53 protein-coding genes, 1 tRNA gene and 1 pseudogene (2 of these 55 running past the window's edge) are annotated in these 55,151 nt (G+C 67.4%); 26 read left to right on the forward strand and 29 right to left on the reverse strand.

The window, feature by feature from the left end; genetic code table 11:
• Positions 1 to 454, forward strand: partial view of a zinc-dependent alcohol dehydrogenase gene (locus IEV64_RS08005; RefSeq protein ID WP_007274808.1) — the end only. 590 nt of this gene lie to the left of the window's left edge; the window shows 454 of its 1,044 coding nt (coding positions 591-1,044); its start codon lies beyond the left edge, outside the window; it ends in the stop codon at positions 452 to 454.
• A gap of 249 nt (positions 455 to 703) precedes the next feature.
• On the opposite strand, the gene IEV64_RS08010 is transcribed toward IEV64_RS08005, so the two are convergent.
• Positions 704 to 1,351, reverse strand: a complete 648-nt coding sequence (locus tag IEV64_RS08010) for an MBL fold metallo-hydrolase (protein ID WP_007274807.1) — start codon at positions 1,349 to 1,351, stop codon at positions 704 to 706.
• A gap of 295 nt (positions 1,352 to 1,646) precedes the next feature.
• Between IEV64_RS08010 and IEV64_RS08015 the strand changes: the two genes are divergently transcribed.
• The 5 genes and pseudogenes from IEV64_RS08015 to IEV64_RS08035 all read left to right on the forward strand — a co-directional run bounded on the left by IEV64_RS08015 (position 1,647) and on the right by IEV64_RS08035 (position 6,314).
• Positions 1,647 to 2,162: a tripartite tricarboxylate transporter TctB family protein gene (locus tag IEV64_RS08015; protein ID WP_007274806.1), complete on the forward strand. Its 516-nt coding sequence runs from the start codon at positions 1,647 to 1,649 to the stop codon at positions 2,160 to 2,162.
• Entirely contained in the window at positions 2,162 to 3,643 is a 1,482-nt protein-coding gene (locus IEV64_RS08020; RefSeq protein WP_188423585.1) for a tripartite tricarboxylate transporter permease, read from the forward strand. Before IEV64_RS08015 ends, IEV64_RS08020 begins: the two co-directional genes overlap by 1 nt.
• A 578-nt stretch (positions 3,644 to 4,221) precedes the next feature.
• Entirely contained in the window at positions 4,222 to 4,653 is a 432-nt protein-coding gene (locus IEV64_RS08025) for a universal stress protein (protein WP_007274805.1), read from the forward strand.
• A 151-nt stretch (positions 4,654 to 4,804) separates the two neighbouring features.
• Positions 4,805 to 5,452 carry an MBL fold metallo-hydrolase gene (locus IEV64_RS08030; RefSeq protein WP_188423586.1) on the forward strand — a complete coding sequence of 216 codons (648 nt, stop codon included), beginning with the start codon at positions 4,805 to 4,807 and terminating at the stop codon, positions 5,450 to 5,452.
• Between the two features lie 194 nt (positions 5,453 to 5,646).
• Positions 5,647 to 6,314 (forward strand): annotated as a pseudogene (locus tag IEV64_RS08035) (transposase domain-containing protein).
• A 119-nt stretch (positions 6,315 to 6,433) separates the two neighbouring features.
• Here the strand turns inward: IEV64_RS08035 and IEV64_RS08040 are convergent.
• Both IEV64_RS08040 and IEV64_RS08045 read right to left on the reverse strand, forming a co-directional pair.
• Positions 6,434 to 8,914, reverse strand: coding sequence for an efflux RND transporter permease subunit (locus IEV64_RS08040; protein WP_188423587.1), 2,481 nt, complete (start codon positions 8,912 to 8,914; stop codon positions 6,434 to 6,436).
• A complete protein-coding gene (locus tag IEV64_RS08045; RefSeq protein ID WP_188423638.1) occupies positions 8,914 to 10,302 on the reverse strand; it encodes a COG1361 S-layer family protein in 1,389 nt (462 codons plus the stop codon). The genes IEV64_RS08040 and IEV64_RS08045 overlap by 1 nt, the downstream gene beginning before the upstream one ends.
• 424 nt (positions 10,303 to 10,726) lie before the next feature.
• Between IEV64_RS08045 and IEV64_RS08050 the strand changes: the two genes are divergently transcribed.
• On the forward strand, positions 10,727 to 11,368 hold the full coding sequence (locus tag IEV64_RS08050; RefSeq protein ID WP_007274801.1) for a TetR/AcrR family transcriptional regulator: 642 nt from the start codon (positions 10,727 to 10,729) through the stop codon (positions 11,366 to 11,368).
• A 423-nt stretch (positions 11,369 to 11,791) separates the two neighbouring features.
• Here IEV64_RS08050 and IEV64_RS08055 read toward each other — a convergent pair whose 3' ends face one another.
• The 9 genes from IEV64_RS08055 to IEV64_RS08095 all read right to left on the reverse strand — a co-directional run bounded on the left by IEV64_RS08055 (position 11,792) and on the right by IEV64_RS08095 (position 22,046).
• Positions 11,792 to 12,337, reverse strand: coding sequence for a DUF7261 family protein (locus IEV64_RS08055; RefSeq protein ID WP_188423588.1), 546 nt, complete (start codon positions 12,335 to 12,337; stop codon positions 11,792 to 11,794).
• A complete protein-coding gene (locus IEV64_RS08060; RefSeq protein WP_188423589.1) occupies positions 12,334 to 12,807 on the reverse strand; it encodes a DUF7262 family protein in 474 nt (157 codons plus the stop codon). Before IEV64_RS08060 ends, IEV64_RS08055 begins: the two co-directional genes overlap by 4 nt.
• Complete coding sequence (locus IEV64_RS08065) at positions 12,800 to 13,495, reverse strand: DUF7263 family protein (RefSeq protein WP_188423590.1); 696 nt, start codon at positions 13,493 to 13,495, stop codon at positions 12,800 to 12,802. The genes IEV64_RS08060 and IEV64_RS08065 overlap by 8 nt, the downstream gene beginning before the upstream one ends.
• Positions 13,488 to 14,057: a DUF7266 family protein gene (locus IEV64_RS08070; protein ID WP_188423591.1), complete on the reverse strand. Its 570-nt coding sequence runs from the start codon at positions 14,055 to 14,057 to the stop codon at positions 13,488 to 13,490. The genes IEV64_RS08065 and IEV64_RS08070 overlap by 8 nt, the downstream gene beginning before the upstream one ends.
• On the reverse strand, positions 14,050 to 14,763 hold the full coding sequence (locus IEV64_RS08075; RefSeq protein ID WP_188423592.1) for a DUF7289 family protein: 714 nt from the start codon (positions 14,761 to 14,763) through the stop codon (positions 14,050 to 14,052). Before IEV64_RS08075 ends, IEV64_RS08070 begins: the two co-directional genes overlap by 8 nt.
• The gene (locus IEV64_RS08080; RefSeq protein ID WP_188423593.1) at positions 14,760 to 16,679 is read right to left on the reverse strand and encodes a type II secretion system F family protein; all 1,920 of its coding nucleotides are present in this window, start codon (positions 16,677 to 16,679) and stop codon (positions 14,760 to 14,762) included. Before IEV64_RS08080 ends, IEV64_RS08075 begins: the two co-directional genes overlap by 4 nt.
• A complete protein-coding gene (locus IEV64_RS08085; RefSeq protein WP_188423594.1) occupies positions 16,676 to 19,039 on the reverse strand; it encodes a type II/IV secretion system ATPase subunit in 2,364 nt (787 codons plus the stop codon). The genes IEV64_RS08080 and IEV64_RS08085 overlap by 4 nt, the downstream gene beginning before the upstream one ends.
• Positions 19,040 to 19,260: 221 nt before the next feature.
• A complete protein-coding gene (locus IEV64_RS08090; RefSeq protein WP_188423595.1) occupies positions 19,261 to 21,042 on the reverse strand; it encodes a histidine kinase N-terminal 7TM domain-containing protein in 1,782 nt (593 codons plus the stop codon).
• 110 nt (positions 21,043 to 21,152) lie between these two features.
• Positions 21,153 to 22,046 (reverse strand): UbiA family prenyltransferase, encoded by an 894-nt coding sequence (locus IEV64_RS08095; protein ID WP_007275773.1) that lies wholly within the window; start codon positions 22,044 to 22,046, stop codon positions 21,153 to 21,155.
• Positions 22,047 to 22,196: 150 nt separating this feature from the next.
• Here IEV64_RS08095 and IEV64_RS08100 point away from each other — a divergent pair, with 150 nt between their 5' ends.
• Positions 22,197 to 22,625, forward strand: coding sequence for a MoaD/ThiS family protein (locus IEV64_RS08100; RefSeq protein WP_007275772.1), 429 nt, complete (start codon positions 22,197 to 22,199; stop codon positions 22,623 to 22,625).
• A 97-nt stretch (positions 22,626 to 22,722) separates the two neighbouring features.
• Positions 22,723 to 23,190 carry a zinc ribbon domain-containing protein gene (locus IEV64_RS08105; RefSeq protein ID WP_188423596.1) on the forward strand — a complete coding sequence of 156 codons (468 nt, stop codon included), beginning with the start codon at positions 22,723 to 22,725 and terminating at the stop codon, positions 23,188 to 23,190.
• A 105-nt stretch (positions 23,191 to 23,295) separates the two neighbouring features.
• Here the strand turns inward: IEV64_RS08105 and IEV64_RS08110 are convergent, their stop codons facing one another.
• Both IEV64_RS08110 and IEV64_RS08115 read right to left on the reverse strand, forming a co-directional pair.
• Positions 23,296 to 23,721 carry an EamA family transporter gene (locus tag IEV64_RS08110; protein WP_007275770.1) on the reverse strand — a complete coding sequence of 142 codons (426 nt, stop codon included), beginning with the start codon at positions 23,719 to 23,721 and terminating at the stop codon, positions 23,296 to 23,298.
• 106 nt (positions 23,722 to 23,827) lie between these two features.
• Positions 23,828 to 24,337: a DUF7529 family protein gene (locus IEV64_RS08115; protein ID WP_004970264.1), complete on the reverse strand. Its 510-nt coding sequence runs from the start codon at positions 24,335 to 24,337 to the stop codon at positions 23,828 to 23,830.
• A 169-nt stretch (positions 24,338 to 24,506) separates the two neighbouring features.
• On the opposite strand from IEV64_RS08115, the gene IEV64_RS08120 reads away from it, so the two are divergent.
• From IEV64_RS08120 to IEV64_RS08140, 5 genes are all read left to right on the forward strand, one after another.
• Entirely contained in the window at positions 24,507 to 27,209 is a 2,703-nt protein-coding gene (locus IEV64_RS08120) for an ABC transporter ATP-binding protein (RefSeq protein WP_188423597.1), read from the forward strand.
• Positions 27,210 to 27,357: 148 nt separating this feature from the next.
• The gene (locus tag IEV64_RS08125; protein WP_007275768.1) at positions 27,358 to 29,079 is read left to right on the forward strand and encodes an ABC transporter substrate-binding protein; all 1,722 of its coding nucleotides are present in this window, start codon (positions 27,358 to 27,360) and stop codon (positions 29,077 to 29,079) included.
• Positions 29,080 to 29,103: 24 nt separating this feature from the next.
• A complete protein-coding gene (locus IEV64_RS08130) occupies positions 29,104 to 30,123 on the forward strand; it encodes an ABC transporter permease (RefSeq protein ID WP_007275767.1) in 1,020 nt (339 codons plus the stop codon).
• Positions 30,120 to 31,055 (forward strand): ABC transporter permease, encoded by a 936-nt coding sequence (locus tag IEV64_RS08135; RefSeq protein ID WP_188423598.1) that lies wholly within the window; start codon positions 30,120 to 30,122, stop codon positions 31,053 to 31,055. The genes IEV64_RS08130 and IEV64_RS08135 overlap by 4 nt, the downstream gene beginning before the upstream one ends.
• Positions 31,056 to 31,061: 6 nt before the next feature.
• The gene (locus tag IEV64_RS08140) at positions 31,062 to 31,466 is read left to right on the forward strand and encodes a DUF7268 family protein (protein ID WP_188423599.1); all 405 of its coding nucleotides are present in this window, start codon (positions 31,062 to 31,064) and stop codon (positions 31,464 to 31,466) included.
• A gap of 23 nt (positions 31,467 to 31,489) precedes the next feature.
• Here IEV64_RS08140 and IEV64_RS08145 read toward each other — a convergent pair whose 3' ends face one another.
• The 3 genes from IEV64_RS08145 to IEV64_RS08155 all read right to left on the reverse strand — a co-directional run bounded on the left by IEV64_RS08145 (position 31,490) and on the right by IEV64_RS08155 (position 36,894).
• The gene (locus IEV64_RS08145; RefSeq protein ID WP_188423600.1) at positions 31,490 to 34,066 is read right to left on the reverse strand and encodes a PAS domain S-box protein; all 2,577 of its coding nucleotides are present in this window, start codon (positions 34,064 to 34,066) and stop codon (positions 31,490 to 31,492) included.
• Positions 34,063 to 35,517, reverse strand: coding sequence for an ATPase domain-containing protein (locus IEV64_RS08150; RefSeq protein WP_188423601.1), 1,455 nt, complete (start codon positions 35,515 to 35,517; stop codon positions 34,063 to 34,065). The genes IEV64_RS08145 and IEV64_RS08150 overlap by 4 nt, the downstream gene beginning before the upstream one ends.
• 150 nt (positions 35,518 to 35,667) lie before the next feature.
• On the reverse strand, positions 35,668 to 36,894 hold the full coding sequence (locus IEV64_RS08155) for an orc1/cdc6 family replication initiation protein (protein ID WP_004065096.1): 1,227 nt from the start codon (positions 36,892 to 36,894) through the stop codon (positions 35,668 to 35,670).
• A 746-nt stretch (positions 36,895 to 37,640) separates the two neighbouring features.
• On the opposite strand from IEV64_RS08155, the gene IEV64_RS08160 reads away from it, so the two are divergent.
• The 4 genes from IEV64_RS08160 to IEV64_RS08175 are packed head-to-tail and all read left to right on the forward strand — an operon-like array spanning position 37,641 to position 40,928.
• Positions 37,641 to 38,600: a DUF4129 domain-containing protein gene (locus IEV64_RS08160; protein WP_188423602.1), complete on the forward strand. Its 960-nt coding sequence runs from the start codon at positions 37,641 to 37,643 to the stop codon at positions 38,598 to 38,600.
• Complete coding sequence (locus IEV64_RS08165) at positions 38,597 to 39,169, forward strand: DUF7269 family protein (protein WP_007275760.1); 573 nt, start codon at positions 38,597 to 38,599, stop codon at positions 39,167 to 39,169. The genes IEV64_RS08160 and IEV64_RS08165 overlap by 4 nt, the downstream gene beginning before the upstream one ends.
• A complete protein-coding gene (locus tag IEV64_RS08170; protein WP_188423603.1) occupies positions 39,166 to 40,434 on the forward strand; it encodes a DUF58 domain-containing protein in 1,269 nt (422 codons plus the stop codon). The genes IEV64_RS08165 and IEV64_RS08170 overlap by 4 nt, the downstream gene beginning before the upstream one ends.
• Positions 40,422 to 40,928, forward strand: coding sequence for a DUF7519 family protein (locus tag IEV64_RS08175; protein WP_007275758.1), 507 nt, complete (start codon positions 40,422 to 40,424; stop codon positions 40,926 to 40,928). The genes IEV64_RS08170 and IEV64_RS08175 overlap by 13 nt, the downstream gene beginning before the upstream one ends.
• 24 nt (positions 40,929 to 40,952) lie before the next feature.
• Here IEV64_RS08175 and IEV64_RS08180 read toward each other — a convergent pair whose 3' ends face one another.
• On the reverse strand, positions 40,953 to 41,903 hold the full coding sequence (locus IEV64_RS08180; protein WP_188423604.1) for an AAA family ATPase: 951 nt from the start codon (positions 41,901 to 41,903) through the stop codon (positions 40,953 to 40,955).
• Positions 41,904 to 42,106: 203 nt separating this feature from the next.
• On the opposite strand from IEV64_RS08180, the gene IEV64_RS08185 reads away from it, so the two are divergent.
• A tRNA-Ser gene (locus IEV64_RS08185) sits at positions 42,107 to 42,191 on the forward strand.
• Between the two features lie 182 nt (positions 42,192 to 42,373).
• Here IEV64_RS08185 and bluB read toward each other — a convergent pair.
• On the reverse strand, positions 42,374 to 43,039 hold the full coding sequence (gene bluB, locus IEV64_RS08190) for a 5,6-dimethylbenzimidazole synthase (RefSeq protein ID WP_188423605.1): 666 nt from the start codon (positions 43,037 to 43,039) through the stop codon (positions 42,374 to 42,376).
• Between the two features lie 104 nt (positions 43,040 to 43,143).
• Here bluB and IEV64_RS08195 point away from each other — a divergent pair, with 104 nt between their 5' ends.
• A complete protein-coding gene (locus tag IEV64_RS08195) occupies positions 43,144 to 43,305 on the forward strand; it encodes a hypothetical protein (protein ID WP_007275755.1) in 162 nt (53 codons plus the stop codon).
• A gap of 104 nt (positions 43,306 to 43,409) precedes the next feature.
• On the forward strand, positions 43,410 to 43,589 hold the full coding sequence (locus IEV64_RS08200) for a hypothetical protein (RefSeq protein WP_004970228.1): 180 nt from the start codon (positions 43,410 to 43,412) through the stop codon (positions 43,587 to 43,589).
• 70 nt (positions 43,590 to 43,659) lie between these two features.
• On the opposite strand, the gene IEV64_RS08205 is transcribed toward IEV64_RS08200, so the two are convergent.
• Together IEV64_RS08205 and IEV64_RS08210 are read right to left on the reverse strand one after the other, a co-directional pair.
• On the reverse strand, positions 43,660 to 45,198 hold the full coding sequence (locus IEV64_RS08205; RefSeq protein WP_007275754.1) for a (R)-citramalate synthase: 1,539 nt from the start codon (positions 45,196 to 45,198) through the stop codon (positions 43,660 to 43,662).
• A gap of 207 nt (positions 45,199 to 45,405) precedes the next feature.
• Positions 45,406 to 45,753, reverse strand: a complete 348-nt coding sequence (locus IEV64_RS08210; protein ID WP_007275753.1) for a DUF192 domain-containing protein — start codon at positions 45,751 to 45,753, stop codon at positions 45,406 to 45,408.
• A gap of 102 nt (positions 45,754 to 45,855) precedes the next feature.
• Here IEV64_RS08210 and IEV64_RS08215 point away from each other — a divergent pair, with 102 nt between their 5' ends.
• From IEV64_RS08215 to IEV64_RS08225, 3 genes are all read left to right on the forward strand, one after another.
• On the forward strand, positions 45,856 to 46,398 hold the full coding sequence (locus IEV64_RS08215) for a DUF7097 family protein (RefSeq protein ID WP_188423606.1): 543 nt from the start codon (positions 45,856 to 45,858) through the stop codon (positions 46,396 to 46,398).
• Between the two features lie 115 nt (positions 46,399 to 46,513).
• On the forward strand, positions 46,514 to 47,065 hold the full coding sequence (locus IEV64_RS08220; protein ID WP_188423607.1) for a GMP synthase subunit A: 552 nt from the start codon (positions 46,514 to 46,516) through the stop codon (positions 47,063 to 47,065).
• A 226-nt stretch (positions 47,066 to 47,291) separates the two neighbouring features.
• Entirely contained in the window at positions 47,292 to 49,205 is a 1,914-nt protein-coding gene (locus IEV64_RS08225; RefSeq protein ID WP_007275751.1) for a DUF2070 family protein, read from the forward strand.
• A 116-nt stretch (positions 49,206 to 49,321) separates the two neighbouring features.
• Here IEV64_RS08225 and IEV64_RS08230 read toward each other — a convergent pair whose 3' ends face one another.
• The 6 genes from IEV64_RS08230 to IEV64_RS08255 form a co-directional block, all read right to left on the reverse strand.
• The gene (locus IEV64_RS08230; RefSeq protein WP_188423641.1) at positions 49,322 to 49,528 is read right to left on the reverse strand and encodes an HVO_0649 family zinc finger protein; all 207 of its coding nucleotides are present in this window, start codon (positions 49,526 to 49,528) and stop codon (positions 49,322 to 49,324) included.
• A 184-nt stretch (positions 49,529 to 49,712) separates the two neighbouring features.
• Complete coding sequence (locus IEV64_RS08235) at positions 49,713 to 49,973, reverse strand: DUF3194 domain-containing protein (protein ID WP_188423608.1); 261 nt, start codon at positions 49,971 to 49,973, stop codon at positions 49,713 to 49,715.
• Positions 49,974 to 50,357 (reverse strand): prefoldin subunit beta, encoded by a 384-nt coding sequence (locus tag IEV64_RS08240; RefSeq protein WP_007275749.1) that lies wholly within the window; start codon positions 50,355 to 50,357, stop codon positions 49,974 to 49,976.
• A 43-nt stretch (positions 50,358 to 50,400) separates the two neighbouring features.
• The gene (locus tag IEV64_RS08245; RefSeq protein WP_188423609.1) at positions 50,401 to 50,670 is read right to left on the reverse strand and encodes a KEOPS complex subunit Pcc1; all 270 of its coding nucleotides are present in this window, start codon (positions 50,668 to 50,670) and stop codon (positions 50,401 to 50,403) included.
• A 1-nt stretch (position 50,671) separates the two neighbouring features.
• The gene (locus IEV64_RS08250) at positions 50,672 to 50,806 is read right to left on the reverse strand and encodes a DNA-directed RNA polymerase subunit P (protein WP_004044283.1); all 135 of its coding nucleotides are present in this window, start codon (positions 50,804 to 50,806) and stop codon (positions 50,672 to 50,674) included.
• Positions 50,807 to 50,839: 33 nt separating this feature from the next.
• Positions 50,840 to 51,109, reverse strand: coding sequence for an eL43 family ribosomal protein (locus IEV64_RS08255; protein ID WP_007275747.1), 270 nt, complete (start codon positions 51,107 to 51,109; stop codon positions 50,840 to 50,842).
• A 102-nt stretch (positions 51,110 to 51,211) separates the two neighbouring features.
• On the opposite strand from IEV64_RS08255, the gene IEV64_RS08260 reads away from it, so the two are divergent.
• Complete coding sequence (locus IEV64_RS08260) at positions 51,212 to 52,216, forward strand: NAD-dependent epimerase/dehydratase family protein (RefSeq protein WP_188423610.1); 1,005 nt, start codon at positions 51,212 to 51,214, stop codon at positions 52,214 to 52,216.
• A gap of 27 nt (positions 52,217 to 52,243) precedes the next feature.
• On the opposite strand, the gene IEV64_RS08265 is transcribed toward IEV64_RS08260, so the two are convergent.
• Positions 52,244 to 52,969: a DUF2103 domain-containing protein gene (locus IEV64_RS08265; RefSeq protein ID WP_007275745.1), complete on the reverse strand. Its 726-nt coding sequence runs from the start codon at positions 52,967 to 52,969 to the stop codon at positions 52,244 to 52,246.
• Between the two features lie 126 nt (positions 52,970 to 53,095).
• On the opposite strand from IEV64_RS08265, the gene IEV64_RS08270 reads away from it, so the two are divergent.
• Positions 53,096 to 53,908: a hypothetical protein gene (locus tag IEV64_RS08270; protein ID WP_007275744.1), complete on the forward strand. Its 813-nt coding sequence runs from the start codon at positions 53,096 to 53,098 to the stop codon at positions 53,906 to 53,908.
• Positions 53,909 to 53,977: 69 nt separating this feature from the next.
• Here IEV64_RS08270 and truD read toward each other — a convergent pair whose 3' ends face one another.
• Positions 53,978 to 55,151, reverse strand: partial view of a tRNA pseudouridine(13) synthase TruD gene (truD, locus tag IEV64_RS08275; RefSeq protein ID WP_188423611.1) — the 3' portion only. It continues 218 nt past the right edge of the window; only the last 1,174 of its 1,392 coding nucleotides appear in the window; its start codon lies off the right edge, out of view; the stop codon is at positions 53,978 to 53,980.

Raw genomic sequence — 55,151 nt, forward strand, 5'->3', positions numbered from 1 at the left:
CGGTCGGGACACGAACTACCGACTGCCGCTCGCGGAGGAGCTCGGCTACCCCGCGGTCAACATCGAAGAAGACGACCTGACCGCCACCCAGCGCGACCTGACCGGCGGCGTCGGCTTCGACGTGGTGTTCGACACGACCGGCCACCCGTCGGGACTGCCGATGGCGGTCGAGCAGGTCCGCAAGGGCGGCCAGATCGTCCTCGTCGGTCAGACCGGCGAGACCACGATGGAGTACACGCCGCTCGTCCGCGCGGAGGTCGACCTCCAGTGTACCTACGGCGCGACCTTCGAGGACTTCGAGCGGGCGTTCCGACTCATCGGCTCGGGCGACGTGGACCACGCCACGTTCCTCGACGACCGGTTCCGGCTCACCGAGTCCGAAGACGCCTTCGAGGCGTTCCTCTCCGGCGAGACCTGCAAGCCGGTGTTCGACGTTTCGGTCCTTCGGGACTGACGCGACCGCTTTCGTCTCGCTCGCAGTCACCCTCAGCGACGGTTCGACTTTCTGCGACAGTTCGACTCTCAGCCACGGCTCGTTTCACAGCCGGAGCATCGCGGCCGCAGTTCCTCCACCGCTCGCCTGACTCTCCGCCGGTCCGGATTCAGCGCGGCCGCTCCGCGGTCGGTCGTCGGAAAAGCATGCCGTTGGTGGGCTATCGAGGTGGGTGACGCCGCCGGCGTCGCTCGGTTCGACGGGGCGTGGTCACTCCGGCCGGGGGTCCCACTCGCGCTCGACGAGGAAGTCGTCGAGTTTGCCCTTGGGGTCCTCGAAGACGTGCGAGCCGTGGAAGACGAGAAGCGTCTCGAAGTCGTACTGCAGGAGGTCGTAGAGGTTGATTTCGGCGGCCTCGTGGTCGTCGTTGAATAGCGCCGGCGGCGGGAGGAGATACCCCGCGGGGAGGCCCGCGCGGTCGGCCCCGTCGAGGGTGTCCCCGGAGATGAGGATGCCGCGGTCTTCGAGCAGGAGCGCCGACGTCGCCTTCGTGTGGCCCGGCACCTCGATGACGCGGATATTCCCGTCGAGCACGTCGCCGTCGGTGAACGCCACGTCCGGCTCGTAGTCGATGGCCTCGTGGAGCTTCGACTCGTTGGCCGACGCGACGAGTTCGGGGTCGAACGCCTCCATCACCGACGGGAGGCCGCCGTGGTGGCCGTGGTCGCCGTGGGTGATGACGACGCGGTCGACGCCGCCGTACTCCCGCTCCAGAATCTCGACTAACTCGTCGCCGTCCTCGTCGAAGCCGGTGTCGACGAGCGTCGTCTTCCCCGCCGGCGTGTCCTTCAACACGAGTACTCGGACGTGTTCGAACTGAATCTGGTCGATACCCTCGGTGACGTTGCTAACACTCATTCCGGTGGAAGGGTAGTTCGTAACGCTGGTTAATTCTATCGATGGACGCGAAACGCGGCGCCCTCGACGGCAGAGCTATCAGATCCACTACTGTATCGCTCGCCCGCCGAGACCCGCCTCGGTGTGTGCGAACGTCCACTCTCGATAGCGAGTTCCGACCGCGACTGGCCGATAGTCGCGACCGCACGTAGTCTTCGTGTCGAAATCGTGACTTTCAGCCCCGAGCGGCCGCGGAAAGACCAATATGTTTATTACATACGATTGCTTGGTATCATACCACGAGGCAGAACAAATAATGGTCATTCAGAAAGTCGGGGCCGTCCTTGATAGAATCGGCTTGGAGAGTGTTCGTTCAAGTCCGCTGTCAGTCTTCTTCATCCTGTTTTCGGCCGTCGTCATCTTCTTCGCGAGCCAGTTCCCGTCGGGTGACGGCGTCGGGCCGTCGTTCTTCCCGATAGCGGTGTCGGTCGGCATCATCTTCTTCGCGGGTATCGACGTGCTGACCGGTTCCGAGACGGAACTCGAAATCTCGGAGTTCGACTTCAGACCGGCGGCCGCCGTCGCGGCGTTCCTCGTCGGGTACGTCCTGTTGATGCCGGTTTTGGGGTTCCTCGTGTCGACTATGCTGTTCATGCCGGTCGTCCTCTACTACTCGGACATCCGGTCGAAACTGCTGGGTGTGGCGCTGTCGATTGGGTTCCCCATCGCGCTGTTCTACATCTTCGCCCGGATTTTCCTCGTGCGCCTGCCTGAAGGCGTCATCCCGGTGTCGCGGCTACTGCCGCAACTTCCGCTGGTGGTGACCTTCTGATGGTCGTCGAATATATCACTCAGGCGCTCGTCAACCTCGCCGACCCGTTCGTCCTCCTGCTCATGGTCAGCGGGATATTACTCGGTATCCTCATGGGTTCGATTCCGGGGATGACGGCGACGATGACCATCGCGGTCCTGCTGTCGTTCACCTTCACGATGGAGCCGAGTCAGGGGATGATTCTCCTGTTGGGTATCTACGGCGGTGCGGTCTACGCGGGGTCGATTCCGGCGATTCTCATCCGCACGCCGGGCACCCCGTCGGCGGCGGCGACCATCTTCGACGGCCACCCGCTCTCCCAGAAGGGCGAGGCCGGCCGCGCGATTCGCGTGAGCACCATCGCGTCGTTCGTCGGCGGCGTCATCAGCGTCATCGCGCTGATGTTCTTCTCGCCGGTCATCGCCGACATCGCCCTCCGGTTCCGGTCCCCGGAGTTCTTCGCGCTCGCCTTCTTCGGACTGACCATCATCGCCAGCGTGAGCGGCGACTCGCTCACCAAGGGGATGGTCTCGGGTCTGTTCGGGATGCTCGTCGCGACGGTCGGTATCGACCCCGTGACCGGCTTCCACCGCTTTACGTTCGACATTCCCGAACTGCTCACCGGCGTCGAGTTCATCGCGGTCATGATCGGCCTGTTCGGCATCGCCGAGGGGCTCCGCAAGTACTCGCAGGGCATCAACAGCGGGAACGACCGCGTCGACCAGGAGATAACCGGCGTGTTCCCCTCGCTTTCGGACCTGCGGTCCATCGCGCCGGTCAGCGTCGGGTCGGGCATCCTCGGGTCGTTCATCGGCGCGATTCCCGGCGCTGGCGGCGACATCGCGGCGTTCATCACGTACAACGAAGCCACCCGCTGGCTCAAAGACAGCGTCCCGTCGTTCGGCGATGGGAACATCCGCGGCGTCGCGGCCGCCGAGTCCGGGAACAACGCGAGCACCGGCGGCGCGCTGATTCCGACGCTGACGCTCGGTATCCCCGGCGACTCCGTCTCCGCCATCCTCATCGGCGCGCTGTTGGTCCACGACGTGAACCCCGGTCCGGGCCTGTACCAAGAGGAGCCGGTCTTGCTCTACACCATCTTCGTCGGGTTCCTCCTCATCTACGTGTTCATCCTCATCTTCGGCATGCTCGGCGCGAACTACTGGGCGCGCCTCATCAACATCCCGAAGTCCCATATCTGGCCTGCCATCCTCGTGCTGTGTGTCATCGGGGCCATCGCCCTCCGCGGCAACGTGTTCGACGCGTGGATCATGCTCGGTGCGGGCGTGCTGGGGTACGCGATGCGGCTCCGGGGCTATCCGCTGGCCCCGATGGTGCTCGGGCTCATCCTCGCGCCCATCGCGGAGGAGAACCTCCGTCGGTCGCTCGTCCTCTCGGGCGGCTCGCCGACCATCTTCCTCACGAGCCCCATCGCCCTCGTCATCATCCTGCTCGGTCTGGGCGCGATTGCGCTCCCCACCGTGCGCTCGCTTCGCGCGTAACGACGCCGCAGACCTCACCGCTTTTCTCACGCCGCGTTCGTTCCTCCGTCTGGTTCCGTCCCGCCGTTTGCACCCGACCAGCGCACCGCTCGGCGTTCTCGACGCGTGCGGCGCTTCGACAGCCGGCGAGACGCGCCCGGAGCCGACACCGAGACTGGTCACGACGGCTGGCTGAACCTTGTTCTCTCCGTTTACCTGCTGTCCTCTTCGTTTCTCACCCGCCCTCCCCAGTTGCTTCTGTGTTCGCCCGCTTCCCACAGCCCCCACGCGACCGCGTCGATGTCGCGGGCGAACCGATTGAACTGATCGCCATTATTTCGATGATGTTGAAATACAGGGGTAATTTTCTGTCTATTCACCTCGGAATTACAGACGTACCTGTGTCACGAATTTCGTCCGATTTCGAGTTGATTACGACATCGTTGAAAGCACGCCTGGTTCGACGGTCGAATTCACGAGTCGCGTCGGCTATCGAAACCGCGAATCGAGACCGCGAGTCGCGTCGACGCGCCGGTCGGTGGTCGCTTCGAGTGGGATTCGGCGAAACGATATTATATCCCACCGTGGTACACGCAGGTATGGTCGTTGTTGCAGCGGTCGACCGTTCAGGTCGGTCATCACACGTTGTCGCGGAAGCCGCATCGCTGGCGGCGGCGTTCGACGAATCGGTCCACGTCGTCCACGCGCTGACCCGCTCGGAGTTCGTCGACCTCGGGCTGACGAGCGCGCAGGCCGAAGCGCCGAAGGACATGGAACAGATTCGGTCGGCGGCCGCCGAGATGGCCGCAGACTCCGTGTCGGGGCTGGACGTCCCGTACGAGACGGTGGGGCTCGTCGGTAACCCGGCCGACGAAGTCATCGAGTACGCCGAAGCGCAGGACGCGAGCTACATCGTGGTGAGCCCGCGACGCCGCTCGCGCACCGGGAAGATGCTGTTCGGGAGCGTCGCCCAGTCGATTCTCCTGAACGCGTCGTGTCCCGTCGTGTCGACCCTCGCCGACGCGGAGTAGCGTCGTTCGGGGTGGCGACTCTCGGCCACCCGCCGCTCGGTGCCGGCGGTCGGTTGCCGACGGTCGGTTGCCGACGGCCGGATACCCGTTACACGCGCGTGAGAACGCGCGTCCCCCTTTTTATCGCGGCTCGTCGTAGCGTCGACTGCACATGACAGTGACCGCAGTCGCAGACGGAGTGTACACGATACAGTTCGACCACGTCCGCGTGTTCGTCATAGAGGACCGACCGACCGGCGCGACCACGCTGGTCGACGCGGCGTTCCCTGACGACGGCGAGGAGTTAGTCGAGATTCTGGAGTCGGAGTTCGGCGGCGTCGACCGACTCGTCATCACCCACGGCGACGAGGGACACTTCGGCGGGACCCCCGCCGTGTTGGACGCGTTCGACCCCGAACTGCTCGTTCCCGGCGGCGCGAAGGGGTTCTACGACGCGCTCGACGTCGAGGCCGACCGCCACTTCCGCCACGACGACGTGCTCGACGGCGGGATTCGAATCGTGCAGGTCCCGGGCCACACGGTCGCAAACAGCGGCCTGCTCTTGGAGGACGACGGCGTGTTCATCGCCGGCGACGTGGTCGAGGGGTCGGACCGCCGCGGCCTCCCGCCGGGGTTCCTCGTCCCGCCGGCGGCGCAGTTCAACGACCTGAGCCACGAGGAAGCCGAGCGGAACCTCGTCAAACTGTTCGAGTACGACATCGAGACGGTCCTCGTGAGCCACGGCACGCACGTCGAGGAGGACCCGCTCGGGAAGTTGGACGACTGGCTCATCGACCGTCAGTGGACGCTGTCGTACTGAGCCGTTTCGAGTCGGTCGGCGACGCACCCGACGGGCCGCCGCGGAGACGCACAGCTAGCGGCGATCCGAGAGCCGGCACTGTCTAGTTAAGTCAGTTTGAGGAACGAGCAGGTCGTTGAGCTAATTCGGGATGAAGTCCGCAGACCGGCTCAGCGAGCGCTTTGCGGCGGGTTATGAAGAAATTTGAGCGCGTAGTGGACGGCGACGTCCCAGACTCGCAAAGCTCTCGTGCGCCCGTCAGAACGCGGAGCGTTCTGAGGACGCCCGTTAGGGCGTTCGACGCCCAACTCCGGACGACTAACTTTACTTAAATAACAACAGAGATTCTCCGGCTGCTTGGCGTTCAACGCTCTCACCAAGGCGTCTGGACGTTCACATGTCGGCTGGCTGTTAGTCGTCACAACCCGCCTGAGACGAAACCGAAACGGATTGCGGTCGACGAGACCGATGCCAAAATCGATGGCGGTTAGTCTTGTATAATTACTACAATAAACATCGAGACAAAACCGATTCTTGACGTCGAATCGTTCGGACGAAATAGTGCTGATCCGGCTGCAGCGTTTCTCCATCGGCTCTCTGAGAAACACGGTCTCTCAGGCGCTGTGATCCCCGTTGACGGCTCCGATTATCCGACTGCAATCTCTCGATTAGGATTGAGCGGTCGGCTTGACTACGTTGAGCGAAACCTCGCCGGAACGTGGTTTCAAACCCGTGAAATCCGAGTCGAACACTTCTGTGATCCCTCGGTGGTCAGTCACGCGGTCGTCTGCGATTATCTTGTCTTATTTATGCAATACTACTTGCCCAACGACCGCATCAATCGCTCGACGGAAGAACACCGGTCGAGGAGGTCACTAACTAGACAGTGCCAGCGGGGGAAACGCGTTAGGTTTCTCAATAATCACAGTAGGATTCCGACGAGCGCGCCGACGCTCGACCACGCCACCAGCGGCGCGAAATTGTGACCGTCGTTCGTCCGCCTTACATCGCTGGACGGAGACGCGCCAATAGATCGAGATCCCATTGCTGTGTCCGTTCCCAGAGCAACATCGCGGGCGGGAGTGCGATCACCGCCGCCAGGAACGAATAAGTGACGCTCAGGCCGATCAGGACGCCGAAGTTGCCGAGAATCGGGGTGATGGCGAGCGCGAGCGCGCCGGTCCCCAGCGCGGTCGTCAGCATACTGCCGAACAACGCGCCTCCCGTTCCGGTCAGCGTGATCATCATCGCTTCGTGCGCACCCGTCGTCGCGTCGTACTCGTCGATGAAGCGGTGAGTCGTGTGTACCGAATAGGCGATACCGACCCCGACCGAGATGGAGAGAATCGTCGCGGTCAATGCGTTCAGCGTGATGTCCAGATACCGCATCGTCCCGAGCAGGAACGCGATGGCGATCAGTATCGGGAAGACGTTAACCACGCCGAGCATCGGTTTGCGTTCCAGGATTCCGTATATCGCCACGAGGAATGCGGCGGTCAGCACGACTGCGAGGACGAGTCCCTGAATCGCCGACTGGAAGATACGGTCCATCACCGCCGCGCGGACGACGATATCTCCCGTGGACGTCGCTTTAAACTGGAACGTGTCTGCCAACTCGTCCCCACCGGTTGTCACCTCTGTCTGTGAGGCATCGGAGTCGGTCTGATATTCGACCAGCGCGGACCGGTAGTCTTCAGTGAGGTACTGTTCGGCCCGCCCGCTCGCCGAGGATGCGAACAGTTCGTCGTAAATTCGTTCGAGGTTCTGGTCGGGTATCCCGTTATCGTTCTGGTCGTTCCGAGCGACTAAGGCGGCGAACTCTTCGTCTTGATCCGCGTGGGATTGAATGACGGTCACGATGCTCCGTGCCTGTGCTTGCCCACCGGGTCCAACTGCGAACGACTCCGGGGGGTTGTCGTTCGGAGCCACGAGGGTTTCGAGCGCGTGATCTTCCTTGAAGTTTCCCTCGGCGTATATTTTCACGGTACTCCCCTGACTGCTCCCGAACTTCTCATCGAGCAAGTTGATCGTTGACGTGATCGTATACTCGCCTGGCGCGAACGGTTCAGGTAAGCCCGTGACGTAGGCTGGGAGCTCCTCGGGCGGGAGGAAGTCCTCGTTTTCGAACGAGGTGCCGACGCCGGCCCCGTACGCGCCCATGGCGACACTTGACAGGACTAGTCCCAAGACGATTACCGTCGGTGCGTGCTGGCTCACTCGTGCGGGGAACGCTAACACCCGTCCGAGGGCTGAGTCCTCGGACGCTATCGGAGACGAGTTGAACTCCGGGACGCCGAGACGCGTGCGCACGTTATCGCACACCAACTTGGCTGCGGGTAGAAACAGCCCGAAGATGAAGAACGTGAACAGGATACCGACCGCTGACGCGATGCCCAAATTCCGAATCGGCGTCAGGTCGGAGATGACGTTTGCACCGAATCCGAACACCGCAGTCACGGTGACGATGACGAACGCGATCAGGAGCTGGGCGTTCGCTTCTCGCATCGCTTCGACCGCTTCGAACCCGCGTTCCGTCTCTTCTCGGTAGCGGTTGATGATGTGGATCCCGAAGTCGACGCCGACCGCAAGCAGTAACACCGGGACCGAAATCATCTGCTGGCTGAACGGAATCCCCGAATACCCGAGGAACCCGAACGTCCAGATGATCGTCATCACGAGCGCGACCAGTCCCAACAGGACGTCGATGGGGTCACGGTATGCGACCACCAAGAAGAATAGTAACAGGAGGATCACGACGGGCATCACAATCAGGAGCGAGTCCTGCACGGACTGCGAGATCTCTGTTTCGGTCGTCCCTGACCCGAACGCACGAACGTCGCCCGGCGTATCGTCAGCGACCGCTTGAAGGTCCGTCTGGACGGCAGTCAGGTCGTCATCACCGAAGCTCCCGGGGAAGTCGTGCGAAATCGTCGTAATCGATGCAGACGCGGAGACGCTGGTCGGATTGAAATCGTTTGACACTACTCCGGTAAGTCGGGACCCATCTCGGAGTTCTCGAACGGCCTGTCTGATTTCGGACGGAGTCGCACGTTCGAGCGTTCGCCGATGCTCTGCCGGCGTCGTCGCTGACGGGTTGAGATGCTGTGCAATGATCGGAGCCGGGCCACGAGCCGAGTCCATCCGGAACTCGTCGCGTTCGGCAACGCGTTCGAGCAGGCGAGCGTCACGGACGAGTGCCTCCTTAGTCAGGACGTTGCTGTTCGTCCGAATGAGTTGCGTCGTCGTCTGGGCATCTGTCTGGAACGGCTCCTCGAAGTTCTGTTCGACCTCTTCGAGGGTCGCCTGTTCGGGTAAGTCATCCGTGAACGCGTCAAGCCCGCCCGCGCTCATCTGTACAGACCCTAACCCGCCGATGAACACGCCCGTGAGCAACAAAAAGACGACGACAACTGCGCGTGGGCGGTCCACGATTGTCGTGTTGAGGCGTTCTGTCGCCGTTTCAATCCTCTCAGCCAGTGGCATTACTTCCGCCTCCAGTAGACGACTGCGACACCGCCTGCGACAACCACCCCCAATCCTAAGATGAGCGTGATGGGCGACACGCCGCTGTTCTGCGGTTTGACAGCGTCCAGCGGCTTTCTGAACGTGTCCGTGAGATGGGTTCTGCCGTCGCTGTCCGTATACCGGAAGTCGAACGAAATCGGATACGTGCTTCCCGCCGTCGCGGACGCCGCCGCCGTCACTTCGAACGCCAGCGTCGTGGACTCACCGGGCTCTAAGGACTCGATATAGCTCGTGTCCGAGGCCCCGGCGCTGAGGGGGTCGTCGGCGAACAGCCGCGCTTCGACGTCGGTGACCGTCTCGTTGAGGTTGTTCGTCACTTCGACGGTGACGACCCGCGATTTACCCACGGTGATCGTCCGGTCGGAAACCGCGAGTCCGAATTCGTCTCGGTCCGGACCGATAGTCGCCAGGAGGTCGAGTTTGTCGTAGGTCCGCCGATCTCCGTCGCCGTCACGGTACCAAACCTCGACATTGAGTAATTTGTCGCCGACCTCTGCCTCACTCGTAACTTCCATCGGGAGCCGGAAGGACTTGGACTCGCCCGGAGCGAGCGACCCGACGGCGGTGGAATCCTCGCTCGGGACGACGGATGCCGGATTGTCCACCGGGCGAATCGTCACGCTTCGTACCGTGTTGGGGCCGGTGTTCTCGACTGTGCCGACGATTTCCCCATCTTCGCCCACTCGGAGCGACGAGGACACGTCCGAGAAGGCGAACGACTGTGCGGGGAGCGACTCGACAGTGGTCGTGATCGGGCCGGACGTACGACTAATGCCGTCGGTGTCGTCGTAATTGACCACCAGATCAACCGCGTATGCGCGCACCGCCGAGTTGGACTCTAGTGCGGCACTGTACGTGATCGTCCGGTTTTCGCCCGGCTCCCAGTCGCCGACGGACGCCGTCGAGGACGCGTCGCCGGACTCGAACGTCAGGGAGCTACTCTTTGACTCTGCGTTCACACTCGCGGCTTTCGCAACTTCCGAGCCGGTGTTCCTAAGCGTGACCGAGATATCGTTATCGTCGCCGACTTGGGCCGTCGCGTTTGTCTCGATGACCTCGAACCGAGCGTCGTCCTTGATCTGAATCGTTATCGAGCCGGTCTGCGTTCGCGTGGAATCGGTTCCTTCGGTGGTTCCGCTGGGACCGTACCGAAGTTGGCGGGTGTACGAGTACTCGTAGGTGACGGGAATCTGATAGGTCCCCGGCTCGGCGTCTTCCGGAACCGTGACCGAGACTGTCTTCTCCGTGCTTCCAGTCGGGAAGTTCCCGATAGAAACCTGTCCGGTTTGGACGTCGATTGGTGCGTCTTCGTCGTCTACTTCGAACGTCAATCCCCTCGCAGTCATCACCTCCTCTTCGTACTGCGACGGGCCGTGTTCGATAATCAGTCCGCGATTGACAACCGAGATTGTGAGCTCGTCAGTCGTGCCAGCTGAAAGCGTCCCGGACGACGTTGCAAACGTGATATCCGGGTTCCCAACGATGTCTCCGGACTGTGATGTCTGAGCGGTCGCAACAGCGGGGACCGCACCAGCGATGAACCCCACGACGAGAACGGCGGTGAGCGCGATGGCCAGCGGCCGCGAGCTACGAAGTGTATCCTGTATCATTCTGATCCTTATTGAGTACTCAGTCAAATCCGTGGCGGGGAGATTAATGTGTCGGTTCAGGTCAACAGCGTGCGCGACTCTGACGCGGAGACCACCGCGTGTAGATGGCAGATAGATAGTCTCCAGCGACCATCATTCGAAGAGGGTAACCGCTAATTAGGTGCAGGGGCAACTCGACAGCATGGACAAACGGGCCCCTCTTTTTGTCGACGAGCCTGATGATACCAAGACGGAGATATTGAAAGCGACGTTTGACGCCCTTGCCGAGCACGGATACGCCAATCTGACGATCGACCGAATCAGTCAGCACTTTTCCAAGTCTGAGGGGTTGGTCTTCTACCATTACGATGGAAAAGACGACGTTCTTTTGGACCTCCTCAACTACTTACTGTCTCGATTTAGAGAGGTCGGAATGCCCGTCTCTGACGATGGAGACCCGGAAACCAGACTTCGGAGCCTCTTTGACCAAGTTATCCCCGAGCCCGACGAGCAACAAATCCGAGATTACGAAACGGTACTGACGGAGTTGCGAATGCGGGCCGCACAAGACGAAGCGTTCCAAGAGTGCTTCAATCAGTCTCAAGACGTTTTCCGCGAAACGATACGGGAGATACTGCAGGACGGTATCGAATCTGGCGATTTCAGGGAGATGGATCCGGAGCTAGTCACGAACTTTCTGGTAACGCTCGTGAGCGGGCGGACGTTTGAACGGGTGACGACAGGTATCTCTCGGCCCATCCAGTCAGAGCTGGATAACTATATCAAATACAGGCTCTTGGCAGACGCGGAGGACAACGTCTGAGAACGTGGGAAGACAGCTCTCCCACTGTTCATCCCTTAACTAGACGTTGCCCCGAGAACCCGATATATAATAATCGCAGATATACTGTGACATAGATATTTCTGTATCGTGGAATTGGCCCGATTAACGGTTCGAAAACGGAATATTCCCACTACACACGGTCGAAATGGCTAACTTCGCGTATTACTCGGTCGCACGTGTTCTCGTAGTTTGGTGATGACTCACCACTGCTAATATCTACACGAACCGCTGATTTAGGCATCCTATGGGGTGGTTCGCTCCTACAGTCTCTCTCCGCTGTACGAGTCGCTGGAACGTATCTTTCGAAGGTAATTCGTGGGTCTAGTCTGATCGTTGTCGTTAACGAGAGTCCCCGACGGACCGGCCGTTTCTCCGGCCGCGCGACGCCCGCCCCGTCGGCCCTCAGTTCGGACGCACGGCGACCGTCAGGTCCGTCCGCGACCGCGGCGTGGCGATTCGGACGTCCACGAGGACGGCGACGACGGCCGTCTCGCCCGCGCGCTCTTGCACGACGACGCCGCCGTCGGCGACGCAGGTCCCGAACTCCCGATACGGACCGTTGGGGCAGTTCCTGAACGCCCAGGTCCCGGCCGCCGAGTCGTTCGTCGTCAGCGCGACGCCGCCGGGCCGCGCGCGTTCGACGTTCGCCAGCGCGGGGTCGAGCCGCGAGCGAAAGTCGGCGACTGCGGCGTCTCTCTCTGCCCAGTCGTACCGACCCGCGACGCCCGCGGTCGCAAGTTCGACCGCGTCCTCGGTCGTCTCGACGACGTCGTCCAGCGGCGGTGCCTCGGCAGTCTCGGTCGCGCCGGCGAACCCGAGTTGCGCGTGGACGACGAGGAGCGCGAGCAGGGCGACGACGACGACGGCCCCGGAGACGAGCACCAGTTGCCCGCGGTCGCCGGTCGGTGCGGCGGCGCGGTCGCCCGAACCGCGGCTGGGTCGGCTCACGGATACCACACCTCCAGCGTCGCGGTACAACGCGGGGCCACGGCGGTCGCGGTCCGCACTCGCGCGGTCTCCGGCGGCGGCCTGCCGACCGACCCGGCGTCGGTTCGAAGCGAGACGAACGCCCCGTCCGGGAGGCCCGCCGAGGCGGCCTCGTGAAGTCGCGTCGCACGGGCGTCGAAGTCGCTCGGCGAACTGCAGGCCGCGCCGAGAAGCGTTCCCGCCCCGGCCGCCGGGACCGACGCCACGAGCGACGCGGCGTCCGTCGCCTGCCGTGCCAGCGAGTCTGACTCGGGGGCCGCCGCGGGCGGTGCGAGCGCGAAGCCCGTCGTGACGGTGAGGACGAGTAGCGTGGCGACGGTCGCCTCGACGACCGTCAACGAGAGCTGTCCGCGGTCGGTCCGGCGGGTGGGGTCGGCGTCCGCGCGCTTCCGGGGCCGTCGTTGCGAGCGTTCCCCGCGCGGCTCACGCATCGACGGTCACCTCGATTCGCACGACCGACGAGTCGAACGCCGTCGCCGACACGTCGACGCTCCCGGACGGCTCGGAGCCGGCGGTCTCGACGCGAATCACGGGGTCGGAGCGGGACGGCACCCCGACGACGCGCCGCCCCTCGATTCCGGCCGGCCGGTGGAGGACGACTCTGTTTCCGACTCGAATCGTCTGTACCGTCGTGTTCGGGGCGGGGTCCACGTCGAGTCGGGTGCGGTTCGTCCGCCCGGTGAGCGTCGTGTTGGTCTCCGCGGAGAGGTTAATCGACCCGCGGACGCTCCGCCGGGTGACGGCGACAGCGCCGCGGCTGACCGTGGCGCCGCCCGACGGGTCGCCCCGCTCGGCGACCGTCCGGCCGTCGAGGCGCACCCGGAACGCGGCGTCGCGGAGCGGCGGGACGGCGGCGGCGAGCACGGTCGCGTTCGTGTCGTTGGCGAGCGTGAGGTCGACGGCGTCGCTCCCGTTGTCGGACCAGGTGATGGGCGAGTCCGTGAGGAGCGCCTCGGCGGCGCGCTCGGCGCGTTGCTGTTCGAGGGAGTCGCCGGTCGCGCCCGCGAGGGCTCGGTCGGCGGCGGCGACAGCTCCGACCGTGACCGCGGTCACGAGCACGAGCGCCACCGCGAGTCCGGCGAGCGTCGTCTGTGCCCGCGCCGAGTCGCGGCTACGCATCCGTCCTCCCGTTCGCGAGTTCGAGCGTCGTCCCGTCGTCGCCGACGGCGACGCGAACCACGCAGTCGTTGCCGCTGTCCCACTCGCCGGAGACGGTCACGGAGTCGGGGAGCGTCACCGGGAACCGCCGGTCGAACGCGTCGTTCGGGTGGTCGAGGACGAGCGCCGGCGCGCTCACGTTCGGGTCGGTCGCGAGCGTGGCGTTCGGGACGTACGCGATTCGGTAGGACTGCCCGCGAATCGCTCGGGGGAGGTCCGCGTCGGCCGCTCTGGTCCCGCGAACCGCCGACTCGGGGACGACGGCGGTCGTCTCGACTCGCTCCGTCGCCGCCGCGAGCGTCCTGTCGGCGAGTTCGTCGCCGACCGCGGCGCGGTGGTCGGGGACGACGCCGCCGAACAGCACGGTCGTCAACAGCCCGATGAACAGCACGGCGACCGCGGCTTCGAGCGCCTTCCCGACGACGGGAACCACGGCGCGCTCGGCGGCTCGAACGCTGGTCGCGGGCGACGACGGACCGGACACGTCGGACGCTGTCGGCCGCGGCTCGGGCGCGTCAGCCACGGTCGATCACCACCGAGACGTCGTACCGAGCGACCGTGAGCGTCCGCTCGTCGGGGACGTTGGCGACGACGCTCTCGGTGCCGTCGCCGTCGAAGTCGGTTCGAGTCGTGTTGAAACCGCGCCGTTCGAACGCACGCTCCCACGCCTCGGGGGTCGCCGTCTCGACGGCGACCGCGTAGCCGTCGGCCGGGCGGTCGGTCACGGTTCGCGTCGTTCGCGTTCGGAGCGCCGCGCCCGAGCCGAGGCCGCCGCCGTCGGTGGCGTCGGCGGTCAGGACGGGAAGCGCGAGAAACGCCGCGTCGCCGGCGACAGACAGGGGGACGGGCGTGACGAGCGAGGCCGCGTCGCCGGTGCCGCGGACGACCGCGCCGCCGACGAACGCGACCCGCCGGCCGCCGAGGTCGGCGACGTAGCCGTCGGCGTCGTAGGTCTCGGTCGGCCTCGTCTCCGAGACGACCCGGACCGTCCTGTTCACCCGCGAGAGGTCGCCGTCGGTGACGCGAACCGGATAGCTGTCGTTCGCGGCGGCGACGACGCCGTCCCGGAGCGACGAGAAGCCGTCCGCGGCGGCGTCGGCGTCCGCGGTCGCTATCTGGGCGTCCACGAGCCCGCCGACGCTGGCGGTCAGGAGACCGATGGCGACGACGCCGACGCCGAGCAGGAGCGCGACGCCGACGACGTTCGCCTGCCCGCGGTTCGCGCTCATATCAGTCCCACCCCGGCGTAGACGAGGTAGCACGCGACGACGAGCGCGCCCGAGTGGAGGAGCGCCTCGTAGCGCCCCCGACTCGCCGTGCCGGCGAACCAGCCGGAGGCGAGCATCGTCGCCTGCGTGACGACGTACAGCTGGTAGCGGTCGCGGTCGAGGTCCACCGCGCCGGCGTTGATGGCGAACGACCCGCCGGTCGAGAGCGTCGAAAGCTGGGCGAAGCCGTCGAAGACGTGGACGTTGACGGCGACGGTGATGCCGACGACGAGGAGCGCGGTCGTCCAGCCGACCGCGACGTAGACGAGTAGTCCCGACCGGAGCGCACGCTTTTCGTGGTAGAGGCGGCCGATTTCGGTCTGGAGCGTGTCGAAGACGGTCCCGGTGTCGCTCCCGCCGTCGAGCGCGCCGACGACGAGGCCGATGGTCTGTTCGGCCATGGGCGTCCCGACGCGGTCGACGAACCGGGCCAACGCGGCCGTCCGGAGGTTCACGTCGGTGCCGGAGCTCGGCGCGGTAAACCGGAGGTTGAGCGCGAGGTCGGCCACGTCCGAGTCGAGCGGGCCGAGGTCCACGTCGCGGCCGACGCGCTCGACGGCGTCCCCGAAGGGTCGCCCGAGGCTGACGTGGCCGGAGACGGCGTGGACGAAGTCCTTCAGTTCGCGGTCCTTCGCGTCGTCGAGGCGGGCGCGGCGGACGCCGACGAGCCCGACCGGGACCGCGTAGGCGACGTAGCCGGCGAGCGCGACGCCGACGGCGTCGGAGCCGACGAGCGCCGCGATACCGGCGCAGACGACCGCGGGCAAGCCGAAGACGACGGCCGCGCTGGCCGGGTTCGACAGTGCCGATTCGAGGACGCTGAGCGCGTCTCCCGGGCGGTCGTACTCGACGGACTGGTCCGGCGGGCGGAGGCCGGCGACGAGCACGCTCGCGCCGAGGCCGACGCCGACGATGAACGCGGCGCTCGCGTAGACGACGACGCCGCGGGTGGTCGTCTGTCCGAGCGGCGTGACCACGGGCGCGGAGAGTCCGGGCGCGATGACGCTCATCACGGTGAGGACGATGACGAGCAACGACGGGAGCACGAGGAGCACGATGAACAGCTCGGCGAGCAGTTCGAGGAAGCCCTCGGCGCGCTCGCGGGCGCGGTCCTGCCGGTGGCCGAGCATCCGGCTCTCCATCCGCAGGTAGTTCCGGAGCGCGTCGTCGCCCTGTCCGGCGTGCTCGCGGAACTTCAGGAGGAACGGCGAGAGCATCCCCTCGGAGGGCGTGTCGCGGGCGACCCGCCGCAGGCCCTCGTTGACGTTGCCGGTCAGCGAGGCGGTGTTGAGGACGCCCCGGAAGGCGACCGCCGTCTCGCCGTAGGCGTCGGTCTCGGCGACGCGCCGGAGCATCTCGCGGGGGCCGTCGCTCCCCGACGAGAGGACGTGCAGGTAGCGGACCGCGCCGGGCAGGGTCCGCTCGATGTTCTCTCGCCGGGCGGTCGCCCGCCAGCCGAGGTACCGGCCGGCGACGGCGAGGGCGGCCTGCCGGGTCGCCACCGCGACCGCGAGGGCGACCGCCCCGGCCACGGGAAGCCGCGGGACGACGGGTATCGGAACGTGTTCGAAGAGCGGGAGCGCCGAGCGGAGCACGGAGAGCGCGGCGTCGGCCGCCGAGTCGGGAACCGCGAGCGCGACGAGCGCCGTCGGCAACGCGACGAACAGGCCGGTCGCCCACGCGAGGCCGTAGGCGCGGGCGAGGTAGAGGTCGAAGCTCATCCGCAGGTCGGTGCCGCGGTAGCGGCGGCGGTCGCGGTCGTGTCTGGCGGCGTCGACGTGGCGGGCGAAAAGCGCGTACAGCGCCCTGTCGAGGACCGAAAGCGAGCGGACGCGGCCCACCCGTCGCTCGCCGCGGCCGGCGTCGAACTCGGTCACGTGTCGGCCTCGTCGCCGCGGTCGCGGCCGTGGACGCCGTCGTCGGCCCCGTCGCGGGCGGCGCTGTCGCCGTCGGACGCCTGCTCGGCCATCCGGCGGCGGACCCGCTCGACCGTCGCGGCCTCGTCGGTTCGGAGGTCCGAGAGGAAGCCGAACAGGCGGTCCACGTCGGTCACCTGCTCGCGGACGAGATACTCCACGTAGCGGTGCTTCCGGTGGAACTCGCGCTCGACGGCCTCCACGTCGCGGTCGGTCGCCTCGGCGATGCGGTGGAACAGCCGGACGCCGACGCGCCGGCGGTCGTCGCCCAACTGCGGGTGCTCATACGAGAGGTCGAACGAGCCGTCGGGCGTCCGCCGGGCGACCGTGTTCCAGTGGAGCGTGCGCCCGTCTTTCTCGATGACGCCGCGTCGGCCCCACGTCTCGTCGTACTCGGACTCGGGGACGAGTTCGACCACCTCCGAGACGTAGCGTTCGCCGTCGACCTTGTGCGGGAAGACGACGAGGTCGAGTTCGCGGAGGAGGTACGGCGGCAGTCCCTGTTCGATGACGCGGTTGACGAGCGTCTCGATGTCGGCGGCGTGGGTCGTGCCGATGACGCCGTGGCCGGTGTTGAGCGTCTCCGCGAAGGTGGCGAACGACTCGGGCGTGTTGATTTCGGCGATGACCTCCACGTCGGGGTTGAGGTAGTTCGCTTCCGTCATCAGGTCGGCCATCGTGACGCGCTTGAACTCGGACTCGTGGTCGCGCGTGGTCAGGGAGACGCCCGTCTCGTGGGGGAGATGCACCTCGCGGGACCCCTCGTCGATGCTGATGGGCCGGTGGTCGTAGGGGACGAACGGCATGCAGGCGTTCATCAGGGTGGTCTTCCCGACGCCGGTCGCGCCCGAAAAGAGGACGACGCGGTGGTGTTCGTAGCAGAGCCACAGCAGGGTGACGAGCTCGGTCGACAGCGACCCGCTTTCGACGAGGTCGACCGGCGTGAGCACGTCGCCGGTCTGTTTGCGAATCGAGACGTGTGGCCCGCCCTCGGAGATGACGGGGAGGGCGACGGCGCACCGAATCGTCTCGTCTGTGGCGGCCGACTCTGGGTCGCCGCCGACAGCGCCGGGCCGGAGGTTCACCTTCGCGCTCGGGTTCGAGGCGTTCAGTTCCACGCCGTCGGCCGCGGCGAGCTGGGTGACGACGTTCGTGAACTCGGTTTCGTCCTCGAAGACGAGGTTCGTCGGCACCCGCAGGCCGCCGCGGCCGGTGACGCCGGCCCGCGGGATGACTTTCACCCGCTCGCCGACGCGGTTCGCCTCCACGTCTTCGAGGTGGGGGTCGCGGATGGGAACGGTGAGGACGCCCTCGCCGACGTAGTCGCGGAGGACGTAGTAGACGAGGTCGTCGAGTCGGTCCTCGGCGAACCGGCGGTCGACCGGCGGGAGCGCGAGGCCGTACTCAGAGAGGGCGGCGCGGGCGCGGAACCTCGTGGCGTCGACCCACGCCCGGGTGTTGCGGGCGGTGAGCCGCCGCGAGAGGAACTCGCGGGCGCGGTCGCGGACGAACTCGATGCGGTCGGCGACCACGTCGTCGACGTTCGCGTCCCAGATTCGCTCTTTGCACTCCTCGATGAGTTCGGCGTCGCCGGGGACGAGGTCCGGTTCGAGGACGGCGTACTTCGTGGCGAAGCGGTCGTCGCCGAGGAGTCGGTCGCGGTAGACCACCACGTCCACGTCGTAGCCGGCGAAGGGGACGGTGTAGTTGGCGACCCGCTCGGCGGCGATGCGGTCGGCGAACGGCACGTCTGAGTCGAACGCGGTCGTCGCCGGCGCGAAGTCTTCGGTGTGGACGACGAGTCGCTCGGAGCCGTCGCCGCGGCCGGCGTCGACGACCTCGATTCGCTCGTCGAGCGCCAGCGGCGTGACTTCCCCGAGGAGCCGCAGTTCGGACAGCGCGTGGCGTTCGACGCGCCTGCGAGCGGTCGGCGTCAGGTCGAGCAGTCGGTCGAAGAGGCGGCGGTACTTCGGCGAGAGGCCGGTCTCTGCGCGGGTGACGGTCCCCTCGCGGGTGAGCGGTCGACGGCGGACGACCGTCGAGAAGTGGTCGCGGACGGTCTCCAGCGCCTCGGTCTCGCGCGCGCCGAGCGTCGCCTCTCGGACCGCGTAGTCGAAGCCGTGGTCCGCGTCGCTGATGGTGACCACGGTGTCGGGGGCGACTTCGTACTGCGAGCGGACGGTCGGCGCGTACCACGCGCGCGGGTCGTCCGGGGGAACCGGTGCCGGGACTGCACCCGTCGCCGCGGGGGTGGAGGGCGCTCCGAATTCGAGGGTCGGAGTCGACGGCCCCGCCCCATCGTTATCGCCTTGCGTAGGCATATACCGTGGTTTGCCGAGCGTTCATATTTAAGAATTTACCGCGTCGTGTTGCCGAGATGAGCGATTCTGTAACCGCTGAATTCTGGCGTACTGAGGCATATATTTCTAACATAGAGTTAACGACATTTCGGAAGTTGTTACCATATTGAACTATATTCGCGGCTTCGGTTATCAAAACTGGAACCGGACGAGCGTTCGATCGGGGGCGCTCTCGGTTCGCGTCACTCGGCCCGCACCGCCTGAATCCGAAGCACCACCTCGGTCCCGTCCACCTCGCGGCGGTGGTACACAACTGTGCCGCCGAGCTGGTCGATACCCCACTTCACCAGCCAGAGGCCGAGACCGCTCGCGTGTCTGAGTTGCGTCTCGCCGTGGGCGTTGATGGCGGCGAGTTCGCTCGCGTTGATGCCGGGCCCGTTGTCCTCGATTCGAATCACGAGTTCGTCGTCCTCCCAGCTCGCCGTCACGGAGACGACCGGCGTCGACGACCCGTTGTGCTCGACGCCGTTTTCGACGAGTTCCCGGACGATGGGTTCGAGCGTGGGCGCACAGACCACGTCGTTGTCGGGGAGTTCGAGGAGCCGGACGTTCGCGCAGGCGAAGTCGGTGCGGACGGCGTCCGCGGCGGCGCGTATCTGGACGGCGGCGGGGTGGAGTCGAGCGTCGCCGTTCCCGTCACTGCCGCGGGTCGCGCCGAGCTTTCGCGCCTTCTGGCTGATGTTGACGAGCGTCTGCGCGTGGTCTTGGAGCGTCTGCGCGTGGTCCCGCGCGTCGTCGAACTCGCCGCCGTCGATGTCGTCCAAGACGAGGTTGGCGTAGCCTTCGAGGAGGTTCGCCTCGGTCCGGAGGTTGTGGCGGAGGACGCGGTTCATCACTTCGAGTTGCTGGAGGTTCAGCCGGCGGTCGGTCACGTCGCGGAAGACGAGCGCGTGGCCGATATCGCGGCCGTGATGGTCGCAGAAGGAGCTCGTCCGGAGTTCGAAGTACCGCTGGCTCGACCCGAGTCTGACCGTGACCTGGTCTGTGTCCCGCTGGTCGGGCGAGAACTCCTCGACGACGTCCCCGACGGGACGGCCCTTGAGCTCGGCGGGGGTATCGTTCAGAACCTGCGCGGCCGCCCGGTTGACGTCGGTGACGCGCCATTTGGTGTCGGTGACGACCACCGCGTCGGCCATCGTCTCGACGACGCGGTCGCGGGCGACCCACCGCGGGACCGGCCGGGATTCGAGGAGTTCGTAGCGGCTGATGGCGACGGTGCAGGCGAGCCCCGCGAACGCGAACGCCGCGGGAGTCATGTCGATCGCCGCGCCGTAGAGTTCGAGGAGGGTCGTCGCGAAGTTCCCGAGCACGGGCATCAGCGTCCCGAGGATGAGGGTCGTCGCCTGCAAGCGGTAGATGTTCGGCATGTCGAGCGCCGTCCGGAAGATGACGATTGCGCCGGCGAGCCACAGCAGGTAGCTGTATCCCAGTACGATCCAGTACAGCGGCCCCCACTCCGTCTGGAGGACGGTGATGGTCCGTCCCACGGCGGGAACGACGCTGACCGAGGTCCACATCATGTGGTGTGCGGAGTTGGTCCAGACGGCGAGGAGGCCGACCGCCGGGAGCAACGAGAGGACGCAAAGCGACGGCGGCGAGGTAAAGCGGTCTCGGCCGGCGTAGGAGAACGCGAAGAAGAACCAGGCGATGGGGGCCGCGAGGACGCCGACCCACTGCAGATCGGCGAGCGTGAGCTTGAGCGCCACGTCCGAGACGACGAGTTCGAGGAGATAGCCCGACGACCACCAGCCGCTGGCGAGCGCGAGGACGGCCAACCCGCTGGCTCCGGGCATCGCCCGCCGCCGCCACGCGAACAGGGCGACGTAGCCGCTTACGACCCCGGTGGTGACCATCAACCCGACGACGACGACCACGAGGGGAGTCGGCTGTGTGAGGAGTTGGGAACTCACCGTTCCCCCGAACACCAACTGGCCGATGGTTCCCCACTCGTGGTTCGGAGTCACTACAGTGGTAATTCACACGGTGTAACAAAAGAGTATTCGAGAATCTGCGGTGGCTGTCTCGACGCGGACCGGCGCCGCGTCGGTCCAGCGTCTCGGCTCTGGTCGACGCGTCACCCGAGCGTCCCGCCGGTTCCGGCGACCGCGGCGACGACCGCGATGCCGACGGCCATCAGCACGCCCTCGGCGTCGCGGAGCGTACAGAGCCGCTCGACCGACCGGTCCGTCCCGGTGAGCGCGTAGGTGATCCACGTCGAGTAGGCGACCGCGGGCAAGAGCGCGACCGGGGCCCACGCGGGAACCACGCCGGCGCGCGCCGCGGCCCACACGAGTCCGACGGAGACCAGTTCCAGTGCGTAGAGGCTCAGTTGCGTGCGGCGGACGCCGATGACCGTCGGCAGGGTTTCGACGCCGTTTCGCGCGTCGCCCGACACGTCACGGACGTTGTGCACCTCGACCGAGATGGCCGAGCGAAGGAAGAACCAGACCGCCGCGACAGTCGCGCCGGCGGCGTATTCGGACGTCGTCGCGGCGACCGCGAGCGGGGCGAACCCGACGAGGACCGCCCACGCGAGCGACACCGAGGCGGTGTTGACGAGGAAGATGTCTTTGAGCCGGTCGACGGACGGAAGCGGGACGAGCGGGGCGCTGTAGAACACCGCGACGACGCCCGGGAACAGCGTCAGCCCGAGGCCGTAGACGCCGCCGTGCCGGACGGCGAGCCAGAGCGCGCCGACGATTGCGAGCGCGGAGAAGCCGGCGTACAGCCGCGGGTGGGCGGCGACGAACGCGGTCCGCTCCGCGTAGTTCTCCTCGTCGGCGTCGAGGTCCGCGAGCTTGTCGAAGTTGTAGATGCCGACGGTGATGAGAAAGCCGACGGCGAGGGCGACGTTCGGTCCGATACCGGCGAGCGAGGACGCGACGAACACTTCGGCGATGGTCGACGCGCCGAGGAACACTGAACTGTGGACGACCGCACCGTACAGGCGGGGTGGAACGATTTGCATCACACCTTCGAATCGTATCGCCGGCAAATTAGTTGTGAGGCGGACAACAGTTCTTCCCGGTCGAACAGTTTTCTCCAGTTGTCCGCTTCGCGCTCGCGGACGAACGTGTTCGGGGCCGCGCTCATTCCCCCTCGGCGCGTACGAGGACGCATGAAGACGCCGACAGCCGGGCGGGCGGAGACGACGGCGACGGGAGAGACGGCGGCGACAGCCGAGCGAGTGGAGACGACCGTCGAGGTCAAACTGACCGGCCACGTCAGGTCGGCCGCGGGCACCCACCGGACGGAGTTCACCTTCGAGGGCGAGACGCTCCGGTCGTTCCTCGAGGCGTTCTTCGCGGCGTACGACGTGCGCGACCTCGTCATCGCCGAGCGCGAGGCGGACGCGACGACGCGGGGGTGGGCGCGAGTGGAGCGCCCGCCGGGGACGTGGCGGAAGAACCCCGAAGGGGAGCAGACGCGGCCCTACGCTCGCGTGCTCGTCAACGGCGTGTTCAACGAGAACCTCGACGGCTTCGACACGCGACTTGAAGACGGCGACCGCGTCGCGCTGATGAAGCCGTTTCTGTTCTGCCTGTGAGCGGGGTCGCGGAGGGGGTCAACTCGGGCGCGGCCGCGAGTCGTCCGCGACGCTTGACAGCCGCAGGACTGACGTCCCCGGCCGACAGATAGCCGGTATGTCATCGCCCTCCACGGACGACTCGACTCGCGAACGCGGCCCGGACGAGGCGTTCTGCCGCGACTGCGGCGCGGTCATCGACGCGCGCGCCGAAATCTGCCCCGAGTGCGGGGTCCGCCAGCGCGACCCGCCGAAGTCGTCGGTCGACTCGGCGCTCGACGACCTGTTCGACGGCGGCAACCCCTTCGTCGCGGCGGTGCTGTCGGCGATATTCCCCGGCCTCGGACAGCTGTACAACCGCGAGCTCGAACGCGGCCTCGTCTTCGCGGTCGGCTTTATCGTCGCGTCCGTCTCGGTGATGGTCCTCATCGGCTTCCTCCTCGCGCCCGCGGTGTGGCTCTACGCGGTGTACGACGCCTACACGCGGGCCGAACTCCGGGCCGAGGAGTTGCGGCGGGAGTCGGAGGGGGACCGCGAGACGGAGATTTCGGTGAGCGAGGCGGCGAACGACGAGCGCGAGGAGTAGACGCGGGACCGCTGTCGAGCCCGTCGCCGTCGAGGTATCGGTTTCGAGCGTCTGCGGCGACGGTTGGACGCGATGAAGTCGCAGTTTCACCGGCTGAGATGCCGCTCAGCGGGTAACTAAGACGATACCGAGAACCGCGAACGCGATGCCCGTGAGTTTCGTCAGTGTGAGGTTCTCGCCGAGAACGACGATTCCGATGACGGCCGCGACGACGAAGTACATGGCTCCGAGGGTCGAGACGACGGTCGTCGAGCCGTGGGTGAACCCGATGTACATCGAGATGAGGCCGATTCCGGTGAACAGCCCGGCCACCCCGGCGAGCAGTCCGCCCCTCGCCGTCACTGCGAGCGACGCGTCCGAAACGACGATGAAGCCGAACGCGAGAAGCGCCGCGACGAGATACGAGATGGCGGCGGCGGTCCGCGGGTCCATGGACTCGGAGGCGGCGTTGCCCACGACTATCCAAATCCCCCACGTCACCATCGTAATCAGGCCGAACAAGACGGCCGAGTCCACCTCAGCGAATCCCATCGGTGACGCCTCGCGTCGCTATTCAAAAGAAACCGGACCTCCATTATCATCGGTGTATATACGGGGCGGCTACCTGCGTGTGGGACTCGGTTCGGCGAGCCGACGACTACGCGAACTCGTCCGAGAGGTCGGCGTCCCAGTCCGGCGGGAGGAGCGGGTCGGGGTCCTCGTGGACGAACTCGACGCCCTTGTCGGGGTCGAGCGGGTGGACCTTCGTCCGCATCGTCTCGCCCGCGTCGAGGAGCGAGAACATGCGTTCGGACTCCGCGAGCCGGTAGTACAAGGGGAGACAGACGGCGACTTCGTCGTCGGTGGCGCGGACGACGAGCGCGAGGTAGACGAGACCGCCGGAGACCGCGCGGAACGCCTCGTACTCGTCGAACGTCGCGCCCTCGACGGCGGCTTCGAGGTCGGGGTAGACGTCGTCGCCGACGACCACGTCGAGACCGACGTGTTCGACCACTTCGTCACCCGTGCCGGGGACCGGAACCACGTCCCCCGGGAGGGCGACGACGACGGTCCAGTCTCGCTCCCGATAGTCGTCGGCGAGCGACTCGCACTCTGCGACCACCGTCTCCCACGTGCCCGACTCGTCCGAGAGCGGATGTTCTTCCATGCGGCATGGTGTCGGAGTCCGCTACCTAAACTTTGGCTTCTCTCGCCGCTGTCGCTCGCGTTCGCGCGTCACGCGGGAGATTGCGGTTCTCCTGCGACTTGTCAACAACCGCCCATCAACTGGCAAAAATTGAAAAGGTATTTCACTCCATGCAGGTCATTCCCATTCAATGAGGAATCTACTCTCTCTTTCGGACCTCCGAACACAGTTCTCGACCGGCCGGGGTCGAGTCAAGGCCGTCGACGGTCTCGACCTCACGGTCGGCGAGGGCGAGACGGTCGGACTGGTCGGCGAGTCGGGGTCCGGAAAGAGCGTGACGGCGCTGTCGGCGATGGGGCTCGTCGACGACCCCGGCGAAATCGTCTCGGGCTCGGTCGAACTCGAAAGCGCCCGGCTCGCAGACGAGTTCCGCGCGGAGTACAACAACCCCGCCTTCGTCGACGGCGACGTGGTCAACCTCGTCGACGCGCCCGAAGAGGCGCTTCGGGCCGTCCGCGGGCGCGAACTCGGGATGATTTTCCAGGACCCGATGACCTCGCTGAACCCCTCGCTGACGGTCGGCGAGCAGGTCGCAGAGAGCCTCCGACTCCACCAGTACGGCGGCCGCCGCAAGGACTCGTGGTTCAACGCGGTCCGCGAACTGCTCCCCCGCATCAGCCGCGACATCGACGACGAAATCGTCGAGCGGACCATCGAGGTGCTCGAATCGGTCGGCATTCCCGAACCCGGCGCGCGGGTCGACGAGTTCCCCCACGAGTTCTCCGGCGGAATGCGCCAGCGCGTCCTCATCGCCATCGCGCTCGCCTGCCAACCGCGCGTGCTCGTCGCCGACGAACCCACGACGGCGCTCGACGTGACTATTCAGGCGCAGATTCTCGACCTCATCGACGACCTGCAGGAGGACCTCGGCATGTCGGTGCTCATGATCACCCACGACCTCGGCGTCGTCGCCGAGACCTGCGACCGGGTCGCGGTCATGTACGCCGGCGAAATCGTCGAGGAGGGGCCGGTCGAGGAGATTTTCCACAACCCCTCGCACCCCTACACGTACACGCTCCTCGAATCGCTCCCGAGCGAGGAAAAAGAGCGCCTGACGCCCATCGAGGGCAACGTGCCGGACCTCATCGACATGCCCGAGGGCTGTCACTTCGCGCCCCGATGCCCGTGGGCCAAGCCGGAGTGTACCTCCGGTGAGATACCGTACAAGCAACACGGCGGCGACGCGGTCGACCACCGTTCGAAGTGCGTCCTCGACGACTTCGACACCAGCGAGTACGGCGGCGACGCCATCGAGTCGTCGACGGGCACCGAGCCGACCGACAGGCCGCTTCTCGAAGTCGACGGCATGCAGAAGTACTACGAGCAGGCCGACGGCATCCTCGACCGGTTCCTCGGGGCCGACGACCGGAGCGTGAAGGCGGTCGACGGCATCGACTTCACCGTCTACGAGGGCGAGACGCTGGGACTGGTCGGCGAGTCGGGCTGTGGGAAGTCCACCGCCGGGCGGAGCCTCCTGCATCTGACGCCGCCGACCGGCGGGCGCGTCGTCTTCTCGGGGACTGACCTCTCGGACCTCGACAGCGACGAACTCCGGGCGATGCGCCGCGACATGCAGATGATTTTCCAGGACCCGATGTCGTCGCTCGACCCCCGGATGACCGTCGGCCAGACCATCCGAGAGCCGCTCGACGTCCACGACCTCCCGGTGTCCGACCCGGACGTGCGCGGCGAGGTCGACGTGACCGTGACCGGCATCGACGCCGGGCGCGTCTCGGTCACCGCGAGCGACGAAATCGACGCCATCGTCGGCTCCTCGAACGGCGTCGCAACCGCCACCGTGACCGTGACCGTCGCCGACGGCGAGGTCGACGTGGCCGTCGAAGAGCGCCTCCGCGCCGAGGTCGAAGTCGAGCGCGAGGGAGACGCCGTCTCGGGCGTCACCGTCCGCGTCACGCCGGGCGACTCCACGAGCGAGCGCCGCCGTCGCCGGGTCCACCAACTGCTCGACGCGGTCGGCCTCGAAGTCGGCCAGTACGACCGCTACCCGCACGAACTCTCCGGCGGCCAGCGCCAGCGCGTCGGCATCGCCCGCGCGCTCGCGGTCGACCCGGACTTCATCGTCGCCGACGAGCCCGTCTCCGCGCTCGACGTGTCCGTGCAGGCGCAGATTCTCAACCTGCTCGAAGACCTCCAGGAGCGCTTCGGGCTGACGTACCTGTTCATCGCTCACGACCTCTCCGTGGTTCGCCACATCTCCGACCGCGTCGCCGTGATGTACCTCGGCGAAATCGTCGAGGTTGCGGAGACCGACGAGCTGTTCGACGACCCGAGACACCCCTACACGCAGGCGTTGCTGTCGGCGATTCCGGAGCCCGACCCGGCCGCCGAGACCGGCGACCGCATCATCCTCGAAGGCGACGTGCCGAGCCCCATCAACCCGCCGTCGGGCTGTCACTTCCGGACGCGGTGTCCGCAGGTCATCCCGCCGGCGGACCTCGACATCGAGCAGGCGGCCTACCGCGAGGTGATGGACCTCCGCCAGCGCGTCGAACGCGAGGCGCTGGACGTCGAGAGCGCCCGCGACGCGGCGCTCGATGCGGGCGACCCGAGCGCCGAGGCGACGGTGAGCGCCGACGGCGGCACCGCCGACGCCGGCGCCGTCGTGGACGAGCTCCGCGAGTCGCATCTGTCGCATTCGCTGTCGCCCGAACTCCGGGGCGTCGTCGACCGCGCGCTCGAACGCGTCGTCGCCGACGACTGGGAAGAAGCGGCCGAGATTCTCCGCGAGCGGTTCGAGAGCGTCTGCGAGCGGGACGCGCCCACGCTGGGTGAACAGACGCATCCCGCGGCGTGTCACCTCGTCGACGAATAGGCGGCGAGCCGGCCCCAATACGGGGTCTCGTCACCTGTCAGACGTTTTTTGATTGTCTCGTATTTTTACCGGAACAGGTCGGTTGTGTCACTCGTTCCCGCGAATAGACCTTCGTTATTTTTATAGGGGTACATCGATAGGTACACGTATGTCACAAGATGGCAATAACGTCTCGCGGCGTCGGTTCCTGACGGCCGCGGGGACCGCTGCAGCGACGGCCGCGCTCGCGGGTTGTTCCGGCGGCGGCGGCGAGGACACCACCACCGAGTCGGGCGAGACGACCGGCGAGGGCGAGACGGACCAGACCGAGCAGACCGAAGACGACGGTTCGGCGTCGGTCCTTCGCTACGGTCGCGGCAGTCACTCGCCGACGCTCGACTTCCAGAACAGCACGAGCGGCGAGGTCGCCAAGGTGACCGAACAGCTCTACGACACGCTCATCAACTTCGAGCCGGGGCAGTCCACGCTGACGCAGGGGCTCGCCACCGAGTACTCCCTCGAGGGCCAGTCGGCCTCCATCACGCTCCGCGAGGGCGTGATGTTCCACAACGGCGAGGAGTTCACGGCGGAGGACTTCGTGGCGACGTATCGCCGCTTCGTCGACAGCGACTACGAGTACTACGCCGGCGACGACTACGTCTCGGCGTACGGGCCGTTCACCCTCGGCTCGTGGATCGACGAGATTCAGGTCGACGGCGACTACTCGATGACGATTCAGCTGACCCAGTCGTACGCGCCGTTCCTGCGTAACCTGGCGATGTTCGCGGCGGCGGTCCACTCCCTCGCCGCAATCGAGGAGTACGGCACCGACCTCAGTTCGAACCCCGTGGGCACGGGTCCGTTCCAGCTGAGCAATCTCGACGACGCGAACGAACTCATCCGCCTCGAAGCCAACCCCGACTACTGGGGCGACGGGCCGAACGTGGACGAGGTCGTCTTCGTCACCATCGGCCAGAACTCGACGCGCGCCCAGTCGCTCGCGTCGGGCGAACTCGACATCATCGACGGGCTCGGCGCGCAGTCGTCCGTTCAGGTCGAGAACGCCAGCAACGCGAACCTCGTCCGCACCGAGGGAATCAACATCGGCTACATGGCGTTCAACATGGCGAGCCGCGAGGAGTTCCGCGACCGCCGCGTCCGGCAGGCCGTCAGCCACGCCATCAACACCGAGGCCATCGTCAACGAGATTTACTCGGGCTTCGCGACGCAGGCGAGCCAGCCGCTCCCGCCGAACGTCCTCGGTCACAACGACGACATCGACCCGTACCCGTACGACCCCGAAGAGGCCCAGCGCCTCCTCGAAGAGGCCGGCTACGGCGACGGCTTCTCGTTCGAACTGGCGACGTTCCAGAACCCCCGCGGCTACAACCCGTCGCCGATTCAGACCGCCGAGACCGTCGCGTCCAACCTCGGCGACGTCGGCATCGAGGTCGACATCAACCAGCAGTCGTTCGGTCCGTTCCTCGAATACACCGCCCAGGGCCGCCACGACGCGTGTTTCCTCGGCTGGTACACCGACAACGCCGACCCGGACAACTTCATGTACGTCCTCCTGCACCCGCAGGTAGAGGAGGGCGAACTCACGGAGGGACAGGACTGGGTCAGCTTCGACGCCGAAGGCTACAACACCAGTAACCGCTCGGCGTGGGCGAACCGCGAGTACATGGACCTCGTCGAACAGGGTCAGAGCACCTACGACGAGGCCGAGCGCGAGTCGCTGTACAACGAGGCGAACCAGATCGCACACGACGAGGCCCCGTGGGTCTACCTCGACTACGCGGACGAGCTTCGCGGCGTCTCCAACCGTGTCAGCGGGTTCCAGGTCGCCGCCATCAGCGGTCCGTACCTCAACCTCGTCAGCCTGAACTGAGGCACTGACCGCGCTTCGACTTTCATGATTTCCACACGATTCGTACTCAAGCGGCTGCTGTTGCTCGTCCCCGTACTGGTGGGAGTGGCGTCGCTCGTCTTCTCCATCCTGCATCTCTCGCCGGGCGACCCGGCGCTCACCATCGCGGGCGAGCGCGCCAGCGAGGAGTTCGTCCGGCAGGTCGAAGAGAGCCTCGGCCTGAACGACCCAATCTGGGTGCAGTACGGGCGCTTCCTCGCCGACGCCGCGCAGTTCCAGTTCGGCGAGTCCTTCATCATCCAGCGGAACACCCCGGTCCGCGAGGTGCTCGCCAACAAACTGCCGGTCACGCTCGAACTCGCTCTCTACGGCCAGCTTATCGGTATCTCGCTGGGCATCCCGCTCGGCATCCTGAGCGCCGTCAAGCAGGACAGCATCACGGACCACCTGACCCGCATCGGCGCGCTCGCCGGCATCAGCGTGCCCATCTTCTGGAGCGGTCCGCTTCTCATCCTGCTGTTCGCGCAGATGCTCGGATGGCTCCCGACGAGCGGCCGCATCTCGGTCCTCTACAACGTCGAGGCCATCCGGGTGACGGGGCTCGTCACGATTGACACGCTCCTCGCGGGCAACTGGGACATGTTCGTCTCCGCGGTCCGCCACATGATTCTCCCGGCGTCGGTCATCGGGGTTTACTCGATGGCGCTCATCTCCCGGATGATGCGCTCGTCGATGCTGGAGGTCATCCGGCAGGACTACATGCGGACCGCCCGCGCGAAGGGCCAAGGCGCGAAGATAACGGTCCTGAAACACGGCTTCCGCAACGCGATGATTCCCGTCATCACGGTCATCGGCATCCAGTTCGGTGGCCTGCTCGGCGGCGCAGTACTCACGGAGACGGTGTTCGCCATCGGCGGCATCGGGACGCTCCTGGTCGAGGCCATCAAGGTCGGCGACTACCCCATCGTGCAGGGGACGGTCCTGACGTTCGCGTTCCTGTTCACGCTGGTCAACCTCGGCGTCGACGTCACCTACTCCGTCCTTGACCCGAGGATCGAACAATGAGCACGGAAACCACGACCACGAACGAGACGTCGACCGAGGTCGACCAGCGCGGGCTCGTCGACCGCCTCACGGCGTCGCCGTTCGTCTCCCGCCTGCTGTCGAACCGCCTCGCGCTCGCCGGCATCGCCATCATCGTGGCGATGGTGGTCATCGCGCTGTACGCGCGGCTGTTCTTGGACCTCGAGGTCATCACGCAGTCGCAACTCGGGACAAACCCGAACCGCGCCGCGCCGAGTCTCGACTTCCCGTTCGGCACCGACGGACAGGCCCGTAGTCTCCTGCCGCGGGTTGCCTACGGCGCGTGGTACGCGATGCTGTTCGGCACCGTCACGGTCGCCGCCTCGACCGTCCTCGGCGTCGGCCTCGGCATCGTCGCGGCCTACTACGGCGACGTGACCGACAACGTCATCATGCGGACGATGGACGTGCTTCTCGCGTTCCCGTCGCTCCTCTTGGCGCTGGCGCTCGTCGCCATCTTCCCCGACGACCTCGGGCTGTGGCGGGCGGTCGCCGCGCTGACGCTCGTCTACACGCCGCGGTTCGCCCGCGTCGTCCGCGGGGCCGCGTTGACCGTGCTCGAAAACGAGTACATCGACGCGACGGTCGCGCTCGGCGCGGCCGACCCGCGCGTGCTGGTTCGGCACGTCCTGCCGAACTGCCTCGCGCCCATCACGGTCCAGAGCACGCTCAACTTCGGACTGGCTATCATCGACCTCGCGGCGCTGTCGTTCCTCGGCTTCGGTGCCGCGGCCGGCACGCCCTCGTGGGGCCTCATGCTCTCGAACGGCGTGAGTCAGGGCCTGCTCACCGGCGTCTGGTGGTGGTCGTTCTTCCCCGGGTTCTTCCTCGCGCTCACCGTGCTGGGGTTCAACCTCCTCGGCGACGGCATGCGCGACGCGCTCGACCCGCGGATGCGCGAAGCGGTCGACTGACCGCCCGTGTCAGCGCCACCGGAGCCGGGGGACGCGGATGCGGACGCGCGTCCCGCGCTCGAACGGGCGGCGGTTCGGTTCCGCCCCGTCGGCACCGCGGCCCTCGCGGGCGCGCTCGTCGCCGCCGTCTGGCTGGCCGCTCGGCTGGTCGTCGGTGACTTCTCGGCGAGCGTCGAGACGACGTTCGCGCTCGGCTCGCTCGCGTTCGGGTTCGGCCTCCTCGGGTGGTCCGGGGCGGTCGCGCTCGGCCGCGGCATCGAGTCGATGCAGGCGCACCTCGACACCGGAACGGGCTGGACGGAAGCGGACGCTCGGCGGGCGATGGCCCGGATTCTCGGGTTCGGACTCGGCGTGATGCTCGGGGCGACGGCGGTCGGTTCCGCCGTCTCCGTGTTCGTCGCCGCCGCCTGAGCCGGCCGAACGAAGACTCGGCGTCAGGCCTTCGGCAGTCGAAGCTCGATAACCGTCCCGTGCGGCTCGTTGTCCACGATTTCCATCGAGCCGTTGCTGTTCGTCACGGCCCAGCGGACGAACCAGAGTCCGAGCCCGTTCGTGTGCCGAAGCGGCGACTCCCGACCGGAGTTGAGCGATTCGCGTTCGAGCGACGGAATCCCCGGTCCGTCGTCGGCGACGCGGATGACGACCTGCTCCGGGCCGTCGTCCTCGCTGACCGAGAGTTCGATTTTGACCTCGTCGCCGCCGTAGACGACCGCGTTGTCGATGAGTTCGTTCACCGCGAGTTCGAACGTCTCGTGGGCGCACGCTCGCGTGTCCGCCGGCGAGTCGACGGTGATGGTCGCGTCGGGGTAGCTGAGCCGAGCGCCCTCGACCACGTTGCGGACGCAGTCGGCGACGTTCTGCGGTCGCACTCGCTCTGTCACGTCGGGGTCGAGCGCGGAGCTGAACTTCCGGGCCGTCTCGGCGAGCGAGAGCAGTTCGCTCGTCGCCCGCTCGATCGCCGCCGCCGACTCGCGCACGTCGCCGTCGTCGGTCCGCTCCAGCACCATCGTCGCGTGCGCCTGCGCGATGTTCATCTTGTTCCGGAGGTTGTGTCTGATGACGCGGTCGAGGACCGAGAGCCGGCGTTCGTGCTCTTGGAGTTCGGTCACGTCGCGGCCGACGCAGACGATGCCCTCGAACTCGTCCTCCGAAGACTTCGCCGCGATAGTCGTCTGAAACCGTCGCTCCGCGCCGTCTCGGTCGACGACGACCGTCTCCATGGTCTCTTTGTCGCTGTCGCCCGCGAGAAGCGACGCGATGGACTCCAACAGCGCTTGCGAGTGGTGCTCGCCGAACACCGTCGAGACGTGTTCGCCGACGAGGTCGTCGGGGTCGCGGCCCAGCAGATCGGCGGTCGCACTGTTCGCGAGGACGAACCGGAGGTTGTCGTCCAGCGTGTAAATCGGGTCCGCGGTCGTCTCGACGATGCGCTCGTAGCGTTCGAGTTCTCTCGACCGGGCCTTCCGCTCGGTGATGTCTTGGACGGTTCCCCGGAAGACGGGGCCGTCGGTTTCCGGCGTCGTGACGCCGCGGACGTTCACCCAACGCACCCCGCCGTCCGCCGTCACCAGCCGGCACCCGACCGACTGCTCTTCGCCGGTCGCAACGAGGCGCTCGAACGCCGCTCTAGCCTCGGGTTCGTCTTCGGAATGGTAGAACGAAAACGCCTCTTCGAGGTCGAACGTCTCGCCCGAGTCGACGCCGACGAGTTCGGCGAGCCCGCTCGTGAACAGGACGTCTCCGGTCCGTGTGTTGACCTCCCACGCACCGACCGAGGCGATTCTCTGGCTCTGGTCGAACAGGTCGAGCAATCGCTCGCGCTCGCGCACCTGTTGCTTCTGTGCTGTCACGTCCTCGATGGCGGCGATCACGCCGATTCGCTCCCCGTCGCTTCCGGTCAGGGGGGCGGCGTTGACGACGAGCCATCGGCGCTCGTCGGCGACGTCGATGCCGTGTTCGTAGCCACTGACTATCTCGCCGGTCTCTCTCACCCGGTCGAAGGGGAGGTCCTCGCGGCCGAGCGGGTCCCCCCGCTCGTCGACGAGGTCCCACTCGGGCGCGTCGTACGGCTGTCCGAGTACGACCGACCGCCGCAGACCGAGAATCCCCTGGGCCGCCTCGTTGGCGCGCACGACGACCTCGTCTTCGTTGAGGACCGCGATGCCGACCGGGCTCGTCTCGAAGAGCTGTTTGAGCGTCTGCGTCTCGTGGACGAGTTGGTTCCTGAGCGCGTGGCGGACGGTCGCGTCGGTCTGGAACCCGACGAAGTGGGTGAGTTCGCCGTCGTCGTACACCGGCGATATCTTCAGTTCGTTCCAAAAGGGCGTCCCGTCCTTCCGGTAGTTGGTGAGGCTGACCGCGGCGCTCTCACCGTTTTCGACCGCCTCGCGAAGCGTCTCGACCGGCTCGGAGTCGGTTTCGGCCCCCTGTAGGAACCGGCAGTTCCGGCCGACTGCCTCCTGTCGGTCGTAGCCGGTCATCTCCTCGAAGGCGTCGTTGACGTACGTGAGCGGTTGGTCGCCGTCGGCCTCGGTGATGGTGATGCCGACGGTCGCGCCGTCCATCGCGCGGCGGTACAGCGCGAGTTGGAGCGACTGCCGTCGGGTCTGGAGGAGCGACTCGACCCGCGACCGGATGACCGCGCTCGGCGCGGGCACCGCGAGCACGTCGTCGGGAACGTCGCTGAGGCGTCGCGCGGCGACGCGCTGTTCGTCTTGTTCGACCGTCAACACGACTGGCACGAAGCGGTCGCCCGCGTCCGATTTGCGCGCTTCGAGGTCGGCGGTGACGGCGGGGTAGGTCGCCATGTCGACGATACAGAGGTCGAACTCCGGGAGTGGGGGTCCGTCCTCGCGGCCGCGCTCCCAGACGACGACCTCGTACGCGTCGAGGAGGTCCGCCAGTAGCTCGCGGTCGCGAGCGCCGCGAACTGCGAGGAGTATCCGTTCCTCGCCGGACGCGTCACGCGCGGAACGTGCTCCGTTCCGGGACGCGTCTTCGTTCACGGTCACTCAGCCTCGTTCCACGTCGGCGTCCCCGTGAGGATGCCTCGAAGCCCGTCGAGCGGTTCGCCGACGGTGATGCCGTCCGTCCCGATTTCGAACGACTGGAGCGTCGGCTCGAAGCCCCCGAACCGCTTTTTGAGGACGCCGACGGCCTTGCGAATCTCGCCGCGAACCTCGATGTAGCGAATGAACAGGATGTTGTCCGCGAGGTAGCTCACGTGGTTGTCCGAGGCGTGGAACGCGCCGGTGACCTGCTGTACCTCCTCGGTCAACACGACCGTGACGCCCATGTTCTTGAGGTACCGCGCCAGCGCGTGGAGTTCGCGGCGGATGTCGCTTCGCTCGTCGGTGAGGCTGAGTTGGTAGCCGGCGGTGCCGTCTATCAGCACGAATTTCGTGTCGTTGGCCTCGACCTCGGCGCGAACCCGCTGGGCGAACTCGTCGGTCGAAAGCGAGAGTGGTTCGACCGCGTCGACCCGGAGGTCACCCGCCTCGACGAGGTCGTCTATCGGGATGCCGATGGACTCAGAGCGGTGTCGGAAGCTCCGTTTGCTTTCCTCGAAGAGGTAGATTGCGGCGCGCTCGCCGCGTTCGGCCGTCGCCCGCGCGAACGCGGCCCCGGTGGTGGACTTGCCGACGCCGCTCGGGCCGCTGACGAGCGTGATGCTCCCCCGCTCGATGCCGCCGCCGAGCAGGGCGTCGAGGTCGTCGATGCCCGACGAGAGCGGCTCGATAGTGAACTCGCGGTGGTGCGAGTCGGGGACGAGCCGCGGGAAGACGCGCATCCCGTGACCGCCGTCGATTCGCATGCCGTGCGGCCCCGCCTGAGAGTCCGACCCGCGGAACTTCTCGATGCGGACCGACCGCCCCGAATCGGACCGAGACAGCGATATCGAGCTGTCACAGAGGTACGCGAGCGTCTCGTCGGTGTCGCCGCTCGACGGCTGGCTCGTGAACAGCGTCGTCGCACCCGACCGCTTGAGGTAGCTCAGGAGCGACGAGACGAGCCGGCGGAACTGGTATCTGTCCGACGAGAGGCGACCGAGTTGGCTCAGCGGGTCGATGACGACTCTGTCGGGGTCGTGTTCCTCGATTGCCTCCCGGAGTTCGTTCGCCGTCGACTTCCCTTCGACCTCGCCCGGCGACAGCATCGTGTAGGCCTCGTCGTCGAGGAACGCCTCGGGCGACGGCCCCAAGTCGAGAATCGGAACCTCCGAGAGGTCGAATCCGAGCGTCTCGGCGTTCGCCCGGAGGTCGGCGTCCGACTCCTCGAAGGAGATGAAAAGCACGTCCTCGTCGTTTTCGCGTCCGGCGGTCAGGAAGTGGTAGCCGACGATGGTCTTTCCCGCCCCCGATTCCCCGCGGACCATGTACGTCCGGTTCGGCACCAGCCCGCCGTCCAGTACCGCGTCGAGCCCGGATATTCCCGTGGAGAGCCGCGGGGGGAAATTCGTCATGCTCTACACATCTGTCCGACGGACCAAGAAACTACCACCGTCTCGAACTGCCACGCCCCGGAACAGCACGCCTCAGTGGGGTGTCGGAACGAGAGCGTGCGTTCGGGGAGCCGTGGTGTTCGGCCGGTGAGTGGTGACGTCCGACGAAACTCAGGCGGCCTCGGCCTGCGTCGCGGTCTTTCGAATCTCGTCGAGGACGGAGTCGAGAGCGAGCACGTCGGACAGCGCCTCCATCGCACTGGAGAAGGGGACGTCGAGCGCGTAGCTGTAGTAGTTCCCGCGCGAACCGGTGCGGTTCTCCTCGGCCGAGAGGATGCCGAGCATCCGGAGGTCCGAGAGGTGGTTGTGGACCGACCGCTGGGCGAGCGGGTCGATGCCGGCGGAGTTACACAGCCGGAGGTACTCCTGATAGAGGTCGCGCATCCGACACGGCGTCTCGTCGTGGGCGGCCTTCGAGACGACCGCGAGGAGCGCGAAGTGGCCGTTTTCGGTGAGTTCGCGCATCCCTTCGACGACGCGCTCCTGTTCGAGTTTCTGCCGGGCGATGTCGACGTGGTCGAGCGTGATTCGCTCGTCGTCTTTGTTCTCGGCGTGTTCGCCCGCCAGCCGCAGGAGGTCCAGCGCCTGTCGCGCGCTCCCGCTGTCGCGGGCGGCGAGCGCCGCACAGAGGTTGAGCACGCCCTCCTCGCAGGCGTCCTCGGCGATGGCGACCTCCGCGCGCGATTCGAGGATGTTCTGGAGCTCGGGCGCTTGGTACGGCGGGAAGTGGAGTTCGCGCTCGCAGAGGGTGTCCTGCACGCGCGGGTCGAGCTGGTCGTGGAACTTGAAGTCGTTCGAGATGCCGATGAGGCCGACCTTGGCGTCTTCGAGTTTCCCGTTCGACCGCGCCCGCGGGAGTTCGTAGAGGAGTTCGTCGCGGTCGCCGATGGAGTCGACTTCGTCGAGGACGATGAGCACCGTCCCGCCCACGTCGTCCAGCTCCTGAAACAGCTTCTTGAAGACGGTCTGTTGGGGGTAGCCGGTCGAGCTAATCTCCGCGCCCGGCGGTCGAAGCTCGTTGACGAGTTCGACCGCCACCTGGTACGAGGAGTTGAGCGTCTTGCAGTTGATGGAGATGACGCTGAGGTCCACGTCGTCGTACTGCGAGACGTCTTCGAGGAGCATTTCGAGGAGGAACTCGGTGACCGCGGTCTTTCCCACGCCGGTGTTGCCGTACAGGAAGACGTTGTTCGGCTCCCAGCCGTCGACGACCGGTTGGAGCGCGTCCATGTACTCCGAAATCTCGTCGTCGCGCTCCTCGATGCGCTCGGGCTTGTAGGACTCCCCGAGGGCGTCCTTGTTGGTGAAGACGTTTTGTTTTCGCTCGAACCGGCGCATTAGCGTCGGTCTGTTGTAGCGTCCCCTTATTTAAAACCCCGATTTCATCTGATTCATGTGAATTGCGGCGGTGGTATCGGTAGGTGATGGGCGGCGTGTTCTCGTCTCGAATCGTCGTCTCCTGAATGTCTCTTGCTACCGAGTGTTGTGGTCCGTGTGAACTCGTTTGAACAGACACACACCACTATTGCAAGTGAACGAGAGTACGTGAGAGTGACTAGTAGAACAACAGAGCATGCGTTCAACTAAAGCGATGACATGAACCGGCGCTCACGATGCGAGTCCCGGCCAGACGAGTCTGAGGCGAGCGGCGCGTAGGCGACCTGAAACAGGAAGAATCACCTGCAACGGTGGTGGGTGGTGCGGGGCGGGTCCCGTTCGCGGTTCACTTGCACCGGTGCTCTCCCCGCGCAGTCGCCGATGCCACCCCCCCCACGGCGTCGCCGCGCTTCACGCGCAACGGTGGTGTCTGTGGGTGCGCCCCGACACCTCGCTCCACCGCCAATTCACTTGCAAACGTGGTGTGTGGGTGTCGAGCCTCGACTTTCGTCCGCCGCACGGACGAGTAGTTCACTTGTCGGAGTGGTCTGTCCGGCCGCGTCGTCTGCGGGCCTTCGTGTGGCACCACCGACACAGCGCGACCGACGCTCCGCTCGACTCGGCTGGTCGGCGGGATGACAGTCGTCCCTCCGACGACCGCTCCGTCCCTCGAAATGTCTTTACCTCGGTTACTGTTACCTACTCCCGTGGACCGTTCCGCCCTCCGCGCGCTCGCGCTCGCCCTCCTCGCGGTCGTCGCCCTCTCGGTCGTCGCCGCCACCATCGACTCGACCGTCGTCACCAGCGGCGGCCCGATAGGCTTCGGTGGCGGCGAGACCGGCGGCGCAGTCGCCGGAGACACAGACCGGACCGGCGTCCAACCGACCGGCGGTTCGTCCGGCAGTCTCAGCATCCCGACGCCGTGTCTCCCGTGGTTGCTCTCGCCCGGAATCCTCGCGGCCGTCGCCCTCGTCTTCGCCCTCCTCGGCGTGTACGCCTACCGCGAGACCGGTTCTCTGCTCCCGCCGCTCGCCATCTACGCGGCGGTCGGGCCGCCGGTCGTCCTGCTTTTCGCCCTCCTCACGGCGTGTCGCCGCGAGTCCTCGTTTTCGTCTCGCGCCGCGGCCGCCGCGCGGAACGTCTCGTTTCTCCCCGCCGGTGGCGGTGGCAGTCTCGGCGGCGGTGGCGCGGCCCAGAGCGTTTCACCGCCGACGGTGCTGTTCGGCCTCCTCCTCGCGGTCGCACTCGTCGTCGCGGTTTTCATGCTCGTGACGGGGACCGGCGACTCGCCCGAGGCCGACGGCGAAGCCGCCCCCGTCGACGAGGACGAAGGGCCGGACGTCGCCGCGGTCGGGCGGGCCGCCGGGGCCGCGGCCCAGCGCATCGAGGACGGCGACGCGGACGCGGAAAACGAGGTGTTCCGCGCGTGGGGCGAGATGACCGCGCTCCTCGACGTGCCGAACCGCCGCGCCGCGACGCCCGCCGAGTTCGCCGACTCGGCCGTCGACGCCGGCATGGACCGCGACGACGTGAGCGCCCTGACGACGTTGTTCGAGGAAGTTCGCTACGGCGGCTTCGAGGCGACGCCGGAGCGAGAACGCCGGGCGGTCGACGCGCTCAGGAACATCGAAGACGCCTACGCCGAGTCGGCGGAGGGCGACCGATGACGCTCGCACGCCGGCTGTTCGTGTTCGTCGGCGTCGTCGCCACGGTCGCCGGGTTCGCGGTCATCGCCGGCGTCTCGCTCGGCCTCGAACTGACGGACGTCTTCCTCGGCCTCGTCGCGGCGCTCGCGGCGTTGCAGGGCCTTCGGTACGTCCAACACCGCCGCGACACGACCCCGAACACCACGGTCACCGGCGACCCGGAAGCGCGGATTTCGGTCCCGGTTCCCGGTTCCGACTTCGACGACGACCTCGTGTCGGCGGCGGGTCGGCGAACCCGCTGGGCCGCCCGCGAGCGGGTCGTCGACCGCCTCGAAACCCGGGCCAAGGGGGCGCTCGTCGCCCGCGGCGGTCACGCTCCCGAGGAAGCGGCCGCGCTCCTCAAAACCGGCGGGTGGACCGACGACCCGGTCGCCGCGCGATTTCTCGGCGCGTCTGTCTCGGTTCCGCTTCGACAGCGCGTCCGACTCCTGCTGTCCGGTCAGTCGTCGCTTTCCGACCGCGCCGAACGGACCGTCGCCGCGATAGAGCGAGTCGGCACCGCCGACGACCCCGCGGGTGAGCGCCGATGAGTCGCGGCTTCGACACCGACCGCTGGACCGGCCTCGACGGTCTCGTCCTCGTCGCGGCCGCCGCCGGCGTGTTCACCCGCGAGCCGTCGCTCCTCCTCGCGGCCGGCCTCGGCGTCGTCGTCCTCGCCTACGTCCGGGTCGCGGCGATCCCCGAGGTGTCGCTCCGCGTCGAGCGCGACCTCTCGGACGCGACGCCCGACCCCGACGACGAGGTCGAAGTCACGCTCCGCGTCACCAACGAGGGGCCTCGGACGCTGTTCGACCTCCGCGTCGTCGACGGCGTGCCGCCGGCGCTCGGCGTGGCCGACGGCCCCGCCCGACTGGGGACTGCGCTCAGACCGGGAGCGACCGCCACCGCGACGTACACCGTCACGGCCGTCCGCGGCGAGCACGCGTGGGGCGAGACGGTCGTCGTCGTCCGCGACCCGAGCGGGGCCGTCGAGTCCCGCGAGACGTTCGGCGCCGAGACGACGCTCCGGTGTGAGCCCGAACTCGCCGCGACCGCCGACCTGCCGCTTCGGGGCCTCACCTCGAAGTACGCCGGGCGCGTCGAGACCGACGTGCCGGGGTCGGGACTGGAGTTCGCGTCCATCCGCGAGTACCGCCACGGCGACCCGATTCGCCGCATCGACTGGAACCGCCGCGCCCGCACGGGCGAACTCGCCACCGTGGAGTTCCGCGAGGAACGGGCCGCGGCCGTCGTGCTCGTCGTCGACACCCGCGCGGAGGCGCACGTCGCCCCCGACGACGGGGCCGAGACCGCGGTCGAGCGCTCCGTGGACGCCGCGAGCGTCGCCTTCTCGGCGCTCCTCGACGGCGGCGACAGCGTCGGCGTCGCGGCGTTCGGTCCCGACGAGTGCTGGCTCGCCCCCTCGTCGGGCGTCGACCACCGCGCCCGCGCCCGCCGGTTGTTCGCCACGCATCCGGCGTTCGCGGCGACGCCGCCGGACGGGGCGTTCTTCGCCTCCGTCGCTCTCAGACGGCTCCGTCGTCGACTCGCCAGCGACGCGCAGGTCGTCTTCTGCTCGCCGCTCGTGGACGACTACGCGGTCTCGGTCGCCCGTCGGTTGGAGGCCTACGGCCACGCCGTGACGGTCGTCTCGCCGAACCCGACGACGACCGCGACCGTCGGCGCGCGACTCGCGCGCATCGAGCGCGACCTGCGGCTCCGCGAACTCCGGCGGAGCGGCGTCCGCGTGGTGGACTGGAGTGACGAACCGCTCGGCGTCGCGCTCGCGCGGGCCGAAGCGGGGTGGTCGCGGTGAGCGAAATCACCCGCAAACCGACCCGGACGGGGACCGCGATGGCGCTGTCGGCCGCCGGATTCGCCATCCTCGCGCTCGGCTTTACCACGTCGACGGCGGCGGTCGGCGGCCTCGCCGCGACGGTCGCGCTCGCCGCCGGACTGGTCCGGGGTTCGCGGCGCATCGTCGACGCCGCGGGCGGGCTGTTCTTCCTCTCGCTCCTCTTTGCGGGCGCGAGCGGGGCCGGGACGGAGGCGCTGTTGCTCGCCGCGGTCGGGTCGATACTCGCGTGGGACCTCGCCGACAACGCGCGCTCCGTCGGCGACCACCTCGGCCGCGAGACCGACACGCTCCGGCTCGAACTCGTCCACGCGGCGGCGACGCTCGTCGTGCTCGCGGTCGGCGCGGCCGTCGTCTACGGCGCTGACCGGGCGGCCGCCGGCGGCCAGCCAATCACGGCCGTCGTCTTACTGCTGGTCGGCGTCGTCGCGCTCGTGGCGGTCGTCACGCGCTGAGCGGCCGTCCGCGTTGGTTTCCAGCTATTCCAGCGTCGGCACGGTCACCCGGCCGAGCACGTCGTCGACGACGTCCGATTTCCGCACGTCTTCGACCCGCGCGTCCGGCGTCAGGACGAGGCGGTGGGCGAGCACGGACTGCGCGACGCGCTTTACGTCGTCGGGCGTGACGAACTCTCGGCCCTCGATGACGGCGCGGGCGCGGGTCGCCTCGAACAGCCGCTGGGTCCCGCGGGGCGAGACGCCGATGCGGACCCGCCGGTCGGTGCGCGTCTCCCGCGCGAGCTTCGCCATGTATTCGAGCAGGTCGTCTTCGACGCGGACCGACTCGGGCGCGCGGCGGACGGCGGCGACGGCGTCGCGGTCGAGGACGCGTTCGACGCTCGGACTCTGTTCGCTCCGACCCGCGCGCCGGTGGAGAAGTTCGACCTCGCCGTCGAGGTCGGGATAGCCGATGGCCGACTTCACGACGAACCGGTCGACCTGCGCCTCGGGCAGGGTGAACGTCCCCTCCTGTTCGACGGGGTTCTGCGTGGCGATGACGAAGAACGGTTTCGGAAGCTGGTGCGTCTCGCCGTCGACGGTCACCTGTCCCTCTTCCATCGCTTCGAGGAGCGCGGCCTGCGTCTTCGGCGGCGCGCGGTTGATTTCGTCGGCGAGGACGACGTTGGCGAAGATGGGGCCGGGCGAGAACTCGAAGCTCCGCTCGCGCTCGTCGTAGATGTTCGTCCCGGTCACGTCGGCGGGAAGCAGGTCCGGGGTGAACTGCACGCGGGAAAACGACAGCCCGAGCGCGGTGGCGACGCTCCGCGCGGTGAGCGTCTTCCCGGTTCCCGGAACGTCTTCGAGGAGGACGTGGCCGCGGGCGAGGACGCCCGTCAGGACGGTTTCGAGGAAGGATCGGTCGGCGATGACGGCCTCCGAGACGGCGTCGAGCACCTCGTCGCACGTCTCGCTGGCCGTGTCGATGTCCATACACCTCTCGGGTCTGCGCGCGACTTATTCCCGTTGGTCGGTGGGGTCGGGTCGGCCGGTCGGTCGCCCGTCGTCCGTCGCCGACCTCGCCCGCTCCCGGTTCCTCCCGGCGCAGACCCGCCGACCGCATCCGTGTGACTCTCCGCCGCGGCCCTCGGAAATCGAAACGGATTAAACTATCCGCGAGAGAGACAACGATGGAAGCCGAGGTAGCCTAGCCCGGCCAAGGCGGTAGATTCGAAATCTACTGTCCATTCGGACACGTGAGTTCAAATCTCACCCTCGGCGCTTCTTCCGAACGTCACCCTGCGAGAGACGTTCATGTCTCTCGCCCCGCGTGACGAGGATGTGCGACGACCCGAAATTTGAACCAGCGAGCGAACGCAGTGAGCGAGTGAGGCTCAAATCTCTCCCTCGGCGCTTCTCGCGGCCACAACGTTCTGAGCGGCGCGTCTCGTCGCGCCACCGTGTCACTCCTCGATATCTTCTCTCGACTCCCACTCTCCCCAGTGAACGAGTTCGCTCGTGTCGATGCGCTCGCGCCAGCCCTCCCGCTGAAGCACCGGCTCCTCGGGAAATCCGTCTTCGGGGTAGCCGACGCAGAGATACGCAATCGGCTCGACGTGGTGCGGAATACCCAGCACCTCGCGGACTTCGTGCGGGTAGAGAAACGACACCCAGCCGACGCCGACGCCCTCGGCCCGCGCGGCCAGCCAGAGGTTCTGCACCGCGAGGCACGTCGAGTAGGCGTCCATCGCCTGCATCGTGTTGCGCCCGAGGACGTGCGGCGCGTCCCGCGTCGGGTCGCACGTGACGCAGATGTTCACCGGGGCGTCGGTGATGCCCTCCAACTTCAGCCGGCCGAACTCCGATTTTCGAGGCTCTCGATAGCCCTCGCGGGCCGCCGCAATCGCCCGCTCCGCGATGGACGCGATTTCCGCTTTCGTCTCGTCGTCCTCGACGACGACGAAGTCCCACGGTTGCGAGAAGCCGACGCTCGGGGCGTGATGGGCGGCGTCGAGCAGTCGCGCCAGCGTCTCCTCGGACACCGGGTCGTCGCCGAACCGCCGGATGTCCCGCCGCGCGTAAATCGACTTGTACACTCCCGACCGCTCGCGCTCCGTGAACCCAACCATCGTTTCGGTAGTCCAGACTGGATTGCAAATCGGTTCTGATACGCCAGACGGCTCACGCTTCGCCTGCCGAAATAGTTACTAATCAGACACGAATGGTGGACCGTATGGACGCCACACTCGAACACAGACTCGAAGTCATCATCGCCCTCCTGTTCCTGTTGCTCACCATCGAGGTCTACCGACTTGCCGGCTACTTCGGCGTCGCGTTCGTCATCGTGGCCACTCTCATCACCTTCGGACTGGGCTCGAAGCCGAGTTCGACCTGAGTCACGCTCTCCCCCGCGTGAGCGCCTCCCCCCGCGCAGTCCCTCGATTTCACTTTCACTCTACTAGGATGCGATACATATCCCCTGCCCGCGTCAGCGCAACTATGAGTGCGAACGTAGCAAGCGCGGACACGAGCGAACGGGGCGGGACGCGACGCATCGACGTGACGACGGTCCGGACCGGCCGCGTCGCCGACTTCGCGGAGACCGAACTCGGCGACGACGCTATCGGGTTCGAGCGCCGCGGCGGCTGGACCTACCTCGTCGCCAAAGAGACGCAGTAGTCCGGGTTCGGACTCGGTCGTCCCGGAGTAGGGAGAAAAACGCGGGAGCGGACGCGACGGTTTAGTTTTCTCAGTCGTCTGCCGACGCGGGCGTCGGCGACGTGTGGTTCGGCGCGAGCAGTCGGTCGAGCGCGTCTACCATCGCCTGAACGCTCGCTCGCGTGATGTCGGCGTGCGAGGCGGCGACGGTGACGCTCCGGTCGCCGAGCGACATCGTCACCTCGACGGTCACGACGGCGTCGGTGCCGCCGGTGATGGCGTCGACGTGGTACTCGTCGAGTTGGGCGTCGGCGTCGGGGCCGAGCGCCTCGCGGACGGCCTTCACCGCGGCGTCGACCGGGCCGGACCCGGTGCCCGAGGCGACGCGTTCCTCGTCCTCGACGCGGAGGCGGACGCTCGCGGTCGGAGTGCCGCCGCCCGAGGCGGCCGTGAGGTCGAGCAGTTCGACCTGTCGGGCGCGCTCGCGGCCCTGGACGTCCTCTGCGAACGCGAGGAGGTCGGCGTCGGTGACGCGCTTGCCGCGGTCGCCGAGTTCCTTCACGCGCTCGACGACGGCCGCGACCTCCTCGTCGGTGGCGTCGACGCCGTGTTCCTCCAGCGCGGCCTTGACGCCGGCGCGACCGGCGTGCTTCCCGAGGACGAGGCGGCGCTCGCGGCCGACCGTCTCCGGCGGGTACGGCTCGTACATCGCGTCGTCCTTGAGCGTCCCGTCGGTGTGGATGCCGCTCTCGTGCGTGAACGCGTTCTGGCCGACGACCGCCTTGTTCGGCGGGAGCGCGACGCCCGTGGCCTGTGCGACCTTCTGGGCGAGCGCGTACAGTTCGTCGAGTTTCACCGTCTCGACGTCGTAGCAGTGGTCGAGCGCGATGGCGACCTCTTCGAGCGCGACGTTGCCGGCGCGCTCGCCGATGCCGTTGACCGTGGTGTGGACGAGGTCGGCACCCGCGGCGAGGCTGGCGTGGACGTTCGCCATCGCGAGGCCGAGGTCGTCGTGGGTGTGCGTCGAGGTCGGACCCAACTCGGCGAGTCGGGAGACGACCTCGTAGGTGTGTTCGGGGCTCGTGTGGCCGACCGTGTCGGCGAAACAGAAGCGGTCGGCGCCGGCGTCGTGGCTGGCGCGCGCGAGCGATTCGAGGAACTCCGGGGCGGCCCGCGAGCCGTCCTCGCCGATGACCTCGACCCAGAGGCCGTGGTCCTTCGCGTAGGCGACGAGTTCGTCGGTCGTCTCGACGACGTCCTCGCGGGTCGTCCCGACCTTCGACTCGACGTGGCGGTCGCTCGCCGGGACGACGAGCGTGATGCCGTCGACGTCGCAGTCGAGCGCGAGGTCGACGTCGTTCTTGACGCCGCGGGCGAAACTCGTCACCGTCGCGTCGAGGCCGAGCGACGTGACGCGCTTTATGGTCTCGCGCTCGCCGGGGCCGGTGCAGGCGCTTCCGGCCTCGATGTAATCGACTTCGGCGCGGTCGAGCGCCTGGGCGATGTCGGCCTTCTGGGCCGGCGTCAGCGAGACGCCGGGGGCCTGCTCGCCGTCGCGGAGCGTGGTGTCTAAGAGCTGTACTGAATCAGAAGTGCGTAGCTCGGGGGTCTTCCCGAATCGTTCGTTCACGGTAGAATCGTGTCCTTGTGGGTTAGAACCGTCGAATTTCACAGCCAGCCGTCTCGCGACGACTTACTCTATCCTCCGTCGGTGTGGTAGGTTCCGACATAGTAGTTGAACACATTTGTCGATGAAGGGATAAAAGAGATGGTTCCGACAGAAATTGGTGTCTCTCCGGGGACCGCGCTGGACGGGCGTTGATTCGAGACCGGCGAGTCACTCCGAAACCTCGACCAAGTCGCCCGGTTCGACGCTGTCGGCCGCCCCCGCGGGGAGTTCGACGATGGTGTCGGCCATCCCGAAGCCGATGCCCGTCCACGCCGACAGCCGCTTTTTCTTCGTCACCTCGTCGCCGACGAGCCAGAGCGCGTCGATGTCGAAGGGGACGAACACCATGTGGAGGCTGTGGCGGTCGGCGTCGTCGAACCGGAAGACGAGCGCGTAGTCGTCCGGCACGGAGCCGCGGAACATCAGCCCGCGCGCCTGCGAGAGAAACGAGTCGGCCGTCTCGACGTTCGACGCGAGGGTCGATTGGTCTCCGTTCTGTCGGTGAACGAGTCTCACGGGGCCGGCTTCGACGGCGGACGTGATGAAACCACCGCCGAGACGGCGGGCCGTCCGCCGCCGAGAGCAACGTTTAGGCTTGCCCCGCCCCGAACGCGCGCCATGGAGCGGACGCCGACAGGGACGCCCGTGGGAGTCGACGACCCCTACGACCACGCCGGCCGTTGCGACCACCTCACGAGCGACGGCGCGTGCCGGCTCGCCCGCGAGTACGCCGACCGCGACCCGGCGTTCGCCCGCGAGCGCGCCCGAGCGGACTACGACTGCGTCGCGGCCGCCGAGGGCTGTGTCTTCCGCGACTGCCCGCACTACGCCTCGACGACGAGCGGCCGCGAGTGCGTTCGGTGCGGCCTCGAAGAGGTCCGGATGGCCCACGATTCGACCGCTCGCCCCTTACTCGAAGAACACCATCTCTCGTACGGCGGCCGCGGAAGCGACGGTGACGGCGACGGCGACGAACCCTCCCACGAGATTACGGTCGCGCTGTGTCGGTGGTGCCACACGAAGGTCCACAAGTCGTTCGCCCGCATCGACGACGACGCCTCACCCGACGTCGAGGCGCTCGCCGAGCGGGAGGGCCGCCGGACGAAGGAACTCGACGAACTCGGGTTCCAGACGGCCCGGGACCGCGCCGGCGACGAGTGAGTCGCCGTGGCGACTCCCGTCTCCAACCGCCCTCGACGTGCCAATCTGATGCACGGATACGCGTATCTCGACCACTCTTCGATTGACTTTTAGGCACGGTGGTCCAATCCGGGACATGACCCGCATCGTCGTCATCGACAACCACGGGCAGTTCACCCACCTCGAACGGCGCGCGCTCCGCGACCTCGGCGTCGACACCGAACTCGTCGACAACGACACCGACCCCGCGGACATCGACGCGGACGGCATCGTCCTCTCCGGCGGCCCCGACATGGACCGCATCGGCCGCAGTGCCGACTACCTCGACCTCGGCGTGCCCGTCTTGGGCATCTGTCTCGGCATGCAGATTCTCGCGGAAGAACTCGACGGTCGCGTCGGCTCCGGCGACTACGGCGGCTACGCCGACGTGGACGTGGAAATCCTCGACGAGGACGACCCCCTTATCGGCTCGCTCGCCCCCGAGACCCGCGTCTGGGCCAGCCACGCCGACGAGGTCAAGGAGGTCCCCGAGGGCTTCACGCACACCGCCACGAGCGACGTGTGTACCATCGAGGCCATGAGCGACACCGACCGCGACCTCTACGGCGTCCAGTGGCACCCCGAGGTCGCCCACACCGACGAGGGCGAGGAAGTGTTCGAGAACTTCATCGACATCTGCGAGCGATAGCCGGCGTCTGCGAGCAGTAATCGAGAGCTGAGCGGTCGGCCGTCTTCGACGCGACCGCGACCGCGTTCTCCGCGGTGACTCGTCGCGTTCTCTCCTGTCGCCGCGACTCACTTCTCCTGTCGCCGCCGCGGAAAACCGCATCCCGGCGACGCGACGCAATCTCTCACGGTCGTTCCTCGGACGCAAGCCGAGACATTTACCGGCCTCCGTTCTGTCTGTTCGGGAAATGACCTCCACCCAGAGCGACCTCGCTGGGCTCTCGCGGTTCATCTTCCGCGCGCCCAGCTGGTACACGAGTCTCGGGTTCGCCCTGCTCGTCGCCGCGATGGCGGGTATCGGCGCGTTCGACTCCGGGGACCTCGCCGGGTCGTGGCGGGGCATCTTCTTCCTCGGGAGAGACGCTTGGGAAGGCATCTTCTTCATCGGGATTCCGACCGTCGTCGCGGCGTTCGGCACCACCGGCGTCGACCGGTTCGTCGGCGGGAAGCTGACGCACAACCGCTCGTCGCTCCTCGCGCTCGCCGGCGAGGTAATCATCGTCACGTTCCTCACCGGAGCCGCCATCGTCTCCGTCTTTACGGGCCTCGGCCAGACGTTCATCTTCGACGCGCTCGTGGTCGCCCTCGCGTCGGTGTTCGCCTTCCGCCTGCTCATCGTGATGGCCGTCTCGCGGTCGTCGTTGCTCATCGCGGCGGTCCCGGCGAGCATCCAGACGCTCACGTCCGCCGCCCTCCTGTTCGTCTACAGCGGGACGCTCCGCTTCTTCGAGGTCGGCGGCCCCATCCTCGACGCCTATCTGATGCCCTACCTCGCCCGCCCCGACCGGGCCCCGCCGGAGCTGTCGGCCATCGCGCTGAGTCACTTCCAACTCCTCGCTATCACCTGCGTGATGTACGCCATCGGCGTCTACGTCTTCCTCCGCATCGTCGACCGCCCGTGGCGTCGCGGGCTCGGCGTGTCGGTCCTCGACTTCATCCGCGGGTTTATCGGCCACATCGCCGAGGGCACCCGCGAACTGGAGGACTTCTTCGAACAGCTCGGACAGGAGGCCATCGTCCCCGTCACCGTGCTCTCGTTCGAGCGCGAGGACGGCACCGAGAAGGCGCGGTTCGTCCTGCCGATGATTCACCCCGGGCCGATGGGCGAAATCGGCGGCGGCAACTTCCCCGAGCGCGTCGCCCGCCGGGGCGAGGGACTCGTGTTCCCGCCCCACGCGACCGCGGGGCACGACTTCAACCTCGTGACCGAACGCGAGGTGGACGTGGTCCTCGACGCGGCCGACGACGCCTACGAGCGCATCGAGTACAGCTCCGACGTGACAGAAAGCGTCCGCGTGCAGTCCGGCGACGCGAAGATGCTCGGTCAGCGCTTCGGCGACGACGCGCTCCTCGTCTCGACGTACGCCCCGCAGTTCGCGGACGACGTCGAGTACGCGGTCGGCCTCTCGGCGTCCGCAGAGGCCCGAACGTCGGGACTGCGCGACGTGCTTCTCGTCGACGCCCACAACTGCAACAACGGGCTTCAGGGTCCCGACCTCGGCCACGTCACGCCGGGGAGCAAGCGGTCGTTCGACATGATTACCGCCGCCGGACTCGCGGGCGAGGAGCTCTCGGCGTCGCCGTCCGGGTCGCTCTCGCTGGGAACGGCGTTCGACCCGACCGACTGGACGACGCGGGAGGGAATCGGCCCGCTGGGCATCCGCGTGGCCGCGACGACCGTCGGCGACCAGACGACCGCGTACGTCCTCATCGACGGCAACAACATGGAACCGGGCCTGCGCGACCGCATCGTCGAGGGGCTGACGACCGGCCCGGACGCGAGAGCCGACGTGGCCGAGGTGATGACGACGGACACCCACATCGTCAACACCGTCGAGGCGGAAAATCAGGTCGGCGCGGCCATCGACCCCGACGAACTCCGCGAGACCATCGAGCGCCTCGTCGACGACGCGCTCGCGGACGCCGAGCCGGTCGTCGCCGGCATGGCGACCGAACGCGCGGAGGTGACGATTTTCGGCAACGACCGCACCGAGACGCTCGCCAGCCACGCCAACGTCGTCGTCTCGATGGGCGGGGCGCTCGCAATCGCGCTCATCCTCGCGGCGATGGCGGTCAGCCTGCTCGTGTTCTTCCTCGCGTAGATGACGCCGGCGGCCGGCGGCTCGTCTTCGTCCGGCGCTCCCCCACCTCTCGTTCTCTGCGGTTCCGGCGTCGCCACTCGCGGGTCGATTCGAGCGACGAGCGACCGCCCGCCGTACTACTTCAGCGAGAGCGTTCGCGTCTCGATAGCGCCGCAACTCGGACAGACGCGCCGGTAGAACACGCTCGACCCGGTCGTCTTGGCCGACCACTCGCCGTCGTCGTCGGTGAAGCCGCACTTCGAACAGGTGAGGTCGGCCTCGCTGTATCGCTCTCGTAACCGGTCCAACGCGGTCGTCCCTCTCGGGGTTCCCCGTATTGACATGAGGTAACATACATCACTATCATGTTTAATTGTGTCGGGTGGTTTCACACCGGCCAGTGGTGATTCTTGCGGAATCCAAAATTCTGTGAGCGAATCGCTTCGCGTTCGTTCCGCGCGACGGCCGCGACAGCGCGGCCGCTCGCCGGGAGAAACCGAGTGCGGGGGGTGCCCGCGAGAACGTCCCTTACTCCTCGTCGGCGTCGGCGGCCGCGAACAGCTCGTCCACGGCCTCCTGCGCCGTCAACGCCGCCTCTTCGGCGACCGCCTCCGCGTCGTCGGCGTCGTCGGGCGCGTTGACGTACACGTCAACGTCGAGGACGCCGTCTTCGAACGTCACGGTGACGTCGAAGTCCTTGACGCGAGACTGCTTGAAGCGGGCGAAGATGAGGCCTTCAGCCGCCTCCGCGGCGGTCTCGACCACTTCTTCGTCCGTCGGCTGTGGCATTTACGCGCCGCCGGGGCCCATCGGACCCGCGCCGCCCGCGCCGCCCTGGAGCATCTGCTGGAGTTCTTCCTGCAGGCTCTCGAACTTCTCCTGCACGCGCGTCTCCTGCTTCGTGAGCTGTTCGACGCGCACTTCGAGGTTCTCGACCTTCTCTTCGAGGTCGTCTTTGGCCGACTCGTAGTCGGTCTCGATGAGGAGTTCGCCGACCTCGCGGTACATCTTCGAGTCACCGTCAATCTCTTCGAGCGTGGTGAGCGCCGTCTGCGCCTCGTTGAGCGCCGTCTCGGAGGACTGCTTCTGCTCGGAGACGTTCTGGGCGGTCTCCTGAAGGTTCTGCAGTTCTTCGAGCTTCTCCTGGGCTTCCGGCGGTAGACTTCCCTGCATACCCGAACCGACGGGACGCCGGCCCTAAAACACCCGCGGTCTCCTACGCGGACTCCGACAGCGCGCTCCCCGCCGAAGCGACGCGCTCTGCGGTCTCTACGAGGCGTATCCACGAGTTCACGCCCGCTCGGAGCGCGACGAGGTCGCCGGCCTCGACGGTGACGACGACGGTCCGCCCCTCGCGGGCGACGCGCGCACCGGACCGAGCGTCGTCTATCTTACCCGTTTCGACGGCGACGCTTCGCTCGACGACGCGCGCGCGCCGCTCGGTAGAATAGTCGAATTCGAGCGAAGCGCTGTGCGCTGGGCGCACGCTACTCGACGGCGACTTCTTTGACGTTGGGCGACCGCTCTTTCAGCAGGACGCGGTGGCCGCAGTACGGACAGCGGACGCCACCGAACTCGTCCAGTTCGACATCGCGCTTGCACCGGGAACACTTGTAGCTCATTGTGAGATGGAAAGCGTCGAGGCTACTTGGGAGTTATTCGTCCTCGCCGGTGAGCGCGGCGCGGATGGAGCGGCGGACCTGCTTGCCGGCGGGGGTCTGCGGGCGGTAGGTGCCGCCGGTGAAAACCTCGCCGGTCTCCTCGTTTTTCCAGACGCCGGTTTCGACGCGAGTGACGTCGTCGCCGTCGACTTTGGAGTTGCGCATCTCTGCTTCGATTTCCTTGACGCGGCGTCGAGCGACGCGGCCGTACCGCGCGCCGAAGCGCCCGGAACTACCGACGGATCGTGCCTTGTTGTCGGCCATAGTACCGCGAACTACCTCGCCGGTATGGATAAACCCTACGAGTCGTCTCGGGACCTGACGGGCCTAGACACCGCTTTGTCGCCGGCGCGCGTACGGGAGGACATGACACAACACGTGGTGGTGGGGGCCGGTCCCGTCGGACTCGCGGTGATAGAACAGCTCCGAGAACGCGGGGAGGACGTGGCCGCGGTGACCCGCCACGAACCCGACTTCCTCCCCGAAGGCGTCGAGAGCCGCCTCGCCGACGTGCTTTATCCCGACCGCGCCGTCGCCGCGTTCGCGGACGCGGATGTCGTCTACCACTGCGCCAAACCGCCGTACGACGACTGGCCCGAACTGTTCCCCGACCTCACCCGCGGCATCGTCGCGGGGGCCGAAGCCGCCGGCGCGCGCCTCGTCGTCGCCGAGAACCTCTACATGTACGGCCCGGTGCAAGTGCGGCTCACCGAGGACCTCCCCTATGCCGCGACCGGCCCGAAGGGACAGACCAGAGCCGAGTGCGCCGACATCGTCCTCGACGCCCACGAGGCGGGCCGCGTCGAGGCGACCATCGGCCGCGCCAGCGACTTCTTCGGTCCGCGCGTCCGCGAGTCGGTCGTCGGCGAGCAGGTGTTCGGAGCCGCCGTCGCCGGCAAGCGCGCCAAGGTGTTCGGCGACCCGCGACTCGCCCACACCTACACCTACGTCCCCGACTTCGCGCGGGCGCTCGTCCTCCTCGGCGAGCGCGACGAGGCGCTCGGCGAGGTCTGGCACGTCCCGAACCCCGAGACGGTGTCGACGCGCCGCTTCGTCGACCTCGTCTACGAGGCCGCCGACGTCGACCCCGGCTTCCCGCGCATCATCGCCGCGCCGGGGCTCGCGCTGACCCTCGGCGGCTACCTGAGCGCACCGCTGAAAGAGCTCTCGGAGATGCGGTACGCCTTCGAGGAGCCGTACGTCGTCCGCGACGCGAAGTTCCGCGAGGCGTTCGGCGACGCCGTCGAACCGACCCCCCTGCGAGACGCCATCGCCGAGACGGTCGCGTGGTACGAATCACAGGGGGAGGCGGGCGAGACGGAGCCGATTCACATCGAGACGGCCCCGGAGGGCGCGACCGAGTCGGCCTGAGTCGGTCGTCCGACGCTCCTTTCTTCGCTACTCGCCTTGTAACCCGTCTTCGCGCAACGCCTCGTTCAGGTCGTCGCGGACGCGCTCGCCCGTCTCTCGGTTCATCGCCGTCGTGACGATGCGGTTTTCTTGGACGCTCGACCCGTCTCGCAGGAGGAGCCTGACGTTCCCGTTGTCGTCGGCGCGGGTGACCTTCGCCCGGAGCCCCGTCCGCGACCCGGTGCCGCCGGCGTCGATGGGGCCGGGGATGACCTTCTTGACGTGCGGGTGGCCGGCGACGACGCCGATTGCCCGGCGACCCCGCCGCCCGCCGATGAGCGTGCTGTGGCTCCCGCCCAGTTTCTCCGCGGGCGGGATATCGACGACTTCGAGCGTCCGCTCGCCGCGGGTGTCGAGGACGCGCTGGACGGGGTCGTCGTCGGAGACGCGGTAGAACTCGTGGTGGAGTTGCGCGCGCGTCTCGCGAAGCGGCGCGCGCGCACCCGCGGCGTACACGGTTTCGGGGCGCTTGCGCCGAATCTCGTCGGCGACGAGGCCGGCGAAGTTCCGGAGCTGGACCACCTTCGTCTCGTCGTCCGACTCGGGTATCGTCGTGACCGTCGTCTCGCCGAGCACGTCTTCTTCGTCGAGGAACGTCAGCGTCGCGCGGTCGGCCTCGAAGACGGCCACGACGGCGTCGCAGTTGGCGGTGTTGCAGGTGAGACAGTAGTCTCCCGGCTTCTCTAACGGGTTTCCACACCGCCGACAGTGCATATCGACGTGTCGGGCGTGCGCGTACAAAAGGTCGTTTATGCGGGTCGGGGCGGGCGCGCCGCGGCTCCCGGCGCGCGACGCGCCCGGCGAAACATATTCGTCCCCGTGTCCGAGAGACCACTCCGTATGCGCCGCCGCGCCCTTCTCGCGTCGCTGTCGCCGCTCGCGCTCGCCGGTCTCGTCGGACTGGTCGCGCTCGCGGCCGACCCCGAGACGACCGTCCGCCTCGCGACGCAACTGGGCCAGTCGGCGCTCGACACGGGCCGCGGGGTCGCCTCGTATCTCGGCCGGGCCGCGCCGCTTTCGACCGCGCTGTTCGCCGCCTTCGCGTGGGTCGCCGCCGGGAGCTTCCGCGCCTTCGTCGCCCACCGCGACCCCGCGGACACGCGGACGACCGCCGAAATCGCGTTCGCGCTCGTCGCCTCGGCGACCGTCCCGCTCGTGGTCGTCTTCGCGCGCGACCGGCCGGTCGTCGTCGCCGGCGCGGGCGTCGCGCTCCTCGCCGCCGCGGGTGCGGTCTTCGCCGGCCGCTCGAACGCCGAGGGCGTCGTCACCGGGTCGCTGTACGCGATGGCTCCCGTGGCCCTCGCCAGTGTCGTCGCGGCGCTCGTCGCCGGGCCCGCGGTCGCCCGGACCGCCACGCTGGCGCTCCCGCTGGCCGTCGGCTACGCCCTCGGCGTCGCCAGCGCCCGCGGCCGGTTCCGCCTCGGCGCGGCGGTCTCGGCGCTCGCGTTCGCCGTCCCCGCGTGGTCGTACTTCCCGCCGGCCGCGGAGGCCGCCGGCTTCGACCCGGTGGCCGTCGGCCTCGCGGTCGGCTTCGCGGTCGCCGCGACGCTTCTCTCGCTTCCCTTCGCGGCCATCGGCTACGCGACCACGCGCACCGCGGACGCGACGCGGCAGGCGGGAGCCAGTCCCGCCGCGAACGCCGTAGAACAGTAGGCCCGCGTCTCGGTTCGATTGTGAGTTCGCGTCTCGGTTCGATTGTGAGTTCGCGTCTCGGTTCGATTCTCAGAGGTCGAGCGGTCCGGCCTTCAGGTACTCGCGCATCACGGCCGTCGCGTACGAGCCGTGGGGGAGCGCGAAGTCGAAGACGAGGTCGTCGCCAGCGCCGTCGGCGTCGTCGGCGTCGTCGGCGTCGCCGCTCTCGCGGTCCACGTCGAGGTCGGTGCGGACGAGAATCGCCCGGCGCGTCCCGGTCGACCGGAAGTTGCCGGGGAGGTCGAAGTCGCCCGGTTCGAGGTCGAGGTCGTCGAGGACGGCCCGCTCGATGTCGCCCTGTTCGCCCTCGGCGAGTTCGGTGTCCGTGCCGACGAGCGGGGCCGTGACGAACGCGCGGCCGCGCTCGATGTGGCGGCTCATGACGTCGACCCGGCGGCCCGTCGCGGTCTGAAGCCGGCTCACGTCGGGGAGTTCCAGTCCCTCGGGCGCGTCGCGGTCGGCGAAGCAGACCACGTCGCCCTCGACGGGTTCGTCGAACGGGAGACCGCGGTCGAGGCGCTCCGAGAGCATCCGGTTGAACGCGTAGGACTGCGCGGCGTTGACGAACAGCCGCTGGAGGTTCGAAGGGACCGATTCGAGCGCGTTGCGCCAGTCCTCGTCGGTCTCCGCGCCGTCCTCGGCGAGTCGGTGGAGCATCCCTCGCTCGTAGCCGAGATAGCCCGGAATCGCGTCGAGCGCGCGGTGCCAGTCGGGGTCGGCCGACGCGGCTTCCTCGCCGACGACGGCGCGGCCCTCCTGTGTCTCCTCGGGTTCGTCCTCGGTCGGGCCGCCGCAGTACGCCAACACGGCCTCGCGCCACTCGCCGCGGACGACGTGGAGGCCGACTTTGTGCGTGATGGGGCGGATACTGCCGAACCGCTGGTGGCCGAAGAAGTTCGGGACGCCGACGCGGCCCTCGCGGCCGCCGAAGTCGGCGAGGGCGTCGGTGACGGCCGCGGCGTTGTCGGGGTTCTCGGGGTCGCGGACGCGGATGCGGAAGCCGTTGCCCGCGAGGTCGCCGAAGTCGAGCGTGCGGCCGAGCCGACCGACCACCTCGATGTCGGCGTTCGGAATCTCGGGCACGTCGGCGGCGTCGCCGCCGTTGACGGTGAAAAGCTGGGTCGTCACGGCGTGTTTGTCCTTCGTGCCGGCCCACGAGACGCGCTCTCTGCTCGCGTCGAGTTCGTCAGAGAGCCGCCCCGCG

This window comes from Haloferax sulfurifontis, assembly GCF_014635105.1.
GTDB lineage: Archaea > Halobacteriota > Halobacteria > Halobacteriales > Haloferacaceae > Haloferax > Haloferax denitrificans.

What these genes read in the sequence shown, in the direction of transcription:
- IEV64_RS08165 (WP_007275760.1), top strand. Translation starts at nt 38,597, where the DNA reads ATGACGCTCGCACGCCGGCTGTTCGTGTTCGTCGGCGTCGTCGCCACG.
- IEV64_RS08045 (WP_188423638.1), bottom strand. Translation starts at nt 10,302, where the DNA reads ATGACTGCGAGGGGATTGACGTTCGAAGTAGACGACGAAGACGCACCA.
- IEV64_RS08180 (WP_188423604.1), bottom strand. Translation starts at nt 41,903, where the DNA reads ATGGACATCGACACGGCCAGCGAGACGTGCGACGAGGTGCTCGACGCC.
- IEV64_RS08260 (WP_188423610.1), top strand. Translation starts at nt 51,212, where the DNA reads ATGACACAACACGTGGTGGTGGGGGCCGGTCCCGTCGGACTCGCGGTG.
- IEV64_RS08250 (WP_004044283.1), bottom strand. Translation starts at nt 50,806, where the DNA reads ATGAGCTACAAGTGTTCCCGGTGCAAGCGCGATGTCGAACTGGACGAG.
- IEV64_RS08135 (WP_188423598.1), top strand. Translation starts at nt 30,120, where the DNA reads ATGAGCACGGAAACCACGACCACGAACGAGACGTCGACCGAGGTCGAC.
- IEV64_RS08270 (WP_007275744.1), top strand. Translation starts at nt 53,096, where the DNA reads ATGCGCCGCCGCGCCCTTCTCGCGTCGCTGTCGCCGCTCGCGCTCGCC.
- IEV64_RS08235 (WP_188423608.1), bottom strand. Translation starts at nt 49,973, where the DNA reads ATGCCACAGCCGACGGACGAAGAAGTGGTCGAGACCGCCGCGGAGGCG.
- IEV64_RS08255 (WP_007275747.1), bottom strand. Translation starts at nt 51,109, where the DNA reads ATGGCCGACAACAAGGCACGATCCGTCGGTAGTTCCGGGCGCTTCGGC.
- IEV64_RS08115 (WP_004970264.1), bottom strand. Translation starts at nt 24,337, where the DNA reads ATGGAAGAACATCCGCTCTCGGACGAGTCGGGCACGTGGGAGACGGTG.
- IEV64_RS08065 (WP_188423590.1), bottom strand. Translation starts at nt 13,495, where the DNA reads ATGCGTAGCCGCGACTCGGCGCGGGCACAGACGACGCTCGCCGGACTC.
- IEV64_RS08025 (WP_007274805.1), top strand. Translation starts at nt 4,222, where the DNA reads ATGGTCGTTGTTGCAGCGGTCGACCGTTCAGGTCGGTCATCACACGTT.
- IEV64_RS08220 (WP_188423607.1), top strand. Translation starts at nt 46,514, where the DNA reads ATGACCCGCATCGTCGTCATCGACAACCACGGGCAGTTCACCCACCTC.
- IEV64_RS08085 (WP_188423594.1), bottom strand. Translation starts at nt 19,039, where the DNA reads ATGCCTACGCAAGGCGATAACGATGGGGCGGGGCCGTCGACTCCGACC.
- IEV64_RS08110 (WP_007275770.1), bottom strand. Translation starts at nt 23,721, where the DNA reads ATGGGATTCGCTGAGGTGGACTCGGCCGTCTTGTTCGGCCTGATTACG.
- IEV64_RS08130 (WP_007275767.1), top strand. Translation starts at nt 29,104, where the DNA reads ATGATTTCCACACGATTCGTACTCAAGCGGCTGCTGTTGCTCGTCCCC.
- IEV64_RS08215 (WP_188423606.1), top strand. Translation starts at nt 45,856, where the DNA reads ATGGAGCGGACGCCGACAGGGACGCCCGTGGGAGTCGACGACCCCTAC.
- IEV64_RS08125 (WP_007275768.1), top strand. Translation starts at nt 27,358, where the DNA reads ATGTCACAAGATGGCAATAACGTCTCGCGGCGTCGGTTCCTGACGGCC.
- IEV64_RS08150 (WP_188423601.1), bottom strand. Translation starts at nt 35,517, where the DNA reads ATGACGAATTTCCCCCCGCGGCTCTCCACGGGAATATCCGGGCTCGAC.
- IEV64_RS08100 (WP_007275772.1), top strand. Translation starts at nt 22,197, where the DNA reads ATGAAGACGCCGACAGCCGGGCGGGCGGAGACGACGGCGACGGGAGAG.
- IEV64_RS08265 (WP_007275745.1), bottom strand. Translation starts at nt 52,969, where the DNA reads ATGCACTGTCGGCGGTGTGGAAACCCGTTAGAGAAGCCGGGAGACTAC.
- IEV64_RS08015 (WP_007274806.1), top strand. Translation starts at nt 1,647, where the DNA reads ATGGTCATTCAGAAAGTCGGGGCCGTCCTTGATAGAATCGGCTTGGAG.
- IEV64_RS08195 (WP_007275755.1), top strand. Translation starts at nt 43,144, where the DNA reads ATGGACGCCACACTCGAACACAGACTCGAAGTCATCATCGCCCTCCTG.
- IEV64_RS08030 (WP_188423586.1), top strand. Translation starts at nt 4,805, where the DNA reads ATGACAGTGACCGCAGTCGCAGACGGAGTGTACACGATACAGTTCGAC.
- IEV64_RS08060 (WP_188423589.1), bottom strand. Translation starts at nt 12,807, where the DNA reads ATGCGTGAGCCGCGCGGGGAACGCTCGCAACGACGGCCCCGGAAGCGC.
- IEV64_RS08075 (WP_188423592.1), bottom strand. Translation starts at nt 14,763, where the DNA reads ATGAGCGCGAACCGCGGGCAGGCGAACGTCGTCGGCGTCGCGCTCCTG.
- IEV64_RS08200 (WP_004970228.1), top strand. Translation starts at nt 43,410, where the DNA reads ATGAGTGCGAACGTAGCAAGCGCGGACACGAGCGAACGGGGCGGGACG.
- IEV64_RS08155 (WP_004065096.1), bottom strand. Translation starts at nt 36,894, where the DNA reads ATGCGCCGGTTCGAGCGAAAACAAAACGTCTTCACCAACAAGGACGCC.
- IEV64_RS08105 (WP_188423596.1), top strand. Translation starts at nt 22,723, where the DNA reads ATGTCATCGCCCTCCACGGACGACTCGACTCGCGAACGCGGCCCGGAC.
- IEV64_RS08040 (WP_188423587.1), bottom strand. Translation starts at nt 8,914, where the DNA reads ATGCCACTGGCTGAGAGGATTGAAACGGCGACAGAACGCCTCAACACG.
- IEV64_RS08020 (WP_188423585.1), top strand. Translation starts at nt 2,162, where the DNA reads ATGGTCGTCGAATATATCACTCAGGCGCTCGTCAACCTCGCCGACCCG.
- IEV64_RS08240 (WP_007275749.1), bottom strand. Translation starts at nt 50,357, where the DNA reads ATGCAGGGAAGTCTACCGCCGGAAGCCCAGGAGAAGCTCGAAGAACTG.
- IEV64_RS08010 (WP_007274807.1), bottom strand. Translation starts at nt 1,351, where the DNA reads ATGAGTGTTAGCAACGTCACCGAGGGTATCGACCAGATTCAGTTCGAA.
- IEV64_RS08120 (WP_188423597.1), top strand. Translation starts at nt 24,507, where the DNA reads ATGAGGAATCTACTCTCTCTTTCGGACCTCCGAACACAGTTCTCGACC.
- IEV64_RS08230 (WP_188423641.1), bottom strand. Translation starts at nt 49,528, where the DNA reads ATGTCAATACGGGGAACCCCGAGAGGGACGACCGCGTTGGACCGGTTA.
- bluB (WP_188423605.1), bottom strand. Translation starts at nt 43,039, where the DNA reads ATGGTTGGGTTCACGGAGCGCGAGCGGTCGGGAGTGTACAAGTCGATT.
- IEV64_RS08225 (WP_007275751.1), top strand. Translation starts at nt 47,292, where the DNA reads ATGACCTCCACCCAGAGCGACCTCGCTGGGCTCTCGCGGTTCATCTTC.
- IEV64_RS08170 (WP_188423603.1), top strand. Translation starts at nt 39,166, where the DNA reads ATGAGTCGCGGCTTCGACACCGACCGCTGGACCGGCCTCGACGGTCTC.
- IEV64_RS08095 (WP_007275773.1), bottom strand. Translation starts at nt 22,046, where the DNA reads ATGCAAATCGTTCCACCCCGCCTGTACGGTGCGGTCGTCCACAGTTCA.